This window comes from Pseudomonas sp. LBUM1670 (assembly GCF_059695695.1).
Genome location: NZ_CP166783.1, coordinates 2793121 through 2850791 on the forward strand (window position 1 = coordinate 2793121; position 57671 = coordinate 2850791).

Here is a 57671-nt window from a genome sequence, read left to right on the forward strand (position 1 = left end):
GTTCCAGGTTGATTGCTCGGTGCTGCAGATGTGTGAGGTGTTTTCCTGAATCTTCGACACGCCACTGACCCCCCTGTAGGAGCGAGCTTGCTCGCGATGGTGTGTCAGTTGACGAAGCGGTGTCTGACCCACCATCGCGAGCAAGCTCGCTCCTACAAGGGGCCGGTTATTTCTTCATGATTGATGTGAACAGGTCTGACTCCAGGAACCGCTGTAGCCAAGCCTGCAACTGCACATAAGGCGACTGCCCAAACCACTCGCGATCAACATGCGCGAATTGCCGTACGAACGGCATCAGCGCCACATCCGCCAGACTCGGATGGTCCGCCAACAAATAATCGCGTCCCTCCAGCAATCCCTCCAGCCTGCGCAAGAACACCTCACCCTCGCTGCGATAAAACGCCATCGGCTGCTCGGGATAACGCTCGGCGTACTTGTAGCGATTCAGGTGCACCTTGAACACCTGATCGTTCTCTTCAATCAGCGCAGCGATTTGCACTTGCCCAACGGGATCATCCTTGAGCAACCAATTCTGCGGATCGTTCTGCGCCAGCGCCCAGTGCATGATCGACAGGCTTTCATCGATCACCTCTCCGTCGACACTCAGCACCGGCACCGTGCCTTTGCTCGACAGCGCAAGCATCTCGGCAGGCTTGGCCTTCAGGCTGACCTCGACGATGTTCACCGCAACCGCCGAGTAACGCAGGGCCATGCGGGCCCGCATGGCGTACGGGCAGCGGCGGAAGGAGTACAGCGTCGTCATTTCACCTCCAGCGTACTCAGGCCGTTGCCCTGGCGGTGGACCTGAATCTGCACCGGGATCCGTTCGTGCATTTCCTGAACGTGGGAAATCACCGCGACCTTGCGGCCTTGAGCCTGCAAGCCGTCGAGGGCATCCATGGCCAGTTGCAGGGATTCCGGATCGAGGCTGCCGAAGCCTTCGTCGATGAACAGCGATTCGATTTTCAGCGTGCTCGACGCCATCGACGCCAGACCCAACGCCAGTGCCAAGGAGACGAGGAAGGTTTCACCGCCGGACAACGAATGCACCGAACGCAGTTCGTCGCCCATCTCGGTGTCCATCACCAGCAACCCGAGCATGCTGCCGCCGCGTTTCAAGCGATAACGGCGCACCAGTTGGCGCAACTGCACGTTGGCGTGATGCACCAGCAAGTCGAGGTTGTAGGCCTGGGCAATCTTGCGGAAGGTGTCGCCGCTGGCGGAGCCGATCAAGGCATTCAGACGCGCCCAGCGCTGGTACTCGGTGTAGGCGTCGGCGATCTGTTGGGCCAACGCCTGATTGGCGTTTTGCCGGCGCTGATCCTCGGCCTGCTCGGCGCGCAGTTCGGCGCAGCGGTGCTCACTGGCGGCAAACTGGCTTTGCAGTTCGGTCAGGGCGGTAGCGAGTTGCCCGGCATCGAGATGGCCGTTGTGCTGTGCCTGGTGACTGGTCAGGCGCTTGTCCCGCTCCTGCAACAACACCTTGGCTTGTTCGATGGCTTTTTCGTTGTGCTGCAACCGTTGGCGCAATTCGCTGACTTGCTGGTCGTCGACACTGAGCAACTGTTCCAGGCCGCCGTCATCCAGTTCCGGATGCAAGGCGCGCCAGTCGGCGATCTTCGTGTTCAGTTCGCGGCCTTCGGTTTCCAGGGCCAGCAGGCGTTCTTGCTGCGCGTTGAGTTCAGCGGCCAGTTGCACCAGGCGCGTGCGCACCGATTGCAGTTCCTGATTGGCCATCGCTTCGGCATTGCGCGCCTGTTCGACGGCCTGATCCAGTTGCTGCTGCCAGTGTTCGGCGCTGCTGTGTGAACCGAGCAGTTGCGTCAGTTGTTGCTGGCAAGCCTGTTGCTGCTCGGCGAGGGCGGTGAACTGCTGCTGAGCCGCTTCCAGTTGCTGGACGCGGGTCAGTTGACGGACCTGTTCTTTCTCCAGCGTCTGCTGGCGTTGTTGCTGTTCGCTGAGTTCATCCCGTTGCTGGTCGAGTTGTTCCAGGCGCTGGGCGATCTGCCGGTCGAGTTGCATGAAGGTCGCGGCCGGTTCGTTGCGCAAGGCGTCCAGCGTGTCGGCCGGGAGCAGGGTGCTGAAGGCGATCAGCTCTTCGTCCAGACGCTGGCGATCGTTGCTCAGCTCGCGTTGCTGGTTGGCCAGATGCTGGGTCGCCTGCTGACTCGCAGCTTCGGCGGCGCGCAATTGCTGCTGCAAGCGCGCGGCGTCCTGTTGCAGGGTGAGCAGGGCGGTTTGGCGCTGTTCGTCCTGCGTGATGCTTTGGTTCAACTGGCTGTTTTGCTGGGTTAGCCAGGCGTCACGTTTGGCGGCATCGTGAGTGAAAAGCTGCGCCGATAACGGGTGCGCTTCAAGGCTGGGGACCAGGCTCTGCTGTTGAGCGACGAGTTGTTCCTGCTGCTGCAGCAGTTCCTTCTGCTGCGCGATCACACCGCCGACTTCGGTACGCAGGTCGGTGAGTGTTTCCTTGAGCAAATCCACCGCTTTCTGCGCGCTGGCCTGTTCGCTTTCATCATGGCGGCCGAGGCTTTGCAACAGCGCTTCGGGCTGATGATAAGGATGGTCCGGACTGCCGCAAACCGGGCACGGCTGATCGTCCTGCAACTGCTCGCGCAGTTCTTCGACACTGGCGCTGCGGGCCAGACGCTGGCGTTCCAGCAGTTCGCGGGTCACCGTCAGGGTCTGCTCAGCGACGGTCAATTCATTTTTGGTCTTCACCCCGTCCTGGGTCAGACGGTCGCGCTCCTGCTGGGCAACAGTTTGACGTTGCTGCAGTTCGGCGATGCGTTTGTCCAGTTCTTGCTGGCGGGTCCACAGGCGCGTCAGCTCTTCAAAGGCGCGCAGTTGCTTGCGGTTGTCCTGCAACAGATTGCCGAGCAACTGAATCTGTTCGGCCACCGCTTCAGGCTCGGCGCCGGCTTCTTTGTAGAGCACTTCCAGGTTGTGTTTTTGTGCCGCCAGTTCATCGGCGGCACGGCTGGCATTCTGTTCCAGAGACGCCAGTTCCGCCTGACCCTTGTTCAGGCGATTGCCGATCAGCATCAATTGCTGCAGGCGGTGGCGGTAGGCGTTCCAGGCATCGCTGAGTGGCGCCAGGTGGGTGCTTTGTTCAAGCTCGGCGGCAATCCGTTGCAAACGCTCGGCCACCTGCTTCTGCTGATCGAGCAAACCTTGAATTGTCTGTTGGCCTTCGGAACAGGCCAGTTCCGCTTGCTGCTGGAGGTCGGCACTGAGGCCGGTGTCCTTGATCAGGCGGGCGAGGGTGCTTTGCGCTTCAAAGGCCTGACGCAGCAGGGGTGCGCTTGAAGTGTGTTGGCTTTGTGCCTCTACCAGCGCGGTTTGCGCCGCGCTCAGGCTGTGTTCGAGTTGCGTCCGACGCGCCTGCAGATCCTGTTCTTGCCGGGTGTGCTGCTGAATCTGCGCGGCCAGCGGCGTGAGCCGGGCGCTGAGTTCGGTCTGGCGGGCGAACTGGTGCCGTTGGGGTGCCAGGTGTTCCAGGCGAGTCAACTTCAAGCGTTCGCCGGCCAGACTTTCCCAATCCTGCCAGGCGCTGGTCAGTTGTTCAGTGGCGCTGAGCTGCTCGTCCTGCAATTGGCGCAGTTCTTTCAGCCAGGTGTGTTGCAGTTCTAATTGCTTGAGTTGCGCCTGTTGGGTCTTGAGTTGCTGCTGTGCTTCGTTGAAGCGTTCATCCAGTTCTGCCCGCGCTTCGGGCGGCAGCGGTGTGACGCCGGTGGCTTGATCCTGCAACAGCTTGTGGGCCTCGCGGGCGTCTTTGGTCTTGTCAAATGCGCGCCGGCCGAGGCGCGTGTAAAGCGCGGTGTCGGTGAGTTTTTCCAGCAGTTCGCTGCGCTCGTTGTCGTTGGCCTTGAGGAACGCACTGAACTCACTCTGGGCCAGCAACACGGCGCGGGTGAACTGCTCGAAGTTCAGGCCCAGGACGGTTTCGAGCTGGGTCTTGAATTCGACTTTCTGACTGGCGAGCAGTTGATCGAGGTCGATGTCGCGCAAGCTCTGACGGCTGTGTTGCAGCTTGCCGCCAGCCTTCTCCCGGGCGCGATTGGCTTCCCAGCGCGCGCGGTAGCGACGGCCATCGATGCCGACGAAATCCACTTCGGCATACCCTTCGCCCGTGCCGCGACGCAGCAGCGTGCGCGGGTCGCCGGTGCTGATCTCGCCGTCGGCGTCCGGCGCTTTGGCCGACACTTGAGCGTTGCTCAGACGCGGCACGGCGCCGAACAGCGCCAGGCACAAGGCATCGAGCAAGGTGCTTTTACCGGCACCGGTCGGCCCGGTAATCGCGAACAGACCGGCACTGGCCAAGGGTTCTGCGGTGAAGTCGATTTCAAACGGCCCGGCCAGCGAGGCGAGGTTTTTCAGGCGGATCGCGAGAATTTTCATGGCTGTTCGCTCTCCATCTGCACGTCCTGCAACAGCTCGGCAAAGTCCTTCAGCGTTTGCTCGTCGACCTCGCTGCCGTAGTTGTCCTGCCAGGCGCGGCTGAACAGTTCCTGAGGCGTGAGTTGGTCCAGTTCGATCAGGGTAGTGCCGTCATCGACGCCATCGCGGTTGCCGTTGCCGGCGTATTCAGCGGCGATGCGCACCAGGCGCACGGCTTTGCCTTGCAGGGCGGTTTCGACCTGGTGGCGCAAGTCGGGTTGCGGTTCGTCGAGGCGAACCCGGACTTCCAGCCACGGCTGACGGTGAGTATCGGCCAGCAGATCGATGTTCGGCAGGTCGGCCAGTTGCAGGAGGATTTCGGCCAAAGGCACGGGGCCAATGCGTTGCAGGTTGACGGCGCGAGGAATCAGTTTCGGCTCCACGCTGACCAGGGTTTCGCCGTCGAGCTGGATGTCGAGAATCTGATGCTGATAACCGATTTCGGAGAACGACAATGGAATCGGCGAGCCGCTGTAGCGAATGCGCTCTTCACCGTTGACCTTCTGTGGCTTGTGCAAATGACCGAGGGCGACGTAGCTGATGCTCGGGCCGAACAGGCTGGCGGGCAGGGCTTCGGCGTTACCGATGATCAGACTGCGCTCGGAGTCTTCCGACACCGAACCGCCCGCCATGTGTGCATGACTGATGGCAATCAGCGCCTGGCCCTTCTTGCGCTTGGCGTTGGCGGCTTCGATCAGCCATTCGTGAACCTGGCCTATCCCGCGCAGGTAGTTGTCGCCCAGATGTGCGCCGGTCACTTCGGCAGGGCGCAGGAATGGCAGCGCCAGGCACCAGGCGACGGTTTTGCCCTTGGCGTCCGGCAGTGGCAGCAGCAGACGCTCGGCGTCGAGCTGCCCGTCATCCAGCCAAAGCACACGACCTAACGCGTGCGTGCGCAAACGGCGCATCAGCGGCGCCGGCAGTTCGATGCGCGAACCGGAATCGTGGTTGCCGGCGATCATCACGATGGTCAGCTTCGGCTGTTGTTCATGGGCGCTGACGATGAAGTCGTAAAGGCGTTCCTGGGCTTTGACCGGCGGATTGACCGTGTCGAAGATATCGCCGGCGATCAGCAGCACGTCGGGCTGGTCCAGCTTCAGCTGGCGCAACAGCCATTCGAGGAAACAGCCGTGCTCGAAATCACGGTCCTGGCCGTGCAGGTTCTGCCCAAGGTGCCAGTCGGAGGTGTGAAACAGACGCAAGGCGAACTCCGTAGGGAATAGGTGATGGCCGCGAGGAAATGGAGGCGGCGAAAGGGGAGAGAGTTTACTGGCAAATGCTTTGGGTTGCTGAAGGGGTTCTTGCAAATCGGCGACAGTGAATAACCGACCAACGACGCATCGACCTGTTACTTCTGACAGTATCCGCGTTGGAGGGCTGGGCGTTTAATGGTTGTGGAGGGTATGGAGCCCTGGCAGTGATTAAACAAACGTGGAGAAACACCATGTCACAGCGTAGCCCGAACACGATCAGTCGAAACAACGCACCGAATCACGGTAGTGTCTTTACTCCCGCTTCCCGGCCCTGGTTTGCCTGGGAGGAAGGAAAGCTGGATGAAGGGGCGCGGGACCAGCGGGAGTGTGGAAAATTTTTTCCGGAGATCCTCGGAGGACTGCTGGATTCTGATGCCAAAGATGACGTGGCCAACTCCCCGCCACCTCCGGATGGAAAGATTGCCAGCGCGAATCAGCTGACCGGCGCGTTCCTGGATGAACCTGGCGACCACTGGAAAAAGCACGAAGTGCGAAGCGGCGAGGCGCTGGATATCTCATGGTATAAATCTGCCAAGCACGCTACTCGGTGCTGGAATTACTTCATTACCAAAGTAGGCTGGGATCCTGAGAAAGTTTTGTCGCGGGATCAATTTGAACCAAAACCATTTTTTACGGTGCGAAACAATCTGCAACCGTACTGGGCCCATGAAGATGCCTTGGAGCCGACTTCACCCACCACGCATGGTGTTCCGCTACCCAAACGTTCGGGTTACCACGTGATGTTGGCAGTTTGGGAAATCGCCAATACGTCGATGGGCTTCTATAACGTGCTGGATTTGCTTTTTGCACCCGAAGATGGAGGTGATCGTCCTGACAGGCCGACCGGGTTAAAGGCCAGCGACGTTACCGACAAGCAAGTGGTGCTGACGTGGAATAAAGCAACTGGCCCTAATCCCATCAAGTCCTATCAAGTTACGCGTAACGGGATCACCGTTGCCGATATCGACGCATCGCTACAGACCTTGACCGATAACAGCGTGGAGGCCCAAACCCTCTACCACTATGCTGTCATTGCTCTCGACGAGCAGGACAATGCTTCCGATCCCAGTCCGCGGATTCAAGTCCATACCTTGCCCGAAGGTGGAGAGGACGCACCACCCACCGCTCCGGCGAATCTGCACAGCATGGGCCAGACAGCACGGACCGTCAGTCTGATGTGGGGCAAATCCATCGGCTGGGCGCCAATTGAGAAATACCTGATTTATCGTGACGATCAACAAGTCAATGCCGTGAGCGGAGATAAAACCTCGGCTGACGATACGGGCCTAACGCCAGAGACCAAGTATCGCTACTTTGTGAGGGCGCTCGACCTGACCGGGAAACTGTCGCCATCCAGTAACATCCTGGATGTCAAAACCAAAGCTGAAAGTAAGTACCCTGCGTGGGAGCTGGGGGCAGAGTATCGAGTCGGCGATTGGGTGAGCCACGTCGGGAAGAACTGGAGTTGCAAACAAAAGCACATTGCTCACGTGCCAGATTGGGCGCCGGACAAGGCGAAAGATGTGCTGTGGGACGAACAACCCTGACCTGCAAACTGGAACAATCACCCTGAGCGTGATTGTTCCAGGTTGTCATTCGTAGCCACAGAAGCTCTCTTCATCTGAGAGCAGTGTTTATTTCGGGTAGAGCGGCGGCAACCCACTGTCGCCCACCGGATCGTGAACCCGCTCGGCAATCGGGATCGCCTTGATCGCACGCCACAGCTCCTCACCCTGCCAATGCTGGCCGGTTTCGCTATACAACGCCCCATTCAAACCATCCAGCGCATCGGACAATGGCACGAATCGCGCCGCCATGTCGGCCAGGGTTTCCGGTTGTTGCCGGGCCCAGGCGTCGAGGGCCTGGCGGGTGGCGTGGGAGTCGTTGGCCTGGCAAGCGCGTTTGAGGTCGTCGAGCACGGTGCGCGGGCTCGGGCCGGTCTGCGCCGCTCGCAGGATTGCCGGTTGCCAGCGGCCGCGCCACCAGAGGCCGAAGCCCAGCAGGGTGGTGCAGGCCAGAACCATGGTGCTGAGTTTCCACCACCAGAGCGCTTCGTTGTCAGCAGCGGAAATGACCGGCGGCATGCCCGCCGGGGTCTCGACCATCAACCCTGGATTATTCGCCACTTGCAGAGTCCGGGCTGGCAGGCTGGTGTGTTCCAGATGATCCTCAAACGTGTTCCACCAGACCACCTCCACCGCCGGTAACTCGACGTCGCCGTTGCGAACAGGCACCAGCGCTTCACGGTCCTCGCGGCTGCCGATCAGGCCGCGTTCGCTGTTCTGGTTGACCAGCACCGGCTGGTCCGGATAACGCCGCAAGCCGTTGACGTCGGTCGCCGGCAACGGTGGCAGTTGAGAACTGGCCAGGCCTTCGGCCTTCAAGGTCAGGCTGCGGGTCAGCGAATCGCCCACCTGCGCATGATCCGGTTCAGGGTTCCAGCTCTCGCTCAAACTCAGGCTTCTGGCCGGCAGCCAAGGCACGTCAGCCGGGTAAGTGGCGGGTTTTGCCTTGACGGCAAGCGACAGTTCGACCGAGCTGACGCGCATCAGTTTGCCGGATTTCGGCACTTGGGATTCGACGTCCCTGGCCGGTTGCGCGTCGACCAGCGTGGCACTGAATATCTGCGCCGGAATGATCAACTGGCCGCTGTGTTGCGGGTAGATCGCGTAACGCAGTTCGATCACGCCGTGGCGCAAGCCGTTGATGTCTTTTTCATAAGTGCGCGACTCACCCAGTTGCTCGATGCGCGCATCGGGAATCTGCAGCGGGGTCAGGCTGCTGTCGTCGTACAGCGAAACGGAATGGTAGATGCGCAAGGTGAGGATCGCCTGGGCCTGCACGTACACGCTGCTCTGATCGAGGCTGGCGTCGATGAACACCGGGAGCAGTTTGTGGGTGCTGGCCTGGGTTTCGCTTTCCACCACTTGCAAGGTGATCGGCTGGCTTTGCACGTCGCCCAGTTGGAGCGCCGGAATCACCACACTGCCGTTCTGACGAGGCAGCAGGGTAATGATCCAGCGGGTGGTAGCGCGGTTGTCGCCGTTAATGGTGGTCAACTGGTTGACCTGGCGGGTGCCGCGCACGTCGAACAGCGGCTCCAGCGCCGTCAGGTCAGGCTTGCCGAACTGCGTTACGTCGTTGGATTCCAGGGTCAGCTCGACCGTCTCGCCGGAGTTCAGGCGACTGCGATCGACACTGGCGACCAGCTCCGCGGCCTGGGCCTGTACAGTCCAGAGAAACATGGCAAGCAAGAAAGCGGTGAAGCGGGTCATCGAGTGTCTTCCTGATCCTGATGTTGTTGCTGTTCGTACCAGAATTTGCGCCTGAGCAATTCACTCGGGTCATCCGGGATCTTGCGCAGCCATTGCTCCAGCGCCTGGCGCTGTTCGCCATCGATGGCATCGCTGGCGGGTCGCATCGGCGGTGTGGTGCTTTGTTCGTCGCCCAACTCGCTGCCGGGCACTTCATTGGTGCCGGGTCGCGCGGGTGTCGTATCCGACTGTTGCGTATCGGGCGTAGTCGTCTCGGCGTCGGACTTCGGTTCGCCACTGTTCGACTGTTGGGTGGCCGCGCCGGGCGGTGGTTCCTGCGGGGCACCGGTCTCGTCGCCTTCGGTTTTGTCCGGCTCAACCGGCGCCGGTGTGTTTTTCTGCTTGAGCAGACTTTCCACCAAGGCCTTGTTGGTCAACGCCGGGCGCAGATCCGGCTGACGCTCCAGCGCCTGTTCGTAAGCATCCAGCGCGGCTTCCAGCTCACCGCTTTTGGCCAGGGCGTTGCCTCGATTGTAGTGGGCGTGAGCGTCTTTGCCCTCGGCGAACCGCTGGGCGGCGCCACTGTAGTCGCCGGCCTCATAGAGCGCGACGCCTTGCCATTGTCGATCCTCGAAATGTTGCGCGGCTTCGGCGGGACGCTTCTTCTTGAGCAGGTGCAGACCTTGCTGATCGGGGCGCAGCCACAAGTCTTCGAAGTCGAAGGCGTAGCTCGATTGCGGCAACAGGAACAACAACGGCAAGCAGAACAACCAGCCGCGACGCCCGGCGCAGGCCGCCAGCAGCAGCAGCGGCAACAACAGCCAGTAACCCTGATCGGCCCAGGTATCGAGGCGCAGGGTCTGGCCGTCATTGCGCAGATGGCGTGGGCCGTCGAGCAGGCCGAGGGCGCGCAGGTCGGCATCGTCCAGACGCGCATGGCGATAACGCCCATCGAGGCCGTTGACGAAGGCTTTCAGGCTCGGTTCGTCCAGGTGCGGCACCAGAATCGCGCCCTGATCATCCTTGAGGAAACTGCCGTCTTCCTGCGTGATCGGCGCACCTTCGGCGGTGCCAATGCCAAGCATTAAAAACTGTGTCGACTTGCCGTCGAGCGCCTGCTGAATCCCTTCGCGTTCCAGATCGGTCAACGACGAGCCGATCAGCAGGATCCGGCCGTCACCCAACGCAGCCTGATCCAGTAGCGCAAGGGCCTTGGTCACCGCGAGGTCGGCGCGATGGCCGGCCTGGGGCATCAGCGACGGTTTGAGCGCATCCAGCAGATTACGACTGGTGGAGAGGTCGTCCGACAGCGGCACCAGCGTGTGCGCGCTGCCGGCGTAAACGACGATGGCGGTCTGTGCGTCGCTGCGATTTTGCAGCAGGTCGAACAGCTTGCGCCGGGCTTTTTCCAGTCGGTTTGGCGTGACGTCGGTGGCGAGCATTTCCGGGGTCAGCTCCAGAATCACCACCATCGGGTCGGCGGGTTTCTGACTGGTTTGCTCAACGCGCTCCCAGCTCGGTCCGAGCAACGCCAGAATCGTCAACAGCCACGCCACGCCGAGCGCGACCCACGGCAGTTTGCTGTCGCGACCGTTGCCGCCGCTGAGCAACGCGGAATGAAAGGCCGGGGGCAGAATCATCTGCCAGCGGCCGGCGCGCTTCTGTCGATGCCAGAGTTGCCAGAGCAACCAGCCGAGCAGCGGCAACAGCAACAGCCACCAAGGGCGGAACCAGTACGGCCAAAGCGCACTCATCGGCGCCTCCGCAGGCGCAGGCGTTTGAGCCGTTGGCGCCAGTCAGGCAGTGGCGTCTGCAAGAACAGATCCTTGGTAAACAGGCGCTGCAACGGGTTGTCCGGCCAGAGTTCGCGGATGACCAGCAGCATGCTCAACAGCAGCGCTGTCGCCAAAGGCCAGTGATACAACGTCTGCGCCGGGCGGGCCTGGGTCGGTTGTTGGGTCACAGGCTCCAGTTGATCGAGGTTTTCCTTGATCGCTTGCAATTCCTTGCTGTCGCGGGCGCGGAAATACTGGCCACCCGTGGCGGCGGCGATGGCCTTCAGCGCAGGCTCGTCGAGGTCCAGGCTCGGGTTGATACCGAGGAATCCCGCGGTGCCGCTTTGCTCGGGATCGGCGCCGATGCCGATCGGGTAGATTTTCACGCCTTCCTTGGCCGCCAGCCGCGCGGCCGTCAACGGGTCGATTTCGCCGCCGTTATTGGCGCCGTCAGTGACCAGAATCAGCACGCGGCTTTGCGCTGGACGCAGGCGCAGGCGTTTGAGCGCGAGGCCGATGGCGTCGCCAATGGCGGTGTTCTTGCCGGCGATACCGATGCGTGCCTCGTCGAGCCAGACCCGCACGGTGTGCCGGTCAAACGTCAGCGGTGCCTGCAGGTACGCCCTGCTGCCGAACAGAATCAAGCCAACACGGTCGCCTTCGCGGCCTTCCAGAAAATCCCCGAGCAAATGTTGCACCAGCGTCAGGCGGCTGACCTCATCGCCCTGCCACTGCATGTCGGGAAAATCCATGGAGCCGGAAACATCCACCGCCACCAGCAGATCACGGCCACTGGCGGCAATCGGCAACGGTTCACCGAGCCACTGCGGGCGCGCCGCGGCGATCAGTAAAAACAGCCACAGCAGCATGAACGGCGCTTGCTGGCGCCAGGCCGGCAGATTGGCCCGGGCACGGCGCCGGGCGAGGCCTTCGAGGTCGCTGAGGAAGCTGACTTTGAGCGCCGGTTCGCCGCTGTCGGCCACCGGCAGCACGATGCGCATCAACCAGGGCAGCGGCAGCAGGGCGAAGATCCACGGCCAGGCGAACTCAAACATGTTTGCGAATCCACGTGTCGACGGCTTGCGTCAGGCCGGCGATGGCTTTGTCGTCGAGTTTGCATTCGGGTTTGTAGGCGCCTTCGACCAGCACCATCCAGCGCGTCAGGCCGGCGGCCGGGCAGCGGTTGTCGAGGAACGCCAGCCATTTGCGCCCGTTGAGGGTGTGGCTCTGGCTGTAGGGGTAATGGTTGCGACACAGGCGCTTGAGCAAACCGTTGAGTTGCTGCAGCCAGGCACCGGCCGGTGCGCCGTCATAAGGTTTGGGCATCAGCGCCAGTTCGGCCAGTGCGGCGAGGCGCACCGGGTCCAGCGGCTGTTCGGCGCGCACGATGGGGCGTTTGTTCGACAGGAAACGCCGCGCCTTCCAAAGGCCGAAGCCGATCAGCGGCAGCAATAACAGCAGCAGCCACCAGCCCGGAGCCGGTGGCCAGAAGGCGATGGGCGGCGGGGAAATCAGCGGTTGCAGTTGATCGAGGCTGCTCATCGATGTTTCCCCGGTTTCTGCGGGTTCAGGTATTCGCGCAGTTGTTCGACCATCTCGCTCTGGGTGCTCAGGGGCATCAGCAATACGCGAAGTTTTTGCGCGAGCAATTCCCAACGGGCGATGCGTGCTTCGGCCTGGGCGCGGTAGGTTTGGCGCAGGTCAAAATTCAGCGTATCAAGTTCCAGTTGCGCTCCGCGCTCGGCAAAGCGCAAAAGGCCGGCAGCGGGCAGGGCGTGGTCCAGTGGGTCGGAAAGCGGTAGCAGCAACAGGTCGCAATGGCGGGACAGCAGACTCAGTTGTTGCTCGGAGCCTTCAGTCAACGCGCGCTCGTCGCAGATCACGATCACCAGGCTGCCGGGACGCAGCACCTCCCGGGCGCGACGCAGGGCGAGGTTGAGGGAATCGCGGTTCTGTTCGCTTTCGGTGTGCAGCGATTGATTGACGCGCACCAGTCGGTTAAGAAATTGCAGCAGGCTTTGTTTGCTGCGCCGGGGCTTGATTTCGTAGTGTTCGTTATCGCCGAACACCAGCCCGCCGACCCGATCGTTATGGCCGAGCGCGGCCCAGCCGATCAGGCTGGCGGCCTGGGCGGCGAGCACCGATTTGAACATCAGCCCTGAACCGAAAAACAGCCGGCGACTTTGCTCGACCATGATGAAAATCGGTCGCTCGCGCTCTTCGTGGAACAGCTTGGTGTGCGGCTCCTGCGTTCGGGCGGTGACCCGCCAGTCGATGCTGCGCACGTCATCGCCGGCCTGATAGACCCGCACCTGATCGAAGTCGACCCCACGGCCACGCAGCTTGGAATGGTGCAGGCCGATCAGCGGGCTGCGCTGGCTCGGCGTGGAAAACAGCTGCACTTCACGCACGCGATGGCGAATCTCGATCAGCTCGGCGAGGCTGACGCGGATGCCCGGCTCGGGCGGCAGGATGGCGGTCATCGGGGTCAAGCGACGGCTACGACGTCGAGAATCCGCTGGACCACCCGGTCCTGGTCGATGCCCGCGGCTTCGGCTTCAAAAGAAAGAATGATGCGGTGACGCAGGACGTCGAACAGCACGGCCTGAATGTCTTCCGGGCTGACGAAGTCGCGACCGGCGAGCCAGGCGTGGGCGCGGGCGCAGCGGTCGAGGGCAATCGAACCGCGGGGGCTGGCGCCGTAGGCGATCCACTCGGCCATTTCCGGGTCGAACTTGGCCGGCGTGCGCGTGGCCATGACCAGTTGCACCAGGTATTCCTCCACGGCGTCGGCCATGTACAAACCGAGGATTTCCTTGCGTGCGGCGAAAATGGCCTGCTGGCTGACCCGGCGCTCGGGTTTGGTTTCGCCGTTCAAGGCTTCGCCACGGGCTTGTTGCAGGATGCGCCGTTCGACCGCCGCGTCCGGAAAACCGATTTTCACGTGCATCAGGAAGCGGTCCAGTTGCGCTTCGGGCAGCGGGTAAGTGCCTTCCTGCTCGATCGGGTTTTGCGTGGCCATCACCAGGAACAGCGGCGACAGCTCGTAGGTGCTGCGCCCGACACTGACCTGACGCTCGCCCATGGCTTCGAGCAGCGCCGACTGGACCTTGGCCGGGGCACGGTTGATTTCGTCCGCCAGTACCAGGTTATGGAAGATCGGGCCTTGCTGGAACACGAAACTGCCGGTTTCCGGGCGATAGATTTCCGTGCCGGTGATGTCGGCAGGCAACAGGTCGGGGGTGAACTGGATGCGATGGAACTGGGCTTCGATGCCTTCGGCGAGTTCTTTGATGGCCTTGGTCTTGGCCAGGCCCGGAGCGCCCTCGACCAGCATGTGGCCGTCGGCGAGCAAGGCGATGAGCAAGCGCTCGATGAGTTTTTCCTGGCCGAGAATCTGCGTTGAAAGAAAGGTTCGCAGCGCGAGCAGCGCTTCACGATGTTCCATCGATGACTGTTCCTGGAAAGGGTGACCGAAGACGTTCGAATAACGCCAGGGCTGGGGGCGTTACTTTAATCTATCGCGGGGGGCGGCGACTAACGGCATTTTGTGCAAAGTGTGGGAATAGATGGGTGAACGCGTTTGAGATTTGTGCCGGTCGGAGAGTGGTGTCGTTCTTTCGGGCCTCTTCGCGAGCAAGCCCGCTCCCACATTTAACCGCGTTGTTACAGGAGGAACGCGGTTAAATGTGGGAGCGGGCTTGCTCGCGAAGGCGCCCGCTCAGACACCATCAGAGCTGGCTGATATAAGTGCCAGTCCCCTTGAGAATGTTCTGCAACGTTTCTTCCACCTCCGCCAAATCACTCGCATCCGTGCTGTGAATGATCTCCAGCGAATCATCCCCATTCAACGCATCCGCATCCGCCGCTGCAATTTCGATCAGCAATCGGGTAGGGCTCAGCGTCACTTTCACGCCGTCCAGCGTCGAAGGCTCGCCATCAAGGGTGATCTCCAGCTCGTCCTCGTCCGGATAGCGGCTCATCAGGAACATTTCACCCTGATCGCTGTGGCAGGCGAGCATGGCCATGTTGTCTTCTTCCTCGTCACACGGGTTGACGATCAACAGGGAGGTGGTCATTTGCATGGGGAATTCCTGGCTCGGCGAGCGTTGTGAACACAACAAAAGGCAATTCTGCCAGCCCTCGGGAATTTCTGCTCGGCTGACTGTCAGAGAATGTGTCGTGAACATTCGGGGCGCCGCTGGTCATTTCGGGCACGAAGGTGCCGTAAATCCGGGCATAAAACGCCCAATTTCCTACACGACTGCTAGTGTTGTCCGATGCGCAGGGCCAGAGCTGCGTGCCGATGACCGAATATGTCGCAGCGCTGCAAGCACGGGCCTTGCCGCACTCGTTAAGCTGCGCAACGGATGAGCACCTGTAAAGACATTGCGCCATAGGTTCGCCAGTCGTTTTTGCAGATGCCCATTCATGGAAGGTGAATGTGACCTGAGTGTCTCGTCCAGCTTCACCCACCTGTCACCCTGTTTCCTCTGCCAGAGAATCAGGCGCAGGGTGACGGATCGCCCCGAAAGGGGTTTGCACGCGACGCTTCCATCAATAACAAGCCCAAGCGGAGTACCACAGATGGCGTTCTTCACCGCAGCCAGCAAAGCCGACTTCCAGCACCAACTGCAAGCGGCACTGGCGCAGCACATCAGTGAACAGGCACTGCCACAAGTGGCGCTGTTCGCTGAACAATTCTTCGGCATCATTTCCCTTGACGAGCTGACCCAGCGTCGGCTGTCCGACCTCGCTGGCTGTACCCTTTCTGCGTGGCGCCTGCTTGAGCGCTTCGATCACGCGCAACCGCAGGTTCGCGTCTACAACCCTGATTACGAACGCCACGGCTGGCAGTCGACCCACACCGCGGTCGAAGTGCTGCATCACGACCTGCCATTCCTGGTGGACTCGGTGCGTACCGAGCTGAACCGTCGCGGCTACAGCATTCATACCTTGCAAACCACGGTGCTGAGCGTGCGTCGCGGCAGCAAGGGCGAACTGCTGGAAATCCTGCCGAAAGGCACCCAGGGCGAAGGGATCCTGCAAGAATCCCTGATGTACCTGGAAATCGACCGTTGCGCGAACACGGCCGAACTGAATGTCCTGAGCAAAGAGCTGGAGCAGGTTCTCGGTGAAGTCCGCGTCGCGGTCGCCGATTTCGAACCGATGAAAGCCAAGGTCCAGGAAATCCTGACCGGCCTGGACAACAGCCAGTTTGCCGTCGATCCGCAAGAAAAAGCTGAAATCAAAAGTTTCCTGGAATGGCTGGTGGGCAACCACTTCACGTTCCTTGGCTATGAAGAATTCGTGGTGCGCGATGAAGCCGACGGCGGCCACATCGTCTACGACCAGGATTCGTTCCTCGGCCTGACCAAACTGTTGCGTACGGGTCTGACCCACGACGATCGACGCATCGAAGATTACGCCGTGAACTACCTGCGCGAACCGACCCTGTTGTCGTTCGCCAAGGCTGCGCACCCGAGCCGCGTGCACCGTCCGGCTTACCCGGATTACGTGTCGATCCGCGAGATCGACGCCGACGGCAACGTCATCAAGGAATGCCGCTTCATGGGCCTGTACACCTCGTCGGTGTATGGCGAGAGCGTGCGAGTCATTCCGTACATCCGCCGCAAGGTCGAAGAGATCGAACGCCGTTCCGGCTTCCAGGCCAAGGCTCACCTGGGCAAGGAACTGGCGCAGGTGGTCGAAGTGCTGCCGCGTGATGACCTGTTCCAGACCCCGGTCGACGAGCTGTTCAGCACCGTGATGTCGATCGTGCAGATCCAGGAACGCAACAAGATCCGCGTGTTCCTGCGCAAAGACCCGTACGGTCGTTTCTGCTACTGCCTGGCTTACGTGCCGCGTGACATCTACTCCACCGAAGTGCGCCAGAAGATCCAGCAAGTGCTGATGGATCGCCTGAAAGCCTCGGACTGCGAGTTCTGGACGTTCTTCTCCGAATCCGTTCTGGCCCGCGTGCAACTGATCCTGCGCGTCGATCCGAAGAACCGTCTCGACATCGACCCGCAGCAGCTGGAAAACGAAGTGATCCAGGCCTGCCGCAGCTGGCAGGACGACTACTCGGCCCTGACCGTCGAAACCTTCGGCGAAGCCCACGGCACCAACGTGCTGGCCGACTTCCCGAAAGGCTTCCCGGCCGGTTACCGCGAGCGTTTTGCCGCGCATTCGGCTGTGGTCGACATGCAGCACTTGCTCAGCCTGAAAGAAGCCAATCCGCTGGTGATGAGCTTCTATCAGCCACTGGGTCAGGTGTCCGGCAAGCGCGAGCTGCACTGCAAGCTCTATCACGCCGATACCCCGCTGGCGCTGTCCGATGTGTTGCCGATCCTGGAAAACCTCGGTCTTCGCGTACTGGGTGAATTCCCGTATCGCCTGCGGCACAACAATGGCCGCGAATTCTGGATTCACGACTTTGCGTTCACCGCCGCCGAAGGCCTGGAACTCGACATCCAGCAACTCAACGACACCTTGCAGGACGCCTTCGTCCACATCGTGCGTGGCGATGCCGAGAACGATGCGTTCAACCGTCTGGTACTGACCGCCGGCCTGCCGTGGCGCGACGTGGCTTTGCTGCGTGCCTACGCCCGTTACATGAAGCAGATCCGTCTGGGCTTCGACCTGGGCTACATCGCCAGCACCCTGAACAACCACACCGACATCGCTCGCGAGTTGACCCGGTTGTTCAAGACCCGTTTCTACCTGGCGCGCAAGCTGACCGGCGACGATCTGGAAGACAAGCAGCAACGTCTGGAACACGCGATCGTCACCGCACTGGACGACGTCCAGGTGCTGAACGAAGACCGCATCCTGCGTCGCTATCTGGACCTGATCAAGGCCACCCTGCGGACCAACTTCTACCAGACCGACGCCAACGGTCAGAACAAGTCCTACTTCAGCTTCAAGTTCAACCCGCACCAGATTCCAGAGCTGCCGAAGCCGGTTCCGAAGTTCGAAATCTTCGTTTACTCGCCTCGCGTCGAAGGCGTGCACCTGCGCTTTGGCAACGTTGCTCGCGGTGGTTTGCGCTGGTCTGACCGTGAAGAAGACTTCCGTACCGAAGTCCTGGGCCTGGTAAAAGCCCAGCAAGTGAAGAACTCGGTCATCGTGCCAGTCGGCGCGAAGGGCGGCTTCCTGCCGCGTCGCCTGCCACTGGGCGGCAGCCGTGACGAGATCGCGGCCGAGGGTATCGCCTGCTACCGCATCTTCATTTCGGGCCTGTTGGACATCACCGACAACCTGAAGGACGGCGCGCTGGTGCCGCCGGCCAACGTCGTGCGTCATGACGACGATGACCCGTACCTGGTCGTGGCAGCGGACAAGGGCACTGCAACCTTCTCCGACATCGCCAACGGCATCGCCATCGACTACGGCTTCTGGCTGGGTGACGCGTTTGCGTCCGGTGGTTCGGCGGGTTACGACCACAAGAAAATGGGCATTACCGCCAAGGGCGCGTGGGTCGGCGTACAACGTCACTTCCGCGAGCGCGGCATCAATGTTCAGGAAGACAGCATCACGGTAGTCGGCGTCGGCGACATGGCCGGTGACGTGTTCGGTAACGGCTTGTTGATGTCCGACAAGCTGCAACTGGTCGCCGCATTCAACCACCTGCACATCTTCATCGACCCGAACCCTGAGCCTGCGAACAGCTTCGCCGAGCGTCAGCGCCTGTTCGATCTGCCGCGTTCGGCGTGGTCGGATTACGACACCAGCATCATGTCCGAAGGCGGCGGGATCTTCTCCCGTAGCGCGAAAAGCATCGCGATTTCCCCGCAGATGAAAGAGCGTTTCGACATTCAGGCCGACAAGCTGACCCCGACCGAACTGCTGAACGCCTTGCTCAAGGCGCCGGTGGATCTGTTGTGGAATGGTGGTATCGGCACCTACGTCAAGGCCAGCAGCGAAAGCCACGCCGATGTCGGCGACAAGGCCAACGATGCGCTGCGCGTGAACGGCAACGAACTGCGCTGCAAAGTCGTGGGCGAGGGCGGTAACCTCGGTATGACCCAATTGGGTCGTGTCGAATTCGGTCTGAATGGCGGCGGTTCCAACACCGACTTCATCGACAACGCCGGTGGCGTGGACTGCTCCGACCACGAAGTGAACATCAAGATCCTGCTGAACGAAGTGGTTCAGGCCGGTGACATGACCGACAAGCAACGTAACCAGTTGCTGGCGAGCATGACCGACGAAGTCGGCAACCTGGTGCTGGGCAACAACTACAAGCAGACTCAGGCCCTGTCCCTGGCGGCACGCCGTGCTTTCGTGCGGATTGCCGAATACAAGCGTCTGATGAACGATCTGGAAGGCCGTGGCAAGCTGGATCGCGCCATCGAGTTCCTGCCGGCTGAAGAAGCGATCAACGAACGCCTCGCGGAAGGCCATGGCCTGACCCGTGCCGAGCTGTCGGTGCTGATCTCCTACAGCAAGATCGACCTCAAGGAAGCGCTGCTCAACTCCCTGGTGCCGGACGACCACTACCTGACGCGCGACATGGAAACCGCTTTCCCGCCGAGCCTGGTGAGCAAGTTCTCCGACGCCATGCGCCGTCACCGTCTGAAGCGCGAAATCGTCAGCACCCAGATCGCCAACGATCTGGTCAACCACATGGGCATCACCTTCGTTCAACGACTCAAAGAGTCGACCGGCATGAGCCCGGCGAACGTGGCCGGTGCTTACGTGATCGTGCGTGACATCTTCCATCTCCCGCACTGGTTCCGTCAGATCGAAGCCCTGGATTACCAGGTTTCGGCCGACGTACAACTGGAGCTGATGGACGAGCTGATGCGTCTGGGCCGTCGCGCTACGCGCTGGTTCCTGCGTGCCCGTCGCAACGAGCAGAACGCTGCCCGTGACGTCGCGCACTTCGGTCCGCATCTGAAGGAGTTGGGTCTCAAGCTCGACGAACTGCTGAGTGGCGAGATCCGTGAGAACTGGCAGGCCCGCTATCAGGCGTACGTCGAAGCCGGTGTGCCGGAGTTGCTGGCGCGCATGGTGGCTGGCACTTCGCACCTGTACACCCTGCTGCCGATCATCGAAGCCTCCGACGTGACCGGCCAGAACCCTGCGGACGTGGCCAAGGCGTACTTCGCCGTGGGCAGCGCGCTGGACATCACCTGGTACTTGCAACAGATCAGTGCTTTGCCGGTTGAAAACAACTGGCAAGCCCTGGCCCGTGAAGCGTTCCGCGATGACGTCGACTGGCAGCAACGTGCGATCACCATCTCCGTCCTGCAACAGGGCGACGGCACTCAGGACGTGGAAACACGCCTGGCGCTGTGGATGAAAGAGCACGAAGGCATGATCGAACGCTGGCGCGCCATGCTGGTGGAAATCCGTGCCGCCAGCGGCACGGACTACGCCATGTACGCGGTGGCCAACCGTGAGTTGCTGGACCTGGCGTTGAGCGGGCAGGCGGTAGTGCCTGCTGCCACCGTCACGACCAGCGCCGAACTGGAGCCTGCTGCCTGATCAGTCGCTGAATGAAAAAGCCCCGTCTCGAAAGAGGCGGGGCTTTTTTTATTTCAATGACGTTGCACACGGTTGGTCAACGACCTGGAGGTTGATCAATCATCATCGTCATCCGGATGGGGCCTTGCTTCCACATACAGCGGATAAGGCTCGGAACTGGTCGGGTAGGGAACGTTCCGTTCCAGGATCTGCAGATTGAACTTCACCAGGTCGCCGGATTGATCCCCGTAGCTGTAGATTTTCGGATCCTCAACCAACTGCCTTTTTATCAGGCCGGCATTCCGGGCTCTAAGATATACGGTGGCCTCGTTTGTGGTGATGTTATCGAGGGTTATGATGGATTGATCGGCGTTGAGCAAGTTGTACGAAGTCGTTTTGCCGCCCACACCTGCAAACGCTCCGATCCGCCCGCTGGCATTTTTGCTTAAATATTGTCCAAGGTACGCTTTGCTGCGGATTTGAATGTTGTAGTAGTCCTCATAGCACCTGAAATACACAATCATCTCGTCCGAAAGCGTCCGAGTGTAAACATCCCGTCCTCCGCGAACCTGAACCATTTTGTTGGTGACTTTTGAGTAAGAGTGTCGGGTGGTCAGCAGTTGGCCGTCACCGGCAAGGGCGCCGCGGTTGAATCGCTCCGATACGAAAAAACTACTGTGTAACATTTGATCGAAGAATCTCATTGGTACGTCATTGCACCGAATGCGTGCGATGAAAGATCTTTCCTGTCCAGTACTCATAAAGCCTCCATTGTTCCGATTGTTTTCGCTTCCTGCGAATGGGGCAGAGTAATGGGCTGGGCGTTAATTGGTAATGGAAAAGAGTTGCCTGATATTGCTGTAAGCGTCGAGGCCTCTTCGCAAACAATATTGCGAAGAGGCCTGCTGCTTAATAGGTGACTTTGACGTGATCGATTTGCGAAATATTGCTCGTCGGTTTGTTGAGTAATTGGTGCAGCGACTGATCAAAATTTTGCAATGCCTGAATTTGCACTTGCTGTTGTTGGTTGATATCCGCCACGATTTCTTCGCTGCGTTTATAGTGTGCCCATAACGGGCTGAGTGCCTTGGCGTCATGCCCTCGGGCCGTACCGATGTAGTTAAAGTTCGCGTCATAGAAATCAGCGCTGACATTCGCCTCGATGTCCGAACTGCGCGAGGTCATCAATTGACTGCGCGTATCAACGATGGCCACCACGTCGGGTTTCGCCGCCCTGAGACTTTGCATATCCGGGTAGACCGTTACCGAGCCGAACTGACGCTGCAGGGACGCCTTGACCCAGTCCACCGCCAGGTCGGGATTAGAGGTGGCGACGTAGGCGTCATGAATCGGTTGCACCAGCAGGCTCTGGCCAAAACCGGTGCCGGCATTGGCCCGGTAATCCTGGAGGTAGGCGCGGTTGGTCTGCGTGTTGCGGCTGTAGACGATGCCGACTGACACATGCTCACCGTTGGGGACACGGGTGGCGCTGCTCCGGCCTACCGGTTCGCTGAACAGGCCGTCGAGTGAAGAAACAGCCGTGGGTGCGGTGGGGATTGAACATCCGGTCAAAACAGCGGCGAACGTAAAGGTGCTGACAAGTAAAAGTTTCATGGTGTTTCTCCAGTGAAACAACTTGACTCGTTAAGTAAAATTGCCGACTTCAGACTAAACCTGTGTCGTTTGAATGAAATAGCCAATTGCTGCACTTGTCAGGCGACCGATAGTTTTGTTTGGTTTAAACCATTGCCGTTAATAACGTCAGGAAATATAAGAGCCCGAATTCATGATTTGGGCCTTTATGTTTATGGCTGTACGTTCAGCCATCAGTTTTCCAGGGGGATCAACACCTTTTCGTCCGGGGACAGGACCATGAACACTAATAACTTCGCAGGCTTTGTCGCACTGGCATTTTTCGAGACCAGATGTTCCGAGCCCGCCGGTTCATACCAATGCTCACCAGCCTTGTAGGTTTTCGGTTGCTCGCCTTTCACCTGGGAAACGATCGACCCCGAAATCACGTAAGCCATTGCCGTGCCTTCGTGTTTGTGGGCGATGGAGGATTGACCAGGCTTGTAATCAACTTCAATCATCAGCGCCTTTTTGCCCGGGACGTTCTTCAGTACTTCGTCTTGCAGGATCGTGACTTTTTCCGAGGGGTCGTGGGCGAATGCCGAGGCAGAAACGCTCAGGGCGAGGACGGCAAGCGGGGCAGCCAGTAAATGCAAAACTTTCATGGTTCATCACCTGCAATGGGTTAGTGATCAGGAACCAATCTAGTGCGCCACCGGCGACAATCAAACAGCCAATATTCGAGAAGGTCAGGGGACCAATCCAGCGCGTAACAAACAAAAGATCGCAGCCTTCGGCAGCTCCTACCGAGGTACCCATACTCTGCGGGAACGGCAAAAAGACTGCGATCTTTAACCGTAGTCTATCGAATCGGAAAACTATTGAAGTCGACGGCATTGGCCAGTTGGCAATCGATCAGGTCGATAAAGCCCTGCACTTGGGGGCTGTTGAAATGCGATTGCATGGCCGTTTCCGATTGCCAGCGGGCGCTGACATTCCAGCGGTTGCTGTCCTCGGGGCAGCGGTCGACCATATAGGATTCGCAGCCCGGTTGTTCGCGCAGGGTTTCGACTATCTTTTGCAGTTGCCTGCCCAGTTCGTCCGAGCGGCCGGCAGCGGCCTGCACCTTTACCGTATTGATCACTTCGTTGGACATTGCTCACACTCCTGAATCAGGCCGGACGAATCCTGCTCATTGAGGGATAACGTTTATGCAGGATAGGCCCGCACCCTGGGACCGCCAATAGCCAATCACCGGATAAAAACCCAGACCAATCTGTCAGGCGACCTGCTGCAAAATGTCGCGCAATCGGTCCAGGGCGGTGTCGATATCCAGGGTTTCAATGGCGCCAAACCCCATGAGAAGCCCGGCCTGTGGCATTTGCTGATAGAAAAAGGTGTCGATGGAATACAGCCCGACTTCGACCTTTTTTGCCAGTTCGATCACCAGTGGCATATCGATAGGCACTTTGCACATAAGCGCCATGTGAAATCCCGCCGTGCTCGGGATCGCTTCGAACCAGGGAGACAGATCACCCGCGATGCGCGTCAGGATGCGCTCGCGACGCCCGGCATAGATCGTATGGCAGCGCCGGATATGCTTGAGCAGACAGCCTGCGGCGATGAACTTGGCCAGTGCCCATTGGGGCAGGGTGGAGGTGTGCAGATCGGTGAGCTGTTTGGCGCGGATCACTGCCTCGAGAATGGCCGGCGGCAAAATCGCGTAACCGAGGCGCAATTCCGGCAGCAGGGTTTTCGAGAAGGTCCCGACGTAGGCGACGATCCCGCGCTCATCCATGCTTTGCAGGGAGTCGGTGGGCCGGCCTTCGTAGCGAAATTCGCTGTCATAATCGTCCTCGATGATAATCGCGCCCAACTCGTAGGCGCGATCCAGCAGTGCTATCCGCCGGGCCTGGCTCATCGGCATGCCGAGCGGAAACTGGTGGGACGGCGTGACATAAATCAGCCGGGTGCCCAAGGGAATTTTGTCGACCTGGATGCCTTCGGCATCGACCGGCACGCCGATCACCGTGGCGCCGTGGCTGCCGAACAACAGGCGCGCGGGCGGGTAACCGGGGTCTTCCATGGCGACGATGCTGCCGGGGCGGGTCATCACGCGGGAGATCAGGTCCAGCGCCTGTTGCGCGCCGTTGCACACCACCACGTCTTCGTCCTGACAGTTCACTCCACGGGAAAATGCGATATGCCGGGCGATCGCGTTGCGCAGCGCCGGAAGGCCTTCGGGCAGGCTGTAGAAACCTTTGGAACCGGCCATCTGGCGCAAGGCGTGAGAGGTGCAGCGGCGCCAATCGTCCTGGGGGAATTGACCCTTGCTGGTGGCGCCACCGATGAAGTCATAGCGCAGCGAGCCTTCCAGCGTCGGATGGCGCAAAAACACCGGCAGGTTGCGCCATGACTCGATGACTTCGGCGCTCGCCAACTGCGAATGCGTTTGCTTGGGCAGTGCTTTTGCGGTCCGGGCGTTGACGAAGGTGCCTTTACCGATCACGCCGGTCAGGAAGTTTTCATACGTCAACTGCGCGTAGGTGTCGGAAATGGTCTTGCGCGAGATGCCCAGCTGTTCGGCCAGCAAACGACTGGGCGGCAGTTGCGCCCCGGCTGCCAGACGACCGGATTCGATGGCGCTGCGCAGTTGGTTGTACAACTGGCCTGCCAGGTCCTTGCGGCCGTTGATGACAACATGAAGTTCCATACCGGCGGGGCTCCTGGGGCGGTTGAGGCGCGTGTGCGTCGCGCAAGATTACCCGCAAGCACCGCTGCGCAGTAGTTGCGTGGATGAAAAACCGCGGATTGGCCTGTTGCCGGGTGGTCCACCGGTATTTCGCGGAATTGGATCTGTAACGCCTGCGCATCAGCGCCTACCGTAAACGCCTCAATCGATCCACGAGGCCCGCCATGACTTCCCGTCTGGATTACTACAGCGCGTCGCCCAAAGCGATGAAAGCGATGATTGCCATGGAGGCGTTGACCAGCAACCTGAGCATCGAGCCGGCGCTGCTGCACCTGATCAAGATCCGTGCCTCGCAGCTCAATGGCTGCGCCTTCTGCACCGACCTGCATTCGGTGGATGCGCGGCGCCTCGGCGAGACCGACCGGCGCCTGTATTCGATCGTGGTCTGGCGCGACAGCGGCTTCTTCAACCCACGGGAGCGCGCGGCGCTGGCCTGGACCGAGGCGGTCACCTTGCTCTCGCAAAGTCATGTGCCCGACGACGTCTACGCGCAGGCCCGGGAGCAGTTCAGTGAAAGCGAGATGGTCGACCTGACCATCGCGGTCACCACCATCAACAGCTGGAATCGCCTGGCGGTGAGTTTTCGACAAGCGCCCAGTGCTTGAGGCTAGGGTCAATGGATAAATCACACTTGTAGGCGCCAGACTTACCGTAATGCCAGTCAGTTAAGAAAATTTGTAGGAGCGAGCTTGCTCGCGATGGGCTTCAGGACGACGCGTGCATTCAAAGAATACGCGTTATCGTTGGCGTCCATCGTCGGAACGCCGCCCGGAGCAAGCTCGCTCCTACAAGAGTCAGCTTTCGCTTAACTGGCTTGCCGCACCGCTGGCTCCTACATAAAGCGAATCATGACCCGGCTGTCACAGCAGGTTCATTAACGTTGCGCAGGATGAGGTTTTTCAAAGGACACATCGACAGGGAGTCATCGATGTCATTCATGGAAACCACAGGACGCCAAAGCCCTGCCGAGTATCGTTCGCCGGTAGACGCCACGCTGTCCTGCCGTGCACGGGTCGCCGCGGTTGATCCGCAACTGGCTCAGGCGTTCACGGTCAGTGCCCGTTGCGGCTGTTTCATGCAGGCGGCCCGCAGCCTCAACATCAAGGCGACCTTGCTGCGCAAACAGTTGGCGCAGCTCGAAACGCAACTGCAGTGTTCGCTGTTCACCCATTGCGACAATGGCATCACCCTCAGCCGTGAAGGCTTGCAGCTTCAGGCGCAGTTGATTGCGTTGGCCCATGAACGCGATTTGCCCGTGATCGAGCAACCGTTGGTGCGCCTGGCGGTTGCCGAGTCGATCCTGCACGACATTCTCGGTCGCGACCTGGTGGGCTTGTTGCGCCGTAACGCCAGCGTACGCCTGGACATCATCACCCTCGACAGTGAACTGGCGCTGCAAGCGGTCAGTGCCGATGTGGTGGTGTGGCTGGCGGGCACCGAATCGCCGCTTCCGGGCCCGAGTTTTGCCGTCAGCGAACCCCAGCGCCTGGCGCGACTCGACTACCTGCCACACATCGCCAAGCGTTACTCACGCACAGCGTCGCGCCCGGACAGCCTAGATGACCTCGCGGACTTCCTGTTGGTGCAATGGCAGTCTCACGGTCAGGTCGAGAGCTTCGTGCCGTGGAATGCGCTGGTGGACCAGCGCCTGGCCGGAGTGGTGCAGCTGCATTCCTATGAGCTGCTGCTGGAGATGATTCGTTGCAGCGCCTGCATCGGTTTGCTGCCCGGCTACATGAGTCGCTTCGACCGTGGGCTCATTGCGTTGCCGGGGCTGTTTGGCCAACCGATGCAGCGTCAGGTCTGGATGGCGGTGAATGCGCAGTCGCAGGAAGAGGCGCAGGTGCAGATGATCGTCGAGCTGATCCAGAACACCTTCAATGAGCGCCGGGAATGGTTTGAAGGCTGACCACTACCTGAAAATGTGGGAGCGGGCTTGCTCGCGAAAGCGGTGTGTCAGTCGCTATCAATGTTGACTGACACACCGCTTTCGCGAGCAAGCCCGCTCCCACATTGGTTCTCGCCATGTTTGAAGTATGCGTTGTAGAGTGAGCGGCCATGTCTGTCTCAAGGATGAATCACCCATGCCCGTCACTGACGCTGTCATCACCCTCGAACGCTTCAACGAATCCCATCTCGAAGGCATCACCGCGCTCTACAACGAGCCGGCGATTACCCGCCAAGTGCTGCAAATGCCGTTTCAATCCATCGAAGTCTGGCGCAAACGCCTGGATCCGGGCAACGAACGACATGTACAGCTGGTGGCGCTGCATCAGGGGGCGGTGATCGGCAACATCGGCCTGGAGCAGTTCTCGCGCATCCGTCGCAGCCATGCCGCCAATTTCGGCATGGGTGTCTCTGAAGCATGGCAGGGCAAGGGCGTTGGTTCGAAGCTGCTGGCAACCGCGCTGGACATCGCTGACAACTGGATGAACCTGCAACGGGTCGAGCTTTCGGTGTACGCCGACAACGAAGCGGCCATCGGCTTGTACCGCAAGTTCGGCTTTGAGACCGAAGGCCTGTTTCGTGACTACGCCGTGCGTGACGGAAGGCTGGTGGATACCTTGAGCATGGCGCGTCTGCGTCGCACGCCCAAGGCCGGTTGAGTCACTCAGCCAGTGCGAACGCCACCGCCGCCTGCGCATGCAGTTCGGTGGTGTCGAGCAGGGGCAGGGCGCTGTGCTCGGGTTTGATCAGCAAGCCGATTTCAGTGCAGCCAAGGATGATGGCCTGGGCGCCGCGTTGGGTCAGGGATTGGATGACCTGCTGATAAAACCGGCGTGATTCCTCGCTGATGACCCCGACGCACAACTCGTCATAAATGATCCGGTGTACGGCCTGACGTTCCTCGGCCTCCGGCACCAGTACGGTCAGTCCCATCGACGTCAGGCGCTCCTTGAGGAAGTCCTGTTCCATGGTGAACGCCGTACCAAGCAGTCCGACCTTCAGCGCATCTGCCTCGACAGCCGCTTGACCGGCCGGGTCGGCGATGTGCAGGAACGGAATGCTGATCGCTGCCTGAATCTGCCCGGCCACCTTGTGCATGGTGTTGGTGCACAGCACCACGCAATCGGCGCCACCCGCTTCAAGCCGCCGCGCCGCTTCCACCAGAATCACTGCCGCATCGTCCCAGCGCCCGGCATGCTGAGCCTGTTCGACAGGCCCGAAGTCGACGCTGTACATCAGCAATTTCGCCGAACGCAACGGCCCGAGCCGGTCGCGTACCTGTTGGTTGATGAGACGGTAATACTCGGCGCTGGACTCCCAGCTCATGCCGCCGATAAGGCCGATGGTGCGCATGGCGTGCTCCTGTTGATGGATACCCCTGAGCCGCGAGTGTCCCGTGATGTGACCGCCGGTGCAATTGACTTGTACGCCCGCCGCGCGCATCTGCCATGCTCAAAGTCCGCAGCACCGCTTCAACCAAAGGAACACCGCAATGGACGACGTACAGCAACTGGGTGAGATGCTTCGCCACTACGCAGACAGCGAAGCGCACAAAAAACAACTGTTCGAGTCGCAATCGGCCGTGTGGGCGGCGCGCATTGGCGAGCTGTTCGATCAGATCCAGCAATGGCTGGAACCGGTCAAGGCACCGAACTTGCTGGAAGTGAGCCGTGAGACCTATGTCGCCTCGGGACCGAGCGTTCCGGTCGAGACGTCGACGTTCAAGACCGAGAAGCTCGGCATCGTGATTGCCGGAAAACCGGTGGAGTTCGTACCGGATGTAATGGGCGCGGGCGGGCAGATCTCCCTGGCCGTGATGGGCCTGACCGCCGCGCGCTATGGCAGCATTTCGCTGGTATGCCTGCCGCCGTCGAGCAACTGGCAATGGCGCAAGACCAATGGCTTGAAGGACCCGGACACCTTTGCCTTCGACGCGAATTTTCTGGCGCAGCAACTGCAGAGCCTGATTCCACGAGATCGCAGCTGATTCTCTGAGGCTGACACAAAACCCTGTGGGAGCGGGCTTGCTCGCGAAGGGGCCATAACATTCAGCATCAATGTTGACTGTCACACCGCCTTCGCGAGCAAGCCCGCTCCCACCTTGGATCTGTGGTGCATCAGATTTCGAGATTTCCCCATCCGGGCTTTGCCACTTCCGGCGCGACCGCTTTCACCACTGTGCGCCGAGAAACGGCATCAGGCTAGCATCCTCCAGACTCTGCGCCGCCTGCTGCTTCAGGCAGTACTCGACCGCCAGCCAAAGCCCCACCACGCCCAAACCCATTCAGCACAATCTCGATCATCTCAAGCTCCTCAGCGCAATTGATACGGATCCGTTGCGAGCCCCTGTACCTGTCAGAGTTGACAGTATCGGGGGATTGAATCCAGGGGTTTAATAAACGCGCTGACGTATTGGGCAGTAGTGCGTTCCAGTGGTTGCGTTCAAGGCAGGTCTGCCGTTCCGGTCATGACGACCAGGAGGGGCGCTTTCATACAGGATGTTCTGAACTCAAGGGTGAACCAATGGCAACTTTCACATATACAGGCCCCACGGCGCCTGCCGACGACGCGTCGGAAATGCCTGATTTCAGCGGGAAAAAAGTTTTCATGGGGTTTTGGCATAACTGGGGGCCGAGTGCCGGGTATCAAGGCGGATTGACGGGTGAGGTGGAATTGAAGGACATCCCCGTCGAATACAACGTGGTAGCGGTAGCGTTCATGAAGGGCGCTGGCATCCCGACGTTCAAGCCATACAACCAGACGGATGTGGAGTTTCGGCGTCAGGTCGGCGAGCTCAACAAGCAAGGTCGCGCGGTGCTGATTTCATTGGGTGGTGCCAATGGTCTCGTCGCACTGAACAAAGGCGATGAGCAAGCACTGGCGAATGAAATCATCCGGTTGGTTGAAGTGTATGGTTTCGATGGACTGGACATCGATCTGGAACAAACTGCAATCGACGATGCCGACAACAACACGGTCATTCCCGCGGCGCTGAAGATGGTCCGCGATCACTACAAGAATCAAGGCAAGCACTTTCTTATCACCATGGCGCCGGAGTTCCCGTATCTGAGAACCGGGGGCAAGTACGTCCCGTATCTGACCGCCTTGGCGAACTATTTTGATTGGATTTCCCCGCAGTATTACAACCAGAGAGGTGACGGGCTTTCTGTTCCGGCGCTCAATCCGTCCTGGCTCGCGCAGGACGATGGGGTACGCAAGGAAGAGTTCCTTTACTACCTGACCACCGCGCTGGTAACCGGCACCTATGGCTTCATCAAGATCCCGGCAGATAAATTTCTTATCGGCTTGCCCAGCCACGGCGATGCGGCGGCGAATGGCTATGTCGCCAATCCAGCGTTCGTGCAAGGGGCTCTTGGCCGACTGACGGCCGATGGCAATGCAATCAAAGGCCTGATGTCCTGGTCGATCGGCTGGGATTGTGGGACCAATAAGAATGGCGCTGCGTATAACTGGGTTTTCAAAAGAATTTATTCACCGATGATTCAATAGAGGTTGAAACACTCGTCGATAGAGCGCGTCAAGATCGCAGCCTGCGGCAGCTCCTACAGGTGTACCCCAAATTCTGTAGGAGCTGCCGCAGGCTGCGATCTTTTAAACCGTGTCGATGCCATCGTGTGCAGTAATGATTGAATATTGAGATTTATCAGAACAAAAAGTACGGCATTGGCTATACCTGTAACACCTGTTTCCCAAACTGTTGTCGACCGCCTTACAGGAGTTACAGCATGAAGCTTGCGTTAATGATGAGCACACTGTGCATTGCCTCGATCGGCGTGGTGGGCTGCACCAGCACCAAGGTCGAGCCGGACCAGTATTCGGGGTTTCTCAAGGATTACAGCCAGCTCAAGGAAGCCAAATCTCCCTCGGGTGCGGTGGTGATGCGCTGGATTGATCCGACGCTCGACATCAACAAATATAAAAGCGTGTACGTCGAGCCGACCCAGCTGTATCCCAAGCCTCAGGCGACCGTGAAAATCCCTCAGGCCACCCTGAACGGGATCACCAGTTATTACGATCAGGCGCTCAAACGCGAAATAGGTAAGTCCCTGCCGCTGGCCGCCGGTCCCGGGCCGGGTGTGATGGTGGTGCGCGCGGCGATCACCGCCGTCAGCAGCAAGACTCAAGGCCTGAAACCTTATGAAGTGATTCCGATTGCGCTGGTGGCGGCGGCGGTGAGTACCGCCAGCGGTATTCGTGATCAGGAAACCGACCTGGCCACCGAAGCCGTGTTTCTGGATGGCGGCAACAATAAAGTCCTGGCCCAGGTAGTGCGCAAAGGCACCGGCAAACCGCTGGAAAACGAGGCTCAGGTGATGAAGGCCGATGACGTGAAAGGCGTGATCGATGGTTGGGCTTCGGATTTACATCAGTCGTATCTGAAGCTCAAATCCAAATGATGCGTTGGGGCTGAGGGCCACTTCGCGAGCAGGCTCGCTCCCACAGATAAGCTGTGTCGAACATATATTTTAGTGTTCACTGGAGATCAGATATGGGAGCGAGCCTGCTCGCGAAGACGGTCGTTCAGTCGCCAAATCACTCCCCAACAAACCACCGGCAAAACCGATTCCGCCATCCCCACGCATCACCTCGCGACTGTCCTGAACTTCGCACTCTCATGGTCCACCGCCTGGGTGCAACAGGTCTCACTGGTAATACCTCGAGCTTCTTCCCACATAGCGGTGAAGCTGGATTTGGTGACGCTGACCTCCTGGGCGCCAACCCCACAACTGACGAACATGGACATCAGGCTGTAACCGGCTGCGCGAAGAGCAATGTGCATGGGGAAGTCCTCATTTACCGAAGGTGACGTTGAGGCCGACGAACAGCGTGAACTGCGGCAAGCCGTCACCCTTGTGCTCGACGGTCCACTGCGGTTCGATGAAGGCATTGAGAATATTGGGCCCGGATTCCCAGACTTTGCCGGCACCCAGACCAAGCGGGATGTAATGGGTGTCGTTTTTCAGGTCGAAGGTCCATGTCGCGGTAGAGCGCAGGTACCAACCTCCATCCAGGTTGTGAAAAACAAACGGCTGCAGGGTGGCCGATTCGACATGCGGGCGGTCGCTGTCACCGGCAAAGGAAGTCTGATATTGCACCAGCGCGCCGAGCAAGCCACGGGGTGATGAATCAATCGCAATGGCTGCCAACCCCGCTTGCCATTTGCCGGTGCCGAGTTCGTCCTTATCGGCGTATGGCACGGTAATCTGCGGGCCGACGCCCAACTGCACGCCTTCAGTCTTGAGCAGGAAGATATCGAACACGTTCAAATCACCTTCACCGGTGCTGTACCCGCCGTGCGGGTCGGGGCGCGTGCTGATCGGCGCGGTGGCGCGCAGCAATTGCGGGACACCGATGAAACTGTTGGGCGCAATTGGCAGCGTGCCGCGCACCAACACTTCGTTGCTATGGACATTGGAGCCGTAGTACTTCGGGGTGTAGGAGTCCTGCAGGTTCATCCCCTGCGCGAAATTCAAAGGGTTGTTACTTTTGTTGGCCATGTCGGCGTTGTCGGCATGGGCACAAACGGCAGACGTTATCGAAGCCGCCAACACAAGGGCACTCGCGCCTGGATTCATCGACATGATTCCCCGGTTCCTTGGTGGCTCATCGGTCTACCCGGCACTTGGCGGCCGTTACTGCGTAATCTCTTTCCTATCAAGCATGTAGGACACATCTGATGACGTTAGCAGTTGACGGTGGGTTATCCAGTCGAAGGGATTAATTCGTTGGTTTTGTGTGCAGCAGAAACGACTAAACCCCGCCATTCGTATGAACACGCAAAACCTGCGGCGAGGGGTCGGCGTCTGTCAGATAGCCATTTGCTTTATTCGCAAACGAGGGTCAGCTCAAAATGTTTACTACCATTCGATCTTAACGACTGTCATTAATGACAGTGCACGTTTTTGCAGATGTCCCTGATAGTCCAGCTACCAATTCCAATGTCGACTATGGGGCAGCACTATGAGTTTAAATACCGAGCCGGACTCAACAGTGATCAACTCCCACTATGGATCTGATGCCCCGTTAGTACGCGCTGCTAGCCCTTGGGAACGAGCGAAGTTGACCGTTGCCGGGGTAGAGTGGCCATGGGATAAACCCATTGCGTTTTTTTGGGGGAGAAAAACCGACGTGACCGTAGAAGTCGATCCAGACTTCGCGAAGGATCTAAGACTGGCGTTGGTTAATACGGGTGGTCAAACCCCTGATGTCCTGCCGCAAGAAGGTTGGCAGCCACTCGTCGAAGGAAAGTGCATATGGAATATCACACCAGAGCAGGGTATGAGCGGCAAAGGCAAAATGCTCATATTTTGCCGGGAAGTGAATGAGGTCTGGGAAATCCTATGGGTGGCAGTATCAACCAATATGCTAAATGAAGTTCATTTCAGGCTTGACGGTCAGGATCAGGATCCAAATAGGGTAATGACTTTTTACCGAGGTACGACTCACAAGCTTGCCTGTTTTCCTCGGAATGGAAGTCCAATGGAAGGCACAGGGGTAAAGGTAAAGTGGACGACTCATCCTGGCGAACTTATTGAGGATTTGAACCCTAAAGAGGGTGAACCCCAACCACTGGTAGAGACCAGTGCGAATTGGGAGATTAAGTGTGGCGACAAAGACGGGGAGGTTAACTTTGACGTGGCTAGTGAAGTTGTTGATAGTTTCGCTCAGCGATTTGCAGCAGTGGTAGTAGCGAAAACTCCCTGATACCAAACTCATTATTCCTGGAAATCTCGCTGAAACCCTCAGCACTTTCACCCGGAATATACCGAGTAGCGGCACGTGTTCGATCACGCCCATCGGCGTCAAACAACCCAAGGACGTGATCGCGCGCGTACGTGGCTGCTCAGCGCTTCTTCACCTGCTCACGCAACCGTTCCTCCTGCTCCCGCAGTTCCGGCGTGAACTCGGCACCAAAATCCTCCGCCTCGAACACCTGGCGAATCTCGATCTCGGCTTCAGTGCCCGGCATCGGATTCGGGCAGCGCTTGACCCATTCGATCGCTTCCTCTTTCGACTTCACCTGCCACAACCAGTAGCCGGCGATCAGCTCCTTGGTTTCGATAAACGGACCATCGATCACCGTGCGCTGGTTTCCGGAAAACCGCACGCGGGCGCCCTTGCTACTCGGGTGCAAGCCTTCGCCGGCCAGCATGATCCCGGCCTTGACCAGTTCCTCGTTGTACTTGCCCATCGCGGTCAGCAGTTCTTCGCTGGGCATGACACCCGCCTCGGAATCCGGGCTGGCTTTGACAATGATCATGAATCGCATGGTGGTGTGTCCTCTGGATTTGAATGATTCACCGTATGGTCGATTGGTGATTCGCCAAATCGACAATCCATCGACGAAATGCTCAAGGGATTGATGGCTGCCTTTCGTCATGAACATCGGGTGGCCGAGGCAGAGGGCGGTACGCTGTACACCGACCGTGTGACGTATTCGGCGATTGGCGGTGCACCCCTGGAACGGTTGATGCGGCGGATTTTCGAGGCGCGGCATCGCACTATGTTGCGATTACTGAGCTAACGCAGATTCTGTAGGAGCGAAGCTTGCTCGCGAACTGGAGCGCTGCGGTGTGACTGTCTGACCGCGTTATCGTTCTTCGCTGGCAAGCCATGCTCCTACAGGTTTTGGGTTGTATCAGAATTGTGTGGCAACACTTCACAATTTGTATCCGCCCATAGGTCACCGGACCGTTTCGTGGTTAACTTCGGCCTCTTCAAAATTCTCCAATCCAACGTTCAGAAGGACTCCGTTCATGGCTCAAGTCACTCTTAAAGGCAACCCGGTTCAAGTCAACGGCCAACTGCCACAAGCCGGTTCCAAGGCGCCAGCCTTTTCCCTGGTTGCCGGCAATCTGTCCGACGTGACGCTGGCGAACTTCGCCGGCAAGCGCAAAGTGCTGAACATCTTCCCAAGCGTCGACACCCCTACCTGCGCGACCTCGGTTCGCAAGTTCAACGCCCAGGCCAATGACGTCGCCAACACCGTGGTGCTCTGCATCTCCGCTGACCTGCCGTTCGCCCAGGCCCGTTTCTGCGGCGCCGAAGGCCTGGAAAACGTCCAGAACCTGTCGACCCTGCGCGGTGCCGAATTCATCGAGAACTACGGTGTGGCGATCGCCGATGGCCCACTGAAAGGCCTGACCGCCCGCGCTGTCGTGGTTCTGGACGAAAATGACAACGTGCTGCACAGCGAATTGGTCAGCGAAATCGGTCAAGAGCCGAACTACGAAGCGGCACTCGCTGTTCTGAAATAAGCGTACTTTTACAATTGTTAACGGCCTAGGGGGCGTTCTCACTGAATTTCCCCGCCGCGTTGTCGCCTCAAAGCGGGCCAGGCAAGGCGCAGGCCGCTGGGAATGTCGTTTCCTTTCCAAGGCCTGCAACGCAGCCTGGCCCGCTTTAAGGCACAACCCGAAGGGCCGGGCCTGCTGTTGTGCAGGGCTGCGTTACTCGAAGCTTATTTGGAATGACCAAACCACGCTTCTCGCGCCTTGCCCTGCACAACAGCAGACCCGGCGCGGCGGGGAAATTCAGTGAGAACGCCCCCTCTGTCCAGGCCGTTTTCATTTGTGCTTCAGTGTCTTAGATAAATCTCCTGTTACGTAAGCCGAAGGTAAATTGCCGGTAAAGGCGCTTTGCTAAATACCCGCCAGTGCTTATCGTTCAGCCTCCCGTAGAAGAAGCCCACGCGCCCAATGGTTGATCATTCAATGCAATCCTCCGCTTCCCGTAGTCCTCGTCGCTGGCTGCTCGGCCTGCTTGTTCTGTTGGTCATCGCTGGCCTGTGCTGGAAATTCTGGCCTGGCAGCGCTGTGCCAAAAGAAGGCGCAGGACAAAAAGCCGTGGCGGGGCACACTGGTCGTTCGGGTGGCATGCGTCCGGGTTTCGGTGGGGCGACCGGTCCGGTACCAGTGCGCGTGGCAGCGGCGGTCAAGGGTGACTTCCCACTGTATTACAAGGCGCTGGGCACCGTGACGGCGCTGAACACCATCAATGTGCGCAGCCGCGTGGGCGGCGAGCTGATCAAGGTGGCGTTCGAAGAAGGGCAGATGGTCAAGGCCGGCGATCTGCTGGCGGAAATCGACCCGCGTCCTTACCAGAACGCCTTGCTGCAGGCCGAAGGCACCTTGCTGCAAAATCAGGCGCAGCTGAAGAACGCTCAGGTCGATGTCGAGCGTTATCGTGGCCTGTACCGCGAAGACAGTATCGCCAAGCAGACCCTGGACACGGCCGAAGCATTGGTCGGCCAGTATCAGGGCACGGTCAAGACCAATCAGGCGGCGGTCAAAGACGCCAAACTCAATCTCGAATTCACCAAAATCCGCGCGCCGATTGCCGGCCGTGTGGGCCTGCGACAGCTCGACGTCGGCAACCTTGTCGCCGCCAATGACACCACGGCGCTGGCGATCATCACCCAGACCCAGCCGATCAGCGTGGCCTTCACCTTGCCGGAAAACAGCCTCGACGTGGTGCTGGCCCGCTATCGCAGCGGCGCCAGACTGCCCGCCGAAGCCTGGGACCGTGGCGACACCAAACTGCAGGCCACCGGCGTATTGCAGAGCCTCGACAACCAGATCGACGTCACCACCGGCACCCTGAAATTCAAGGCACGTTACGAAAACCGTGATCAGGCGTTATTTCCCAATCAGTTCGTCAACGTCCATCTGCTGGCCGACACCCTCAAAGACGTGGTGCTTGCACCCTCGGCGGCCATTCAGTTCGGCACCAACGGCACCTTCGTCTATGCGATGGATGGCGACAAGAAAGTCACGATCCGTCAGTTGAAGGTCGGCGCCAGCGATGGTGAAAACACCGTGATCACCGCAGGCTTGACGGCTGGCGATCGCGTGGTCCTGGAAGGCACCGACCGCCTGAAGGAAGGCAGTGAAGTGGAAGTGGTCAACGACACCAAGGACGTACCGACCACGCCGACCGGCCACCTGCAAGGTAAATCGGCGGCCAACACGGCAGAGCCGGCGACCAGCGACAAGGCGAAAAAGGGCGGCGCATGAACATCTCGCGGCTGTTCATCCTTCGCCCGGTCGCCACGACGCTGAGCATGCTGGCTATTATCCTGGCCGGTGTGATCGCTTATCGGCTGTTGCCGGTGTCGGCTTTGCCTCAGGTCGATTACCCGACCATTCGCGTGATGACCCTCTATCCAGGCGCCAGCCCGGACGTCATGACCAGCGCCGTGACCGCGCCGCTTGAACGTCAGTTCGGGCAGATGCCGGGCCTGACCCAGATGGCCTCGACCAGTTCTGGTGGCGCTTCGGTGCTGACCCTGCGGTTCAGCCTCGACATCAACATGGACGTCGCCGAACAGCAGGTGCAGGCCGCGATCAACGCCGCGACCAATCTGCTGCCCAAGGACTTGCCGGCACCACCGGTGTACAACAAGGTCAACCCGGCGGACACCCCGGTGCTGACCCTGGCGATCACGTCCAAGACCATGTTGCTGCCCAAGCTCAATGACCTGGTCGATACGCGCATGGCGCAGAAGATCGCCCAGATCAGCGGCGTGGGCATGGTCAGCATTGCCGGCGGCCAGCGTCAGGCGGTGCGGATCAAGGTCAACCCCGAAGCCCTGGCGGCCAACGGTTTGAACCTGTCGGACGTGCGCACCCTGATCGGCGCGTCCAACGTCAACCAGCCCAAGGGCAACTTCGACGGCCCGACCCGGGTCTCTATGCTCGATGCAAACGATCAACTGACCTCGCCCAAGGATTACGCCAACCTGATTCTGGCCTACGCCAACGGTGCGCCGCTGCGACTGAAGGACGTGGCGGAAATCGCCGACGGAGCGGAAAACGAGCGCCTCGCGGCGTGGGCCAATGAAAACCAGGCCGTGTTGCTGAACATCCAGCGTCAGCCCGGCGCCAACGTCATCGAAGTGGTCGACCGGATCAAGGCCTTGCTGCCGAGCATCACCGATAACCTGCCGGCCGGCCTCGACGTCACCGTGCTGACCGACCGCACCCAGACCATCCGTGCGTCCGTCACCGACGTGCAACACGAATTGCTGATCGCCATTGCGCTGGTCGTGATGGTGACGTTCCTGTTCCTGCGGCGTGCCAGTGCCACGATCATTCCTTCGGTGGCCGTGCCGCTGTCGTTGATCGGCACCTTCGGCGTGATGTACCTCGCCGGTTTCTCGGTGAATAACCTGACCCTGATGGCCCTGACCATCGCCACCGGTTTCGTGGTGGACGATGCAATCGTCATGCTGGAGAACATTTCCCGATTCATCGAAGAGGGCGACAGTCCGCTGAATGCGGCGCTCAAGGGCGCCAGGCAGATCGGCTTCACCCTGATTTCCCTGACGCTGTCGTTGATCGCGGTACTGATTCCGCTGCTGTTCATGGCTGACGTGGTGGGGCGGTTGTTCCGCGAGTTTGCGATCACGTTGGCGGTGGCGATCCTGATTTCCCTGGTGGTGTCTTTGACCCTGACACCAATGATGTGCGCGCGGCTGCTCAAGCGTGAACCCAAGGAAGAAGAACAAGGCCGTTTCTACCGCGCCAGCGGCGCCACAATTGATTGGATGATCGCGGCTTACGGGCGCAAGTTAAAGTGGGTTCTCAAGCATCAACCACTGACGCTGCTGGTGGCGATCGGCACTCTTGCGCTGACCGTGTTCCTTTACATGGTGGTGCCGAAGGGCTTCTTTCCGGTGCAGGACACCGGGGTGATCCAGGGCATTTCCGAGGCGCCGCAGTCGATTTCCTTTGCGGCGATGAGCGAGCGGCAGCAGGAGCTGGCGAAAGTGATCCTCGCGGATCCGGCCGTCGAGAGCCTGTCGTCCTATATTGGTGTCGACGGCGATAACTCGACCCTTAACAGCGGTCGCCTGCTGATCAACCTCAAATCCCACAGCAATCGCGACTTGAGCGCGACCGAGGTCATCGCACGCCTGCAACCGGAACTGGACAAGCTGGTCGGCATTCGTCTGTTCATGCAGCCGGTGCAGGACCTGACCATCGAAGACCGGGTCAGTCGCACCCAGTACCAGTTCAGCATGTCATCGCCGGATTCCGAGCTGCTCAGCCTGTGGAGCGGTCGGCTGGTCGAAGCATTGGCCCAACGGCCGGAACTGACTGATGTTGCCAGTGATTTGCAGGACAAAGGCTTGCAGGTCTATCTGGTGATCGACCGTGATGCGGCGTCGCGGGTCGGGGTGTCGGTGTCGAACATAACCGACGCGCTGTACGACGCCTTCGGTCAGCGGCAGATTTCCACCATTTACACCCAGGCCAGCCAGTACCGCGTGGTGCTGCAATCGCAGTCCGGCGAGAAAATCGGCCCGGGTGCGCTCAACCAGATTCACGTCAAGACCACCGATGGCGGGCAAGTGCGCCTGTCCAGCCTGGCGCATATCGAAGAGCGTCAGGCGCAACTGGCGATCACCCACATCGGCCAGTTCCCGGCGGTGATGATGTCCTTCAACCTCGCGCCCGGCGTGGCGTTGGGGCATGCGGTGGAAATCATCGAGCATGTGCAGAAAGACATCGGCATGCCGATTGGCGTGCAGACCCAGTTCCAGGGCGCGGCCGAGGCGTTCCAGGCGTCGCTGTCGAGCACCTTGCTGCTGATTCTGGCGGCAGTGGTGACCATGTACATCGTGCTCGGCGTGCTCTACGAGAGCTACATCCACCCGATCACCATTCTCTCGACCCTGCCCTCGGCGGCGGTCGGCGCCTTGCTCGCATTGCTGTTGAGTGGAAATGACCTGGGGATGATCGCGATCATCGGCATCATCCTGTTGATCGGTATCGTGAAGAAGAACGCGATCATGATGATCGACTTCGCCCTCGACGCCGAGCGCAATCAAGGCATGGACCCGGAGACGGCGATCTATCAGGCGGCACTGCTGCGTTTCCGGCCGATCCTGATGACCACGCTGGCGGCATTGTTCGGTGCAGTGCCGTTGATGCTGGCCACCGGTTCCGGCGCTGAACTGCGTCAACCGCTGGGTCTGGTGATGGTCGGTGGGTTGTTGGTGAGTCAGGTGCTGACCTTGTTCACCACGCCGGTCATTTACCTGTACTTCGATCGCCTCGGTCGGCGCTGGGGCCGCAAATCCGAGTCCGTGGAAGTGGTCGAGCAGCCATGAACCTTTCCGGACCTTTCATCAAGCGCCCGGTCGCGACCATGTTGCTGAGCCTGGCGATCATGCTGCTGGGCGGGGTGAGCTTCGGTTTACTGCCGGTGTCACCGCTGCCGCAAATGGACTTCCCGGTGATTGTGGTCCAGGCCAGTCTGCCGGGCGCGAGCCCCGAGGTGATGGCGTCAACCGTGGCCACGCCGCTCGAACGTTCCTTTGGCGCCATCGCCGGGGTCAACACCATGAGCAGCCGTTCCAGCCAGGGCTCGACCCGGGTGATTCTGCAGTTCGACCTCGACCGCGACATCAACGGCGCGGCGCGGGAAGTGCAAGCGGCGATCAACGCCTCGCGTAACCTGCTGCCGAGCGGAATGCGCAGCATGCCGACCTACAAGAAGGTCAACCCGTCCCAGGCGCCGATCATGGTGCTGTCGCTGACGTCGGACGTGCTGGAAAAGGGCCAGCTTTACGATTTGGCCTCGACGATCTTGTCCCAGAGCCTGTCCCAGGTGCAGGGCGTCGGTGAAGTGCAGATCGGTGGCAGTTCCCTGCCGGCGGTGCGCATCGAACTCGAACCCCAGGCGCTCAACCAGTACGGCGTGGCGCTGGACGATGTGCGCAACACCATTGCCAATGCCAACGTGCGCCGGCCGAAAGGCTCGGTCGAAGACGCTCAGCGGTTGTGGCAGGTTCAGGCCAACGATCAACTGGAAAAAGCCAAGGATTATGAGTCGCTGATCATTCACTACAACGGCGGTGCGGCACTGCGGTTGAAGGATGTGGCCAAGGTCAGCGACGGCGTCGAGGACCGTTACAACAGCGGTTTCTTCAACGACGACGCGGCGGTGTTGCTGGTGATCAACCGTCAGGCCGGCGCCAACATCATCGAGACAGTCAACGAGATCAAGGCTCAGCTCCCGGCCTTGCAAGCCGTGCTGCCGGCCAGCGTCAAACTGAATCTGGCCATGGACCGCTCGCCGGTGATCAAGGCGACCCTGCACGAAGCGGAAATGACCCTGTTGATCGCCGTGGCGCTGGTGATTCTGGTGGTGTTCCTGTTTCTCGGTAACTTCCGCGCCTCGCTGATTCCGACCCTCGCGGTGCCGGTGTCGCTGGTGGGCACCTTCGCGGTGATGTACCTGTACGGGTTTTCCCTGAACAATCTGTCGTTGATGGCGCTGATTCTGGCCACCGGACTGGTGGTGGACGATGCCATCGTGGTGCTGGAGAACATCACCCGCCATATCGACAAAGGCGTGCCGCCCATGAAGGCCGCTTACCTAGGGGCTCAGGAAGTCGGCTTTACCCTGCTGTCGATGAACGTGTCACTGGTCGCCGTGTTCCTGTCGATCCTGTTCATGGGCGGGATTATCGAAAGCCTGTTCCGTGAGTTTTCCATCACGCTGGCGGCGTCCATCGTCGTGTCGCTGCTGGTCTCGCTGACCCTGACGCCGATGCTGTGCGCCCGTTGGCTCAAGCCGCATACGCCGGGTGAGGAAAACCGCCTGCAACGCTGGAGCCAGCACGCCAACGAGTGGATGGTCGGCAAATACGCCACCAGCCTTGACTGGGTGTTGCGGCACCGTCGTCTGACCTTGCTCAGCCTGATCGTTACAGTTGGCGTTAACATTGCGCTGTATGTGGTTGTTCCTAAAACCTTTATGCCGCAGCAGGACACTGGCCAGCTGATCGGATTCGTGCGCGGTGACGACGGCCTGTCGTTCACTGTGATGCAACCGAAAATGGAAATCTTCCGCTGCGCCGTACTCAAGGATGAAGCGGTGGAAAGCGTCGCCGGCTTCATCGGCGGCACCAACGGCACCAACAATGCCTTCATGCTGGTGCGCCTGAAACCGATAAAGGAGCGGGGCGTTTCCGCGCAGAAAGTCATCGAACGCTTGCGCAAGGAAATGCCCAAGGTGCCCGGTGCACAGCTGATGCTGATGGCGGATCAGGACCTGCAATTTGGCGGCGGCCGCGAGCAGACCACCTCGCAGTATTCCTACATCCTGCAAAGCGCCGACCTCGGCGAATTGCGCCAGTGGTATCCGAAAGTGGTGACCGCGCTCAAGGCGTTGCCGGAGCTGACCGCCATTGATGCCCGTGAAGGACGCGGCGCGCAGCAGGTGACCTTGATCGTCGATCGCGATCAGGCCAAACGGCTGGGGGTCGACATGGACATGGTGACCGCCGTCCTGAACAACGCCTACAGCCAGCGACAGATTTCGACCATCTACGACAGCCTCAACCAGTATCAGGTGGTGATGGAGGTCAATCCGAAGTACGCCCAGGACCCGATCACCCTCAAGCAGGTTCAGGTGATCACCACCGACGGCGCGCGGATTCCGCTGTCGACCATCGCCCATTACGAAAACAGCCTGGAAGACGACCGCGTCAGCCACGAAGGCCAGTTCGCTTCCGAAAGCATTTCCTTCGACATGGCCGAAGGCGTGACCGTGGAGCAGGGCACGGCGGCGATCGAACGGGCGATTGCCAGACTCGGCATGCCGGAAGACGTCATCGTGAAAATGGCCGGCACCGCTGACGCCTTCGCCGCGACGCAGAAGAGCCAGCCGTGGATGATTCTTGGCGCGCTGGTGGCGGTGTATCTGGTGCTGGGTGTGCTGTATGAAAGCTACATCCATCCGCTGACCATTCTCTCGACCTTGCCGTCGGCCGGGGTCGGCGCGTTGCTGTCGATCTATGCGCTGGGCGGTGAGTTCAGCCTGATCTCGTTGCTCGGGCTGTTCCTGCTGATCGGTGTGGTGAAGAAAAACGCCATTCTGATGATCGACCTGGCGTTGCAGCTCGAAAGGCATCAGGGCCTTGAGCCGCTGGAGTCGATTCGCAGCGCGTGCCTGCAACGTTTGCGTCCGATTCTGATGACCACGCTGGCCGCCATTCTCGGTGCCTTGCCGCTGCTGCTGAGCCGTGCCGAGGGTGCAGAGATGCGTCAACCGCTGGGCCTGACCATCATCGGCGGGCTGATCTTCAGTCAGGTGCTGACCCTTTACACCACCCCGGTGGTTTACCTCTATCTCGACAAGCTGCGCCATCGCTTCAACCACTGGCGTGGGGTGCGTACTGATGCTGCTCTGGAAACTCCGCTATGACTGATCGTTCGCTTTTCAATCTGTCTGCACCGCTGATCACGGCCCGAGGCTCGCGTTTGTTGAGCCTGTCGCTGTGCGTGGCGCTGCTCAGTGCCTGCGCCATCGGCCCGGATTACCAGCGCCCGCCAACCGCCGCGCCGGTGCAGTACAAGGAAGCGGCCGGCTGGCGTCAGGCCAATCCGAGCGATTCCCTGGCCCGCGGTGCCTGGTGGGAGTTGTATGGCGATCAACAACTGAACGGCCTGATCGAGAAGCTCAACAGCGCCAACCAGACGGTTGCCCAGTCCGAGGCCCAGTACCGTCAGGCCCAGGCTTTGGTGCGCAGCGCTCGCGGTGCGTTTTACCCGACGGTAGACCTGACCGTTGGGAAAAACCGTTCCAGCCAGGGCACCGGCAGCAGTAGTTCGAGCCTGACAAGTTCTTCCAGCGGGATCCGCGACACCTACACGGCCCAAGCCGGTGTCAGTTGGGAGGCCGATGTCTGGGGCAAACTGCGCCGAGGCCTTGAGGCGGACACCGCCAACGCCGAGGCGAGTTTTGCCGATCTGGCGGCGATGCGGTTGAGCCAGCAGTCGGAACTGGTGCAGAACTACCTGCAACTGCGGGTGATCGATGAGCAAAGGCGTCTGCTGCAAGCGACGGTCGAGACCTATCAGCGTTCGCTGAAAATGACCGAAAACCAGTACCGTGCCGGCGTTTCCGGCAAGGACGCGGTGGCACAGGCCACCACCCAGCTCAAGAGCACCGAGGCCGAGTTGGTCGATCTGATCTGGCAGCGCGCCCAGTTCGAGAACGCCATCGCCGTGCTGATCGGGCTGCCGCCTGCCGAGTTCAGCCTCGCGGAAACCCAAGGCATCCCGGTCTTGCCCAACGTGCCGCTGAACCTGCCTTCGCAATTGCTGGAACGCCGCCCGGACATTGCCTCCGCCGAGCGCTCGGTCATGGCGGCCAACGCTAACATCGGCGTGGCCAAGGCCGCTTACTACCCGGACCTGACACTGAGCCTGAACGGCGGTTACAGCAGCAGCACGTCGTCGAACTGGATCAGCGTGCCGAACCGCTTCTGGTCGGTCGGCCCGCAACTGGCAATGACCTTGTTTGACGGCGGACAACGGTCTGCCGAAGTCGACCGCAGCGAAGCGGCTTATGACGAGACCGTCGCCAAGTACCGCCAGACCGTGCTCGACGGCTTCCGCGAGGTGGAAAATTATCTGGTCCAGCTCAAGGTCCTGGAAAACGAATCTGCCGTGCGTCAGCAGGCCCTGGACGCGGCGCGTGAGTCCTTGCGCCTGACCCAGAATCAGTACAAGGCCGGGTTGATTGCTTATCTGGATGTGGTGGTGGTGCAAGCCTCGGCGCTGAACAACGAACGCAACATGCTGGACTTGTTGCAGAGCCGCCTGATTGCCAGCGTGCAGTTGATTGCGGCGCTGGGCGGCGGGTGGGACGGACAGCTCGAGCTAAACAACTGACACCTGTATTTCTGTAGGAGCAGTGTAGGAGCTGTCGAGTGAAACGAGGCTGCGATCTTTTGATCGTGATCTTCATGCGGCTGAAAAGATCGCAGCCTCGTTTCACTCGACAGCTCCTACAAGGGGAGCGGGGGGCAAGGTTCCAGAGAAATCGCGAACAATCAAACAAGCGTTTCATCAGCTTGATGGCCCTTTGCTAAATTTTGTCAGTGCGTTCTTTCATGCAATCAGTACAATCGCCCGATTTGCCCCCCGAGAATGGAAGCAGTACGGCGGGTCGTCTCGAGAAGTCCCATGCTCATCGGTAGCTATTCCCCCACGCTGGTTATCATTTCGCTCTTTGTGGCGATTCTCGCGTCCTATACCGCGCTCGACATGACCGGGCGCATCGCCACTGCCAGAGGCCGCGCAGTACATTTTTGGACGGCCGGCGGCGCTTTGGCGATGGGCATTGGCGTGTGGTCGATGCATTTCATCGGCATGCTCGCGTTTGAACTGCCTATCGACCTCGGCTACGACGTCACTTTGACGTCGCTGTCGCTGCTGACCGCGATCCTCTCCTGCGGCTTTGCCCTGTGGCTGGTCAGCCAGCCACAACTACCGATCTGGCAACTGGCGTTCGGAGCGCTGCTGATGGGCGCGGGTATCAGCGCCATGCACTACACCGGCATGGCCGCCATGCGCATGCAGCCGGGTATCGATTACGACCCGACCCTGTTCGGCGCCTCTCTGCTCATCGCCGTCGGTGCGTCAGGCGCAGCGTTATGGATCTCCTTCCGCCTGCGTCGGCATACGCCTTATGTCAACCTGATTCGAGGCGGCGCGGCGGTGATCATGGGCATTGCCATTGTCGGCATGCACTACACCGGCATGGCCGCCGCGCGTTTTCCCGACGGCAGTTTTTGTGGTGCGGCGGTCAGCGGTTTGAGCGGCAATGGCCTGGACAGCCTGGTGCTGATCACCACGATGGCAGTGCTGAGCATTGCCTTGCTCACGTCGGTTCTCGATGCGCGCCTGGAGGCTCGCACCGCCGGTCTGGCCCGCTCGCTGACAGAGGCCAACCGCGAACTCACCCAATTGGCGCTGCACGACCCCCTGACCGGTCTGCCAAATCGGGTGTTGCTGGCTGACCGTATCGGCCAAGGCATGTCGAGGGTGCAGGAGCAGGGTGGCTGTTTTGCCTTGATGTTCATTGATCTGGATGGTTTCAAGCCGGTCAATGATGCATTCGGTCATCACATGGGTGACCAGTTGCTACGCGAAGTCGCTCTGCGCCTGCGTGAGGATTTGCGTAGCCAGGACACGCTGGCGCGCATTGGCGGCGATGAGTTCGTGCTGCTGGTGCAACTGGCCGATGAGCATGATGTACTGAATCTCGCGTCCCGGCAGGTCGGGCTGATCGCGCGCTCGTTCCGCGTCGCCGAACATGATTTGCAGATCTCCGCCAGTGTCGGCATTGCCCTTTATCCGGGAAACGGCCAGACCGCCGAAGAACTGCTGATGAACGCCGACGCCGCGATGTATCACGCCAAGGGCACGGGCAAAAACGGCTACAGCTTCTTCGACGCCTCGATGAACAGCAACGCGCGCAAACAGCTGCAATTGCTGCAAGACCTGCGCAATGCCGTGGAGCAGCAACAATTCTGCCTCTACTACCAGCCAAAATTCGACGCCGGCAACGGCCGGCCAGTCGGCGCCGAGGCGTTGTTGCGCTGGGTGCATCCGACGCAGGGCATGCTGATGCCGGACAAATTCATCGAACTGGCGGAGAAGACCGGGCTGATCATTCCGATCGGCGATTGGGTGCTCAACGAAGCCTGCCGGCAGATGCGCGAATGGTACGTGCTCGGCTACACCGACTGGCGCATCGCGGTGAACCTCTCCGCTTTGCAGTTTTGTAATGCAGGCCTGGTCCAGAGCGTCGCCAAGGCGTTGGCCACGCACCATTTGCCGGCTAACAACCTGACCCTGGAAATCACCGAAACCACCGCCATGAGCGACGCTGATGCGAGCATGACGGTGCTTAAGGAACTCTCGGAGATGGGCGTCGACCTGTCGATCGATGATTTTGGTACTGGTTATTCGAGTTTGATGTACCTCAAGCGCTTGCCAGCCAACGAACTGAAAATCGACAGGGGGTTTGTCCGCGACCTGGAACGCGACAGCGACGATGCGGCCATCGTTTCCGCCATCGTTGCCCTTGGCCAGGCGCTGGGTTTGCGCATCGTCGCCGAAGGCGTGGAAACCGATATGCAGCAGGATTTCCTGACTCAACTCGGTTGCGACTCGTTGCAGGGCTATCTGCTGGGGCATCCGCTGCCGGCGGAGCGCTTCATGGTGGACATTCTTCGCGCGGAGCAGTTAGCGGTGAGTTGACGCCCCCTGTGGCGAGGGAGCTTGCTCCCGCTCGGCTGCGCAGCAGTCGTAAACCGGCCAGCTCGGCTTACCTGGACAACTGCGGTGGCCGATGTTGGGAGCGCTGCGCACTCCAGCGGGAGCAAGCTGCCTCGCCACAGGACACCACAGACTCCATGCAAAACCCGCCAATGGCGGTTATTCTTGGCCCCGACTGCTTACGCTTGAACGGGGAAAGCTCGCATGGACAAAGTCATCGTCATCACCGGCGGCAGCCGCGGCATCGGCGCCGCCACCGCACTGTTGGTCGCCGGGAAAGGCTATCGGATCTGCATCAACTATCAGTTCGATGAAGAGGCGGCGCATACCGTGCTGGAGCAAGTCCGTGCCCTCGGCGCCCAGGCCATCGCGGTACGTGCCGACGTCAGCATCGAAGACGAAGTGATCGCGCTGTTTAACCGGGTTGACGCCGAACTCGGCCGGGTCACCGCCCTGGTCAACAACGCCGGCACCGTGGGACACAAATCCCGGGTCGACGAAATGTCCGAGTTCCGCATTCTCAAAACCCTCAAAACCAACGTCCTGGCGCCCATTCTCTGCGCCAAGCACGCCGTACTGCGCATGTCACCGAAACACGGCGGGCAGGGCGGCAGCATCGTCAACGTATCGTCGGTTGCCGCGCGCCTGGGAGCGCCGAATGAGTACGTGGATTACGCGGCGTCCAAAGGCGCGCTCGACACGTTCACCATTGGTCTGTCCAAGGAAGTGGCGGGCGAAGGCATCCGGGTCAACGCCGTGCGCCCCGGTTACATCTATACCGATTTCCATGCGTTGAGTGGCGACCCGGATCGGGTCAGCAAGCTTGAGTCGGCGATCCCGATGGCCCGCGGTGGCCGGCCGGATGAAGTGGCGGAGGCGATTGTGTGGTTGTTGTCGGATAAGGCTTCTTATGCGACGGGGACTTTCGTCGATCTTGGGGGCGGGCGTTAGGCCTCAATATTTGCTTTGTCTGTTCTGACCTCTTCGCGGGCAAGCCCGCTCCCACAGTTGACCGCGTACCTCTGTGGGAGCGGGCTTGCTCGCGAAGAGGCCGGACCAGTCAACCTCAAACCCTCAGAATGACCGAACAATCCGCCCCAACGTCTCCATAGCCTTCTCCGCAGCCTCATCCCAAGGGCTGCCATAGTTCAACCGAATGCAATTCCTGAACCGCTGGGCCGGCGAAAAAATCGGCCCGGGCGCAATGCTGATCCCCTGAGCCAACGCCATCTGAAACAACTTCAACGAATCCATCTGCGCAGGCAGTTCCAGCCACAAAAAGTACCCACCGGCCGGCTGACTGACCCGAGTCTGCGCCGGGAAGTAGCGCGCAATCGCCGCCAGCATCGCACTCTGCTGTTCTTCCAGCGCGTAACGCAATTTGCGCAAATGCCGGTCATAGCCACCATGTTGCAGATAATCGGCAATGGCCGCCTGAGCCGGCATCGACGCACAAAGCGATGTCATGAGTTTCAGACGCTCAATCTTCTGCGCATACCGCCCGGCAGCCACCCAGCCAATGCGATAGCCAGGCGCGAGGCTTTTGGCGAACGAGCCGCAATGCATCACCAACCCTTCGGTATCGAACGCCTTGGCCGGTTTCGGCGCGTGTTGGCCGTAATAGAGTTCGGCGTAGACATCGTCCTCGATCAGCGGCACTTGATGGCTCCGCAACAACGCCACCAGTTCCTGTTTCTTCGCCTCGGGCATGGTGGCGCCGATGGGGTTCTGGAAACTGGTCATGCACCAGCAGGCCTTGATCGGGTGGCGTTCCAGCGTTTGCGCGAGCACGCCGAGGTCGATGCCGTCGCGCGGGTGCACGGGGATTTCCACGGCTTTGAGCTTAAGACGTTCAAGGATTTGCAGGCAGGCGTAGAACGCCGGGGCTTCGATGGCCACCAGGTCGCCGGGTTCAGTGACGGCTTGCAAGCACAGGTTCAACGCTTCCAGCGCGCCGTTGGTGATCAGCAGTTCTTCCATGGGCAGCATCAGGCCGCCGACCATGTAGCGCAGGGCGATTTGTCGGCGCAGTTGCGGGTTGCCCGGCGACATGTCGGTGACGACCATGCGCGGGTCCATGTCTCGGGTGGCGCTGGCCAGTGAACGGGACAGGCGTTGCAGCGGAAACAGGGTAGGGCTGGGGAAGGCCGAGCCGAAGGGGACGGTGTTGGGGTCCTTGATCGAGTCGAGCACCGAGAACACCAGTTCGCTGACATCGACTTCGGTGGATTCATTGACCTGGCTGCTGATCACTGGCTCCGAAAACGGGCTCGGCGCATGGGTGTTGACGAAATAACCGGAACGCGGGCGGGCGCGGATCAGGCCACGGCGTTCGAGCAGGTAATAGGCCTGGAACACCGTGGACGGGCTGACGCCGTAGGTCTGGCTGGCGTAACGCACCGAAGGCACGCGCTGGCCGGGGCCGAGGACGCCGGAGCGGATCAGTTCAGCGATGTCATCGGCGAATTTTTCGTAGCGTTTCATCTAAAGCCCGGTTCAGTGTTATTCAGTGAAATCGAGGTGACTTCTTCGCGAGCAAGCCCGCTCCCACATTGGATTTGTGAACACTGGAAGATCCAATGTGGGAGCGGGCTTGCTCGCGAATGGCGCACCGCAGTCTAAAGCCTTAACGATTCATCGGAGCAACAAACCGGCTGTCCGCGACGCTATAAATCTCAGGCTCATCGCTGTCGACGATCTTGAAGCTGATGCTCTGCGAACTGCTGCCCGGCCGTTCCGTGGTCATCGCCACGGACACCGGCACGTCAACAATCTCGCCCGGCGCCAGGCTCAGTTCGGTCTTGCCTTGCAACTGGAATCCGTCGCCATCGACCAGGGTCAAACGGTAGTCCTGCCGTTGCTGGGTCTTGTTGATGACCTTCAGGCTGTAGATGTTTTCGATCTGCCCCAGGCTGTTTTCGCGGAACAGTCCACGGTCCTTGCTGACGTCCAGCGAGACCATCGGCCGCTCGACAAGCGCCAGGACGAGGGCGCCGATCATCACCAGCAACACCGCGGTGTAGCCGATCAGTCGTGGTCGCAGCAGACGGGTTTTGCCCCCTTGCAACTGATGCTCCGAGGTGTAGCTGATCAGGCCACTGGCGTAACCCATTTTGTCCATGATCGAATCACAGGCGTCGATACACGCGGCGCACCCGATGCATTCCATTTGCAGACCGTCGCGAATGTCGATGCCAGTTGGGCAGACCTGCACGCAGAGCTGGCAATCGATGCAATCACCAAGGCCGACCTCGGCAGGTTTCACGTCACGTTTGCGCGGGCCACGGTTTTCGCCACGGGCGACGTCGTAGGAAATGGTCAGGGTGTCTTTGTCGAACATCACACTCTGGAACCGCGCATACGGGCACATGTGCATGCACACCGCTTCACGCAGCCAACCGGCGTTGATGTACGTGGCACCGGTGAAGAACAGCACCCAGAACAGGCTGACGCCGCCGATCTGCAGGGTCAGCAGTTCTTCGGCCAGCGGCCGGATCGGTGTGAAGTAGCCGACGAAAGTCAGCCCCGTCAGCAAGCTGATCGCCAGCCACAAGGTGTGCTTGGCCGCGCGGCGCATCAGTTTGTTCAGACCCCACGGCGCGGCTTGCAGCTTGATCCGCTGGTTGCGTTCGCCTTCGGTGATCTTCTCGCACCACATGAAGATCCAGGTCCAGGAGCTCTGTGGGCAGGTGTAGCCACACCAGACGCGCCCGGCAAACACGGTGATCGCAAACAGGCCGAACGCAGCAATGATCAGCAACCCCGACAGCAAGATGAAATCCTGCGGCCAGAAGGTCGCGCCGAAGATGTGGAATTTGCTTTCGGAAAGGTCCCAGAGCACCGCCTGGCGGCCGCCCCAGTTCAACCACACCGTGCCAAAGAACAGCAGAAACAGAAAGCCCGTGCCGCTCATGCGCAGGGTGCGGAACAGGCCGGTGAAGCTACGGGTGTGGATCAGGTTGTCGCTGGATTTGGCCTTCATCTTGGGACGCGAAGGCTCATAGCTGTTTACTAACGGGGCACTTTCTACGGTTCGGACGGGGATTCTTTCGCTCATGGTCTTTCGCTCATCAGCCTCCATCAGGCCGGGTCACTATGAGCGTCGATCTGTTTGCATAACAGACTCAGGTATCGCAATAAAAAGCGGATCAGATGAGCGCAGAGCCGCTGCCTGCGACAACTTGATGCACCCGCGATAACGCGACGCGGGTGCCTATGACAGGCGCCCGCAGGGGGTGTTGATCCGGGTCAGTCAAATCACCGAATCACTGTCCGTGGCCTTCAAATGCCGACGACCATCCACCGCACCTGCTACGGTCAATGCATCGGCTTCTGCTTCGGTGATGTAGATGCGCTGGCCGTCCAGATCGACTGCCGACATGGCTTTGTCGCCGTCGGTGACGATAGTGACGTCGGGACACAGGCGGATTTCTTCGCCGTTCTCGGTGATGAAGAAACAGGTCTGGTTTTCGATGCGCACAGTCATGGAGAGGTCCTTTTTTCTGCGGGTTCTACAGGGTTAGGGCACACCCGGCGGCCATCGTTCTGTGCAACCGATTAATGGTCTGCGCGGTCCATCCTCTATCGATCATTTACAGGGATTGCACCATGGACGCCTGGTGGCATGAAGTTTGGGTGACGCTGCAAGCGGAGTTCGCCGACATCGGCGACGCCTCACAACTGACACGTGTAACCGTGAGACTGCTGATGGCCGCCGTGCTGGGCGGGATTCTCGGTTTCGAACGCGAGCAAAAGGGCAAGGCGGCTGGAGTGCGAACGCACATGCTGGTGGCGCTCGGTGCCGCGCTGTTTGTGCTGGTGCCGCAGATGTCCGGCTCGCAGGCGGATGCCATGAGTCGGGTGGTGCAAGGGGTGATCGCCGGGATCGGTTTCCTCGGCGCCGGGACCATCCTGAAAAACCAGGAAGGCGATGAAGGCCATGTGAAAGGCCTGACCACCGCCGCCGGGTTGTGGATGACTGCGGCCATCGGCGTTTCGGCCGGGTTGGGACGTGAAGCGACGGCGGTGCTCAGTACGTTGCTGGCGTTGGGGATCTTCAGTGTGATGCCGAGGATCGTGAGGATGCTGGATAAGGATCGCGCGCCGTGAGACCAGTCTTACGGCGCAGTTAATGGTCTATCCCTGAATTTTTTTTGGACTGACGATCACCGGCGGCATGGTTTCCGGCGGATCTTCCCGTGCGGGCGGGGTAGTCCCGGGCGGTTCCTGCTCGGGCACTGGCGCAGGTTCGGTGGGCGGAATCGTCGGGCGGTCGATATTCGGATCAGGTGTTTCTGCCGGGATTGGAATACTCATCGTTGAAGCCTCCAGTGGCACATGGCGTAAGACGTGCTTAAGTGGATTGACCATTGCGCACAGGAATTGATTCCCCCGAAGGCTCAGGCAAATCCCCGTGAACTTTACCGGGGCCTGTCGCTCGGAACCTAAGTGAGTTCATTTCGGGGCCGACGGCCTTGCGCGAATGACGACCTGCACAAGAGCGTCCATGGGGCGTACAGGAGAGATGCTCGATGACTGCCGAAAAACCGACAGAGCTGAACTACAACCCTCACATGCCGCTGTCGCAGGCTCTACTGCTGCCGCGTATCGCCATTGAAGACACCATGCCAACGCTTGATGGCGGGCAATTCGCCGTCAAAGCAGTGGTAGGACAGGACGTGGTGGTCACGAGCAAAGTGTTTGCCGATGGCCACGATAAACTCGCCGTGCGTGTGCGCTGGCGTGCCGAGAGTGATGAAACCTGGCAAAGCGAGGCCATGGCCGACCTGGGCAATAACGGCTGGCAGGGGCAATTTCGTGTGAGATCACAGGGCCGCTATGTCTTCTGTATCGAGGCCTGGATCGATCAGTTCGCCAGCTTCTGCTACGAACTGGAGAAGAAGCACACGGCCAGAGTGCCGGTGAGTCTGGAGTTGCAGGAAGGGCGAAGCCTGGTTCAGCAAGCGGCCGAACGCACAGAGGGGCCACTCAGCGAAGCGCTCGCGGAGTTGCAGCATGAATTGGCCGGACTGCTCGAAATCGAGCAGGTGGCGCTGTTTCTGCACCAGCGAAGCGCCGACCTGATGGCTCAGGCCGATCACCGCGCCTATTTAAGCCTCAGCCCCGAGTATCCGCTGGACGTTGAGCGTGAACTCGCGCAGTTCGCCAGTTGGTATGAGTTGTTTCCGCGTTCGATCACCGACGACCCGGCTCGCCATGGCACCTTTAATGACGTGCATTCGCGGCTGCCGATGATCCAGGACATGGGCTTCGACGTGCTGTATTTCCCGCCGATCCACCCGATCGGTCGCAGCTACCGCAAAGGCCCGAACAATTCCCTCACCGCCGGCCCTGACGATCCGGGCAGCCCGTATGCCATCGGCAGCGAAGAGGGCGGGCACGAGGCGATTCACTCGGAGCTGGGCACCCGCGAAGACTTTCGTCGGCTGGTGGCCGCAGCCGCTGACCATGGCCTGGAAATCGCGCTCGACTTTGCCATCCAGTGTTCCCAGGACCACCCGTGGCTCAAGCAGCACCCCGGCTGGTTCAACTGGCGGCCGGACGGCACGATCAAATATGCCGAGAACCCGCCGAAGAAATACCAGGACATCGTCAACGTCGACTTCTATGCCGCCGAGGCGATTCCCAGCCTCTGGGTCGAACTGCGCGACATCGTGGTCGGTTGGGTCGAAGAGGGCGTGAAGATCTTTCGCGTCGACAATCCGCACACCAAACCGTTGCCGTTCTGGCAGTGGCTGATTGCCGATGTGCGGGCGCTGTACCCGGAAGTGATCTTCCTCGCCGAAGCGTTCACCACGCCGGCGATGATGGCGCGATTGGGCAAGGTCGGTTATTCGCAGAGCTACACCTACTTCACCTGGCGCAACACCAAGTACGAACTCTCGACCTATCTCAGCGAGCTCAACGAATCGCCGTGGCGCGAATGCTATCGGCCGAACTTCTTCGTCAATACACCGGACATCAACCCGGCGTTTCTGCATGAGTCCGGACGCGCCGGTTTTCTGATCCGTGCGGCCCTGGCGACCATGGGTTCCGGGCTGTGGGGCATGTATTCAGGTTTCGAACTCTGTGAAGCCGCACCCGTGCCGGGGAAGGAGGAATACCTCAACTCCGAGAAGTACGAAATCCGCCCCAGGGACTTCAACGCGCCGGGCAACATCATCGCCGAGATCGCCCAGCTCAACCGCATTCGTCGGCAGAACCCGGCCTTGCACACGCATCTGGGCCTGACGATCTACAACGCCTGGAACGACAACATTCTATATTTCGGCAAACGCAGCGAGGATGGCAGCAACTTCATTCTGGTGGCGGTCAGCCTAGATCCGCATAACGTTCAGGAAGCGAATTTCGAGTTGCCGCTGTGGGAAATGGGTTTGCCCGACGACGCCAGCACTCAGGGAGAAGATTTGATGAGCGGTCATCGCTGGACGTGGCACGGCAAGTACCAGTTCATGCGGATCGACCCGGCGCATCAGCCGTTCGGGATTTGGCGCATAACCGTCTAGACGCAAAACCTGTGGGAGCGGGCTTGCTCGCGAAGAGGCCATCACATTCAACATCAAATGTTGGCAGATCGATCGCTTTCGCGAGCAAGCCCGCTCCCACAGGTCAATCATCGCGTTGGAGATCTGTGATCGGCTCAGCGGGTTTTTCGAATTCAACAGGAGTTTCAAATGGCGAAGAAACCCAAGGCAGCCACCTTTATCAAGGACCCGCTCTGGTACAAGGATGCAGTGATCTACCAGGTTCACGTTAAGTCTTTTTTCGACTCCAACAACGACGGGATCGGTGACTTTCCCGGTCTTATCGCCAAACTCGATTACATCGCCGACCTCGGTGTCAACACCATCTGGCTCCTGCCGTTCTACCCGTCGCCACGGCGCGATGACGGCTACGACATTGCCGAATACCGCGGCGTGCATTCCGATTACGGCACCATGGCCGATGCCAAACGTTTTATTTCCGAGGCCCACAAGCGTGGCTTGCGGGTCATCACCGAACTGGTCATCAACCACACCTCGGACCAGCACGCCTGGTTCCAGCGTGCGCGCAAAGCCAAACCCGGTTCGGCGGCGCGGGACTTCTACGTGTGGTCCGATGACGATCAGAAATACGACGGCACTCGCATCATCTTTCTCGACACCGAGAAATCCAACTGGACCTGGGACCCGGTCGCCGGCCAGTACTTCTGGCACCGTTTCTATTCGCACCAGCCGGACCTGAATTTCGATAACCCGCAGGTCATGAAAGCCGTGTTGTCGGTGATGCGCTACTGGCTCGACATGGGCATCGACGGTCTGCGCCTGGACGCTATCCCGTACCTGATCGAACGAGACGGCACCAACAACGAAAACCTGCCGGAGACCCACGACGTCCTCAAGCAGATCCGTGCCGAGATCGACGCCAACTACCCCGACCGCATGCTGCTCGCCGAGGCCAACCAATGGCCGGAAGACACGCAGTTGTACTTCGGTGACACCGATAAAAAAGGCCTCAACGGCGACGAATGCCACATGGCGTTTCACTTCCCGTTGATGCCGCGCATGTACATGGCGCTGGCCCAGGAAGACCGTTTTCCGATCACCGATATTCTGCGCCAGACCCCGGAAATCCCGGCCAACTGTCAGTGGGCGATTTTCCTGCGCAACCACGATGAGCTGACCCTGGAAATGGTCACCGACAAGGAACGCGACTACCTGTGGAATTACTACGCGTCCGACCGTCGGGCGCGGATCAACCTGGGGATTCGCCGTCGCCTCGCACCGTTGATGGAACGCGACCGTCGCCGTGTGGAACTGCTCAACAGCCTGCTGCTGTCGATGCCCGGCACACCGACCCTGTATTACGGCGATGAAATCGGCATGGGCGACAACATCTACCTCGGCGACCGCGATGGCGTGCGTACGCCGATGCAGTGGTCAATCGACCGTAACGGCGGTTTCTCCCGCGCCGATCCGGCCAGCCTGGTGCTGCCACCGATCATGGACCCGCAATACGGTTACTTGTCTGTCAACGTCGAAACCCAGGCCGGCGACCCGCACTCGTTGTTGAACTGGACCCGACGCATGCTCGCGGTGCGCAAGCAGTCCAAGGCGTTCGGACGCGGCACCCTGAAAATGCTGTCGCCGAGCAACCGGCGGATTCTGGCCTATACCCGAGAATTCACCGGGCCGGATGGCAAATACGAAATCATCCTGTGTGTCGCCAACGTATCGCGCAGTGCGCAAGCGGCGGAGCTGGACCTGTCCGCTTATGCCGGCATGGTGCCGGTGGAAATGCTCGGTGGTAACGCCTTCCCGCCGATTGGCCAATTGAATTTCCTCCTGACCCTGGCGCCTTACGGCTTCTATTGGTTCGGACTTGCTGCGGAGAATCAAATGCCTAGCTGGCACGTAGAACCGGCGCAAAGCCTGCCGGACTTCACCACCCTGGTGCTGAAAAAACGCATGGAAGAACTGCTCGAAGCGCCTTCACGCGGCACGCTGGAGCAGGGCATCCTGCCGAGCTGGTTGCAGAACCGGCGCTGGTTCGCGGGCAAGGACGCAGCCATCGATAAGGTCAATCTGACCTACGGTGTGCGCTTCGGTGATGCGCAGCATCCGGTACTGCTGAGTGAAATCGAAGTCACCAGCGGCGGCCAGACCAGCCGTTATCAGCTGCCGTTCGGCTTCATCGCGGATGATCAGGTCGGCCCGGCGTTGCCGCAGCAACTGGCGTTGTCTCGGGTGCGACGCGGTCCGCAGGTGGGTTTGATCACCGATGCATTTAGCCTTGAACACTTCATCCGCGCAGTCTTGCAAGGCATGCAGGACAACACCGTGTTGCCTTCCGATGGTGGCGAGATTCGTTTCGAGCCGACTGCAGAGCTGGCCAGACTGGGCCTGACGGCTGAATCGGAAGTGCGCTATCTCTCTGCCGAGCAGTCCAACAGTTCAGTGGTGATCGGCAGCAGTCTGGTGCTCAAACTGATCCGCAAGGTCGCCTCGGGCGTGCACCCGGAACTGGAAATGAGCGCGTACCTGACCGGTGCAGGCTTCGCCAATATCTCGCCATTGCTGGGTTCGGTGGTCCGCCGCGATGCCAAGGGCGAAGACAACCTGCTGATGATCGCCCAAGGCTATCTGAGCAATCAGGGCGATGCGTGGGAATGGACGCAGAACAACCTCGAACGGGCATTGCGCGACGAACTCGCCGATGCCATGTCCGAGCAGGAACAGCATTACAACGCGCTGGGCGAACTGCGCGACTTTGCCGGCATGCTCGGTCAGCGTCTGGGGGAAATGCATCAGGTCCTGGCAGCGCCGACCGACAACCCGGACTTCGCCCCGCAAGTCACCACGCAAAAAGATGCCTTGGCCTCGGCCAAGGATGTCGCGGCGCAACTGGAGCACGCGCTGAAGTTGCTCCAGCAGCATCAAAACGAACTGAACCCGGCGGACAAAGCCCTGGTCACTCGTTTACTGGACAACAAAAAAGCCATCCTCAGCCACGTTCAGGAATTGGGCAGAAAGGCGACCGGTGGCTTGCGGATTCGCGTCCATGGCGACTTGCACCTGGGGCAAGTGCTGGTGATCAAGGGCGATGCTTACCTGATCGACTTTGAAGGTGAACCGGCGCGACCACTGGCCGAACGGCGCGGCAGGCACAGCCCGTACAAGGATGTCAGCGGCGTCTTGCGCTCGTTCGACTACGCGGCAGCCATGGCGATCAACGTGCATAACGTCGATAACACCGCCGAAGCGCAAGCCGCCCGTCAGCGAGTATCCGACCGCTATTTAAATGAAGCCAAACAGACATTTGTCGACGCCTATCGGCTGGCGGCAGCTAGTCTTGCTCATGCGTGGCAAGATCCGGAAGGCGAGGACGCCGCGCTGGCGTTGTTCGGTCTGGAAAAGGCGGCGTATGAGGTGGCCTATGAGGCAGAGAATCGGCCCACCTGGTTGCCCGTGCCGTTGCACGGTTTATATGGATTATTGAGTGGGCTTAAACCCTTTTCCGATCTTGGTGGAGAGTAGTCATGAGTTTCTCGAACAAGGAACAGGGTCACGCTAAAGAGGCGTTACTGCCCAGATCGCGGG

Annotated in this window: 43 protein-coding genes and 2 pseudogenes (2 of these 45 only partly in view); 22 read left to right on the forward strand and 23 right to left on the reverse strand. The window is 59.8% G+C overall.

Annotated features, from left to right (window positions below):
- Positions 1 to 49, forward strand: partial view of a hypothetical protein gene (locus tag ACA073_RS12665; RefSeq protein ID WP_497403843.1) — the final stretch only. It extends 209 nt beyond the left edge of the window; only the last 49 of its 258 coding nucleotides appear in the window; the start codon falls outside the window, past its left edge; it ends in the stop codon at positions 47 to 49.
- Between the two features lie 117 nt (positions 50 to 166).
- Here the strand turns inward: ACA073_RS12665 and ACA073_RS12670 are convergent, their stop codons facing one another.
- From ACA073_RS12670 to ACA073_RS12680, 3 genes are read right to left on the reverse strand one after another with little or no spacing between them, the layout of a single operon-like run.
- Positions 167 to 763, reverse strand: coding sequence for a glutathione S-transferase (locus ACA073_RS12670; RefSeq protein WP_497403845.1), 597 nt, complete (start codon positions 761 to 763; stop codon positions 167 to 169).
- Complete coding sequence (locus ACA073_RS12675) at positions 760 to 4401, reverse strand: AAA family ATPase (protein WP_497403846.1); 3642 nt, start codon at positions 4399 to 4401, stop codon at positions 760 to 762. The genes ACA073_RS12670 and ACA073_RS12675 overlap by 4 nt, the downstream gene beginning before the upstream one ends.
- Positions 4398 to 5642 carry an exonuclease SbcCD subunit D C-terminal domain-containing protein gene (locus tag ACA073_RS12680; RefSeq protein ID WP_497403848.1) on the reverse strand — a complete coding sequence of 415 codons (1245 nt, stop codon included), beginning with the start codon at positions 5640 to 5642 and terminating at the stop codon, positions 4398 to 4400. The genes ACA073_RS12675 and ACA073_RS12680 overlap by 4 nt, the downstream gene beginning before the upstream one ends.
- Before the next feature lie 215 nt (positions 5643 to 5857).
- On the opposite strand from ACA073_RS12680, the gene ACA073_RS12685 reads away from it, so the two are divergent.
- Positions 5858 to 7240, forward strand: coding sequence for a lytic polysaccharide monooxygenase (locus ACA073_RS12685; RefSeq protein ID WP_497403849.1), 1383 nt, complete (start codon positions 5858 to 5860; stop codon positions 7238 to 7240).
- Positions 7241 to 7327: 87 nt separating this feature from the next.
- On the opposite strand, the gene ACA073_RS12690 is transcribed toward ACA073_RS12685, so the two are convergent.
- The 7 genes from ACA073_RS12690 to ACA073_RS12720 all read right to left on the reverse strand — a co-directional run bounded on the left by ACA073_RS12690 (position 7328) and on the right by ACA073_RS12720 (position 14807).
- Positions 7328 to 8968 (reverse strand): BatD family protein, encoded by a 1641-nt coding sequence (locus ACA073_RS12690; protein ID WP_497403851.1) that lies wholly within the window; start codon positions 8966 to 8968, stop codon positions 7328 to 7330.
- The gene (locus tag ACA073_RS12695) at positions 8965 to 10701 is read right to left on the reverse strand and encodes a tetratricopeptide repeat protein (protein WP_497403852.1); all 1737 of its coding nucleotides are present in this window, start codon (positions 10699 to 10701) and stop codon (positions 8965 to 8967) included. Before ACA073_RS12695 ends, ACA073_RS12690 begins: the two co-directional genes overlap by 4 nt.
- The gene (locus ACA073_RS12700) at positions 10698 to 11777 is read right to left on the reverse strand and encodes a vWA domain-containing protein (protein ID WP_497403854.1); all 1080 of its coding nucleotides are present in this window, start codon (positions 11775 to 11777) and stop codon (positions 10698 to 10700) included. Before ACA073_RS12700 ends, ACA073_RS12695 begins: the two co-directional genes overlap by 4 nt.
- Complete coding sequence (locus tag ACA073_RS12705) at positions 11770 to 12264, reverse strand: DUF4381 domain-containing protein (RefSeq protein ID WP_497403855.1); 495 nt, start codon at positions 12262 to 12264, stop codon at positions 11770 to 11772. Before ACA073_RS12705 ends, ACA073_RS12700 begins: the two co-directional genes overlap by 8 nt.
- A complete protein-coding gene (locus ACA073_RS12710; RefSeq protein ID WP_497403856.1) occupies positions 12261 to 13205 on the reverse strand; it encodes a DUF58 domain-containing protein in 945 nt (314 codons plus the stop codon). Before ACA073_RS12710 ends, ACA073_RS12705 begins: the two co-directional genes overlap by 4 nt.
- 5 nt (positions 13206 to 13210) lie before the next feature.
- Positions 13211 to 14170: an AAA family ATPase gene (locus ACA073_RS12715; RefSeq protein ID WP_008150800.1), complete on the reverse strand. Its 960-nt coding sequence runs from the start codon at positions 14168 to 14170 to the stop codon at positions 13211 to 13213.
- Positions 14171 to 14453: 283 nt separating this feature from the next.
- Positions 14454 to 14807, reverse strand: a complete 354-nt coding sequence (locus ACA073_RS12720; RefSeq protein WP_017338463.1) for a hypothetical protein — start codon at positions 14805 to 14807, stop codon at positions 14454 to 14456.
- A gap of 502 nt (positions 14808 to 15309) precedes the next feature.
- Between ACA073_RS12720 and ACA073_RS12725 the strand changes: the two genes are divergently transcribed.
- The gene (locus tag ACA073_RS12725) at positions 15310 to 20214 is read left to right on the forward strand and encodes an NAD-glutamate dehydrogenase (RefSeq protein ID WP_497403857.1); all 4905 of its coding nucleotides are present in this window, start codon (positions 15310 to 15312) and stop codon (positions 20212 to 20214) included.
- Positions 20215 to 20309: 95 nt separating this feature from the next.
- On the opposite strand, the gene ACA073_RS12730 is transcribed toward ACA073_RS12725, so the two are convergent.
- The 5 genes from ACA073_RS12730 to pdxR form a co-directional block, all read right to left on the reverse strand.
- A complete protein-coding gene (locus ACA073_RS12730; RefSeq protein ID WP_497403859.1) occupies positions 20310 to 20954 on the reverse strand; it encodes a hypothetical protein in 645 nt (214 codons plus the stop codon).
- A 148-nt stretch (positions 20955 to 21102) separates the two neighbouring features.
- Positions 21103 to 21807 carry an ATPase gene (locus ACA073_RS12735; RefSeq protein ID WP_497403860.1) on the reverse strand — a complete coding sequence of 235 codons (705 nt, stop codon included), beginning with the start codon at positions 21805 to 21807 and terminating at the stop codon, positions 21103 to 21105.
- 212 nt (positions 21808 to 22019) lie between these two features.
- Positions 22020 to 22430 carry a cupin domain-containing protein gene (locus ACA073_RS12740; protein ID WP_497403861.1) on the reverse strand — a complete coding sequence of 137 codons (411 nt, stop codon included), beginning with the start codon at positions 22428 to 22430 and terminating at the stop codon, positions 22020 to 22022.
- Between the two features lie 197 nt (positions 22431 to 22627).
- Positions 22628 to 22921: a putative quinol monooxygenase gene (locus ACA073_RS12745; protein ID WP_497403862.1), complete on the reverse strand. Its 294-nt coding sequence runs from the start codon at positions 22919 to 22921 to the stop codon at positions 22628 to 22630.
- A gap of 123 nt (positions 22922 to 23044) precedes the next feature.
- Positions 23045 to 24478 (reverse strand): MocR-like pyridoxine biosynthesis transcription factor PdxR, encoded by a 1434-nt coding sequence (pdxR, locus tag ACA073_RS12750; protein ID WP_497403863.1) that lies wholly within the window; start codon positions 24476 to 24478, stop codon positions 23045 to 23047.
- A gap of 203 nt (positions 24479 to 24681) precedes the next feature.
- Between pdxR and ACA073_RS12755 the strand changes: the two genes are divergently transcribed.
- From ACA073_RS12755 to ACA073_RS12765, 3 genes are all read left to right on the forward strand, one after another.
- Positions 24682 to 25122, forward strand: a complete 441-nt coding sequence (locus tag ACA073_RS12755) for a carboxymuconolactone decarboxylase family protein (RefSeq protein WP_497403865.1) — start codon at positions 24682 to 24684, stop codon at positions 25120 to 25122.
- Positions 25123 to 25445: 323 nt separating this feature from the next.
- Positions 25446 to 26426 carry a LysR family transcriptional regulator gene (locus ACA073_RS12760; RefSeq protein WP_497403866.1) on the forward strand — a complete coding sequence of 327 codons (981 nt, stop codon included), beginning with the start codon at positions 25446 to 25448 and terminating at the stop codon, positions 26424 to 26426.
- Between the two features lie 175 nt (positions 26427 to 26601).
- On the forward strand, positions 26602 to 27123 hold the full coding sequence (locus tag ACA073_RS12765; protein ID WP_497403867.1) for a GNAT family N-acetyltransferase: 522 nt from the start codon (positions 26602 to 26604) through the stop codon (positions 27121 to 27123).
- A gap of 1 nt (position 27124) precedes the next feature.
- Here the strand turns inward: ACA073_RS12765 and ACA073_RS12770 are convergent, their stop codons facing one another.
- On the reverse strand, positions 27125 to 27817 hold the full coding sequence (locus ACA073_RS12770; protein WP_497403868.1) for an aspartate/glutamate racemase family protein: 693 nt from the start codon (positions 27815 to 27817) through the stop codon (positions 27125 to 27127).
- Positions 27818 to 27956: 139 nt separating this feature from the next.
- Between ACA073_RS12770 and ACA073_RS12775 the strand changes: the two genes are divergently transcribed.
- Positions 27957 to 28451 carry a hypothetical protein gene (locus ACA073_RS12775; RefSeq protein ID WP_497403870.1) on the forward strand — a complete coding sequence of 165 codons (495 nt, stop codon included), beginning with the start codon at positions 27957 to 27959 and terminating at the stop codon, positions 28449 to 28451.
- A gap of 130 nt (positions 28452 to 28581) precedes the next feature.
- Here the strand turns inward: ACA073_RS12775 and ACA073_RS12780 are convergent.
- Positions 28582 to 28767: pseudogene (locus ACA073_RS12780) on the reverse strand (cbb3-type cytochrome c oxidase subunit 3).
- Positions 28768 to 28987: 220 nt separating this feature from the next.
- Here ACA073_RS12780 and ACA073_RS12785 point away from each other — a divergent pair.
- Together ACA073_RS12785 and ACA073_RS12790 are read left to right on the forward strand one after the other, a co-directional pair.
- The gene (locus tag ACA073_RS12785; RefSeq protein ID WP_497403871.1) at positions 28988 to 29974 is read left to right on the forward strand and encodes a glycosyl hydrolase family 18 protein; all 987 of its coding nucleotides are present in this window, start codon (positions 28988 to 28990) and stop codon (positions 29972 to 29974) included.
- Between the two features lie 236 nt (positions 29975 to 30210).
- The gene (locus ACA073_RS12790; RefSeq protein WP_497403872.1) at positions 30211 to 30882 is read left to right on the forward strand and encodes a DUF3313 domain-containing protein; all 672 of its coding nucleotides are present in this window, start codon (positions 30211 to 30213) and stop codon (positions 30880 to 30882) included.
- Between the two features lie 393 nt (positions 30883 to 31275).
- Here ACA073_RS12790 and ACA073_RS12795 read toward each other — a convergent pair whose 3' ends face one another.
- Positions 31276 to 32067, reverse strand: a complete 792-nt coding sequence (locus tag ACA073_RS12795) for a hypothetical protein (RefSeq protein WP_497403873.1) — start codon at positions 32065 to 32067, stop codon at positions 31276 to 31278.
- A gap of 379 nt (positions 32068 to 32446) precedes the next feature.
- Between ACA073_RS12795 and ACA073_RS12800 the strand changes: the two genes are divergently transcribed.
- Complete coding sequence (locus tag ACA073_RS12800; protein ID WP_497403874.1) at positions 32447 to 33190, forward strand: hypothetical protein; 744 nt, start codon at positions 32447 to 32449, stop codon at positions 33188 to 33190.
- Positions 33191 to 33329: 139 nt separating this feature from the next.
- On the opposite strand, the gene ACA073_RS12805 is transcribed toward ACA073_RS12800, so the two are convergent.
- Positions 33330 to 33755 carry a YciI family protein gene (locus ACA073_RS12805; RefSeq protein ID WP_497403875.1) on the reverse strand — a complete coding sequence of 142 codons (426 nt, stop codon included), beginning with the start codon at positions 33753 to 33755 and terminating at the stop codon, positions 33330 to 33332.
- Positions 33756 to 33824: 69 nt separating this feature from the next.
- Here ACA073_RS12805 and ACA073_RS12810 point away from each other — a divergent pair.
- From ACA073_RS12810 to ACA073_RS12845, 8 genes and pseudogenes are all read left to right on the forward strand, one after another.
- A pseudogene (locus ACA073_RS12810) lies at positions 33825 to 34010 on the forward strand (polyketide cyclase); the annotation flags it as partial.
- 232 nt (positions 34011 to 34242) lie between these two features.
- The gene (gene tpx / locus ACA073_RS12815) at positions 34243 to 34743 is read left to right on the forward strand and encodes a thiol peroxidase (protein ID WP_034146655.1); all 501 of its coding nucleotides are present in this window, start codon (positions 34243 to 34245) and stop codon (positions 34741 to 34743) included.
- A gap of 441 nt (positions 34744 to 35184) precedes the next feature.
- The gene (locus tag ACA073_RS12820) at positions 35185 to 36501 is read left to right on the forward strand and encodes an MdtA/MuxA family multidrug efflux RND transporter periplasmic adaptor subunit (RefSeq protein WP_497403876.1); all 1317 of its coding nucleotides are present in this window, start codon (positions 35185 to 35187) and stop codon (positions 36499 to 36501) included.
- Positions 36498 to 39602, forward strand: coding sequence for an MdtB/MuxB family multidrug efflux RND transporter permease subunit (locus ACA073_RS12825; RefSeq protein ID WP_497403877.1), 3105 nt, complete (start codon positions 36498 to 36500; stop codon positions 39600 to 39602). Before ACA073_RS12820 ends, ACA073_RS12825 begins: the two co-directional genes overlap by 4 nt.
- Positions 39599 to 42706 carry an efflux RND transporter permease subunit gene (locus tag ACA073_RS12830; protein ID WP_497403879.1) on the forward strand — a complete coding sequence of 1036 codons (3108 nt, stop codon included), beginning with the start codon at positions 39599 to 39601 and terminating at the stop codon, positions 42704 to 42706. The genes ACA073_RS12825 and ACA073_RS12830 overlap by 4 nt, the downstream gene beginning before the upstream one ends.
- Positions 42703 to 44178: an efflux transporter outer membrane subunit gene (locus tag ACA073_RS12835; RefSeq protein WP_497403880.1), complete on the forward strand. Its 1476-nt coding sequence runs from the start codon at positions 42703 to 42705 to the stop codon at positions 44176 to 44178. Before ACA073_RS12830 ends, ACA073_RS12835 begins: the two co-directional genes overlap by 4 nt.
- Positions 44179 to 44472: 294 nt before the next feature.
- Entirely contained in the window at positions 44473 to 46554 is a 2082-nt protein-coding gene (locus tag ACA073_RS12840) for a putative bifunctional diguanylate cyclase/phosphodiesterase (RefSeq protein WP_497403881.1), read from the forward strand.
- 222 nt (positions 46555 to 46776) lie between these two features.
- Positions 46777 to 47523 carry an SDR family oxidoreductase gene (locus ACA073_RS12845; protein ID WP_497403883.1) on the forward strand — a complete coding sequence of 249 codons (747 nt, stop codon included), beginning with the start codon at positions 46777 to 46779 and terminating at the stop codon, positions 47521 to 47523.
- A 123-nt stretch (positions 47524 to 47646) separates the two neighbouring features.
- Here the strand turns inward: ACA073_RS12845 and mapR are convergent, their stop codons facing one another.
- The 3 genes from mapR to ACA073_RS12860 all read right to left on the reverse strand — a co-directional run bounded on the left by mapR (position 47647) and on the right by ACA073_RS12860 (position 51058).
- Entirely contained in the window at positions 47647 to 49056 is a 1410-nt protein-coding gene (mapR, locus tag ACA073_RS12850; protein WP_497403885.1) for a GntR family transcriptional regulator MpaR, read from the reverse strand.
- Between the two features lie 142 nt (positions 49057 to 49198).
- Positions 49199 to 50629 (reverse strand): cytochrome c oxidase accessory protein CcoG, encoded by a 1431-nt coding sequence (gene ccoG, locus ACA073_RS12855; protein ID WP_497403886.1) that lies wholly within the window; start codon positions 50627 to 50629, stop codon positions 49199 to 49201.
- 195 nt (positions 50630 to 50824) lie between these two features.
- The gene (locus tag ACA073_RS12860; RefSeq protein ID WP_497403887.1) at positions 50825 to 51058 is read right to left on the reverse strand and encodes a DUF3203 family protein; all 234 of its coding nucleotides are present in this window, start codon (positions 51056 to 51058) and stop codon (positions 50825 to 50827) included.
- A 122-nt stretch (positions 51059 to 51180) separates the two neighbouring features.
- Between ACA073_RS12860 and ACA073_RS12865 the strand changes: the two genes are divergently transcribed.
- Positions 51181 to 51681, forward strand: a complete 501-nt coding sequence (locus ACA073_RS12865) for an MgtC/SapB family protein (protein WP_497403889.1) — start codon at positions 51181 to 51183, stop codon at positions 51679 to 51681.
- Between the two features lie 27 nt (positions 51682 to 51708).
- On the opposite strand, the gene ACA073_RS12870 is transcribed toward ACA073_RS12865, so the two are convergent.
- Positions 51709 to 51888: a hypothetical protein gene (locus tag ACA073_RS12870; protein ID WP_497403890.1), complete on the reverse strand. Its 180-nt coding sequence runs from the start codon at positions 51886 to 51888 to the stop codon at positions 51709 to 51711.
- Between the two features lie 215 nt (positions 51889 to 52103).
- On the opposite strand from ACA073_RS12870, the gene ACA073_RS12875 reads away from it, so the two are divergent.
- The 3 genes from ACA073_RS12875 to glgB form a co-directional block, all read left to right on the forward strand.
- Entirely contained in the window at positions 52104 to 54098 is a 1995-nt protein-coding gene (locus ACA073_RS12875) for an alpha-1,4-glucan--maltose-1-phosphate maltosyltransferase (RefSeq protein ID WP_497403891.1), read from the forward strand.
- A gap of 168 nt (positions 54099 to 54266) precedes the next feature.
- Complete coding sequence (treS, locus tag ACA073_RS12880) at positions 54267 to 57608, forward strand: maltose alpha-D-glucosyltransferase (protein WP_497403893.1); 3342 nt, start codon at positions 54267 to 54269, stop codon at positions 57606 to 57608.
- 2 nt (positions 57609 to 57610) lie between these two features.
- A protein-coding gene (gene glgB / locus ACA073_RS12885; RefSeq protein ID WP_497403894.1) for a 1,4-alpha-glucan branching protein GlgB crosses the window boundary here: on the forward strand, positions 57611 to 57671 show its start. 2171 nt of this gene lie beyond the right edge of the window; 61 of the gene's 2232 nt are visible here — the first part of the coding sequence; its start codon is at positions 57611 to 57613; its stop codon lies beyond the right edge, outside the window.

Coding starts and splice junctions, on each gene's coding strand:
- ACA073_RS12870 (WP_497403890.1), bottom strand. CDS start 51,888: ATGAGTATTCCAATCCCGGCAGAAACACCTGATCCGAATATCGACCGC.
- ACA073_RS12830 (WP_497403879.1), top strand. CDS start 39,599: ATGAACCTTTCCGGACCTTTCATCAAGCGCCCGGTCGCGACCATGTTG.
- ACA073_RS12700 (WP_497403854.1), bottom strand. CDS start 11,777: ATGTTTGAGTTCGCCTGGCCGTGGATCTTCGCCCTGCTGCCGCTGCCC.
- ACA073_RS12835 (WP_497403880.1), top strand. CDS start 42,703: ATGACTGATCGTTCGCTTTTCAATCTGTCTGCACCGCTGATCACGGCC.
- ACA073_RS12725 (WP_497403857.1), top strand. CDS start 15,310: ATGGCGTTCTTCACCGCAGCCAGCAAAGCCGACTTCCAGCACCAACTG.
- ACA073_RS12825 (WP_497403877.1), top strand. CDS start 36,498: ATGAACATCTCGCGGCTGTTCATCCTTCGCCCGGTCGCCACGACGCTG.
- ACA073_RS12740 (WP_497403861.1), bottom strand. CDS start 22,430: ATGAAAGTTTTGCATTTACTGGCTGCCCCGCTTGCCGTCCTCGCCCTG.
- ACA073_RS12845 (WP_497403883.1), top strand. CDS start 46,777: ATGGACAAAGTCATCGTCATCACCGGCGGCAGCCGCGGCATCGGCGCC.
- tpx (WP_034146655.1), top strand. CDS start 34,243: ATGGCTCAAGTCACTCTTAAAGGCAACCCGGTTCAAGTCAACGGCCAA.
- ACA073_RS12785 (WP_497403871.1), top strand. CDS start 28,988: ATGGCAACTTTCACATATACAGGCCCCACGGCGCCTGCCGACGACGCG.
- ACA073_RS12805 (WP_497403875.1), bottom strand. CDS start 33,755: ATGCGATTCATGATCATTGTCAAAGCCAGCCCGGATTCCGAGGCGGGT.
- ACA073_RS12710 (WP_497403856.1), bottom strand. CDS start 13,205: ATGACCGCCATCCTGCCGCCCGAGCCGGGCATCCGCGTCAGCCTCGCC.
- ACA073_RS12695 (WP_497403852.1), bottom strand. CDS start 10,701: ATGAGTGCGCTTTGGCCGTACTGGTTCCGCCCTTGGTGGCTGTTGCTG.
- ACA073_RS12775 (WP_497403870.1), top strand. CDS start 27,957: ATGGACGACGTACAGCAACTGGGTGAGATGCTTCGCCACTACGCAGAC.
- ACA073_RS12730 (WP_497403859.1), bottom strand. CDS start 20,954: ATGAGTACTGGACAGGAAAGATCTTTCATCGCACGCATTCGGTGCAAT.
- ACA073_RS12765 (WP_497403867.1), top strand. CDS start 26,602: ATGCCCGTCACTGACGCTGTCATCACCCTCGAACGCTTCAACGAATCC.
- pdxR (WP_497403863.1), bottom strand. CDS start 24,478: ATGGAACTTCATGTTGTCATCAACGGCCGCAAGGACCTGGCAGGCCAG.
- treS (WP_497403893.1), top strand. CDS start 54,267: ATGGCGAAGAAACCCAAGGCAGCCACCTTTATCAAGGACCCGCTCTGG.
- ACA073_RS12875 (WP_497403891.1), top strand. CDS start 52,104: ATGACTGCCGAAAAACCGACAGAGCTGAACTACAACCCTCACATGCCG.
- ACA073_RS12670 (WP_497403845.1), bottom strand. CDS start 763: ATGACGACGCTGTACTCCTTCCGCCGCTGCCCGTACGCCATGCGGGCC.
- ACA073_RS12820 (WP_497403876.1), top strand. CDS start 35,185: ATGGTTGATCATTCAATGCAATCCTCCGCTTCCCGTAGTCCTCGTCGC.
- ccoG (WP_497403886.1), bottom strand. CDS start 50,629: ATGAGCGAAAGAATCCCCGTCCGAACCGTAGAAAGTGCCCCGTTAGTA.
- ACA073_RS12770 (WP_497403868.1), bottom strand. CDS start 27,817: ATGCGCACCATCGGCCTTATCGGCGGCATGAGCTGGGAGTCCAGCGCC.
- ACA073_RS12690 (WP_497403851.1), bottom strand. CDS start 8,968: ATGACCCGCTTCACCGCTTTCTTGCTTGCCATGTTTCTCTGGACTGTA.
- ACA073_RS12715 (WP_008150800.1), bottom strand. CDS start 14,170: ATGGAACATCGTGAAGCGCTGCTCGCGCTGCGAACCTTTCTTTCAACG.
- ACA073_RS12760 (WP_497403866.1), top strand. CDS start 25,446: ATGTCATTCATGGAAACCACAGGACGCCAAAGCCCTGCCGAGTATCGT.
- ACA073_RS12735 (WP_497403860.1), bottom strand. CDS start 21,807: ATGAAACTTTTACTTGTCAGCACCTTTACGTTCGCCGCTGTTTTGACC.
- ACA073_RS12795 (WP_497403873.1), bottom strand. CDS start 32,067: ATGTCGATGAATCCAGGCGCGAGTGCCCTTGTGTTGGCGGCTTCGATA.
- ACA073_RS12860 (WP_497403887.1), bottom strand. CDS start 51,058: ATGACTGTGCGCATCGAAAACCAGACCTGTTTCTTCATCACCGAGAAC.
- ACA073_RS12705 (WP_497403855.1), bottom strand. CDS start 12,264: ATGAGCAGCCTCGATCAACTGCAACCGCTGATTTCCCCGCCGCCCATC.
- ACA073_RS12755 (WP_497403865.1), top strand. CDS start 24,682: ATGACTTCCCGTCTGGATTACTACAGCGCGTCGCCCAAAGCGATGAAA.
- ACA073_RS12800 (WP_497403874.1), top strand. CDS start 32,447: ATGAGTTTAAATACCGAGCCGGACTCAACAGTGATCAACTCCCACTAT.
- ACA073_RS12790 (WP_497403872.1), top strand. CDS start 30,211: ATGAAGCTTGCGTTAATGATGAGCACACTGTGCATTGCCTCGATCGGC.
- ACA073_RS12840 (WP_497403881.1), top strand. CDS start 44,473: ATGCTCATCGGTAGCTATTCCCCCACGCTGGTTATCATTTCGCTCTTT.
- ACA073_RS12865 (WP_497403889.1), top strand. CDS start 51,181: ATGGACGCCTGGTGGCATGAAGTTTGGGTGACGCTGCAAGCGGAGTTC.
- ACA073_RS12720 (WP_017338463.1), bottom strand. CDS start 14,807: ATGCAAATGACCACCTCCCTGTTGATCGTCAACCCGTGTGACGAGGAA.
- mapR (WP_497403885.1), bottom strand. CDS start 49,056: ATGAAACGCTACGAAAAATTCGCCGATGACATCGCTGAACTGATCCGC.
- ACA073_RS12675 (WP_497403846.1), bottom strand. CDS start 4,401: ATGAAAATTCTCGCGATCCGCCTGAAAAACCTCGCCTCGCTGGCCGGG.
- ACA073_RS12745 (WP_497403862.1), bottom strand. CDS start 22,921: ATGTCCAACGAAGTGATCAATACGGTAAAGGTGCAGGCCGCTGCCGGC.